General features: G+C 70.5%; 48 protein-coding genes and 2 pseudogenes (1 of these 50 running past the window's edge). 31 read left to right on the plus strand and 19 right to left on the minus strand.

From position 1 onward, the window contains the following. From QZ607_RS18460 to QZ607_RS18480, 5 genes and pseudogenes are all read right to left on the minus strand, one after another. Positions 1-834 (minus strand): annotated as a pseudogene (locus tag QZ607_RS18460) (hypothetical protein); the annotation flags it as partial. A gap of 20 nt (positions 835-854) precedes the next feature. After that, positions 855-1,796 carry a MoxR family ATPase gene (locus tag QZ607_RS18465; protein WP_295885710.1) on the minus strand — a complete coding sequence of 314 codons (942 nt, stop codon included), beginning with the start codon at positions 1,794-1,796 and terminating at the stop codon, positions 855-857. Between the two features lie 129 nt (positions 1,797-1,925). Beyond that, positions 1,926-3,356, minus strand: coding sequence for a serine protease (locus QZ607_RS18470; protein WP_295885711.1), 1,431 nt, complete (start codon positions 3,354-3,356; stop codon positions 1,926-1,928). A 4-nt stretch (positions 3,357-3,360) separates the two neighbouring features. Continuing rightward, positions 3,361-3,714, minus strand: a complete 354-nt coding sequence (locus tag QZ607_RS18475; protein ID WP_295885712.1) for a CU044_2847 family protein — start codon at positions 3,712-3,714, stop codon at positions 3,361-3,363. Positions 3,715-3,839: 125 nt separating this feature from the next. After that, positions 3,840-4,745: an amidohydrolase family protein gene (locus tag QZ607_RS18480; protein WP_295885715.1), complete on the minus strand. Its 906-nt coding sequence runs from the start codon at positions 4,743-4,745 to the stop codon at positions 3,840-3,842. A 100-nt stretch (positions 4,746-4,845) separates the two neighbouring features. Between QZ607_RS18480 and QZ607_RS18485 the strand changes: the two genes are divergently transcribed. From QZ607_RS18485 to QZ607_RS18510, 6 genes are all read left to right on the plus strand, one after another. Next, positions 4,846-5,598, plus strand: a complete 753-nt coding sequence (locus QZ607_RS18485) for an MBL fold metallo-hydrolase (protein WP_295885717.1) — start codon at positions 4,846-4,848, stop codon at positions 5,596-5,598. A 237-nt stretch (positions 5,599-5,835) separates the two neighbouring features. After that, entirely contained in the window at positions 5,836-6,792 is a 957-nt protein-coding gene (locus QZ607_RS18490) for a Uma2 family endonuclease (protein WP_295885718.1), read from the plus strand. A 10-nt stretch (positions 6,793-6,802) separates the two neighbouring features. Beyond that, entirely contained in the window at positions 6,803-8,338 is a 1,536-nt protein-coding gene (locus QZ607_RS18495; RefSeq protein WP_295885720.1) for a fumarate hydratase, read from the plus strand. 200 nt (positions 8,339-8,538) lie between these two features. Then, positions 8,539-9,546 (plus strand): YhdH/YhfP family quinone oxidoreductase, encoded by a 1,008-nt coding sequence (locus QZ607_RS18500; protein ID WP_295885722.1) that lies wholly within the window; start codon positions 8,539-8,541, stop codon positions 9,544-9,546. After that, on the plus strand, positions 9,543-9,860 hold the full coding sequence (gene yhbY, locus QZ607_RS18505) for a ribosome assembly RNA-binding protein YhbY (protein WP_295885725.1): 318 nt from the start codon (positions 9,543-9,545) through the stop codon (positions 9,858-9,860). Before QZ607_RS18500 ends, yhbY begins: the two co-directional genes overlap by 4 nt. Positions 9,861-10,157: 297 nt before the next feature. Beyond that, positions 10,158-10,415, plus strand: coding sequence for a hypothetical protein (locus tag QZ607_RS18510; RefSeq protein ID WP_295885727.1), 258 nt, complete (start codon positions 10,158-10,160; stop codon positions 10,413-10,415). A 116-nt stretch (positions 10,416-10,531) separates the two neighbouring features. On the opposite strand, the gene QZ607_RS18515 is transcribed toward QZ607_RS18510, so the two are convergent. The 4 genes from QZ607_RS18515 to QZ607_RS18530 form a co-directional block, all read right to left on the minus strand. Then, positions 10,532-11,932: a VWA-like domain-containing protein gene (locus QZ607_RS18515; RefSeq protein ID WP_295885728.1), complete on the minus strand. Its 1,401-nt coding sequence runs from the start codon at positions 11,930-11,932 to the stop codon at positions 10,532-10,534. 130 nt (positions 11,933-12,062) lie between these two features. Next, the gene (locus tag QZ607_RS18520; RefSeq protein ID WP_295885730.1) at positions 12,063-13,172 is read right to left on the minus strand and encodes a MoxR family ATPase; all 1,110 of its coding nucleotides are present in this window, start codon (positions 13,170-13,172) and stop codon (positions 12,063-12,065) included. 225 nt (positions 13,173-13,397) lie between these two features. Further along, complete coding sequence (locus tag QZ607_RS18525) at positions 13,398-14,744, minus strand: hypothetical protein (protein WP_295885732.1); 1,347 nt, start codon at positions 14,742-14,744, stop codon at positions 13,398-13,400. A 100-nt stretch (positions 14,745-14,844) separates the two neighbouring features. After that, complete coding sequence (locus QZ607_RS18530) at positions 14,845-15,771, minus strand: NAD-dependent protein deacetylase (protein WP_295885734.1); 927 nt, start codon at positions 15,769-15,771, stop codon at positions 14,845-14,847. Positions 15,772-15,924: 153 nt separating this feature from the next. On the opposite strand from QZ607_RS18530, the gene QZ607_RS18535 reads away from it, so the two are divergent. From QZ607_RS18535 to QZ607_RS18545, 3 genes are read left to right on the plus strand one after another with little or no spacing between them, the layout of a single operon-like run. After that, a complete protein-coding gene (locus QZ607_RS18535; RefSeq protein ID WP_295885737.1) occupies positions 15,925-17,262 on the plus strand; it encodes an NAD(P)/FAD-dependent oxidoreductase in 1,338 nt (445 codons plus the stop codon). Positions 17,263-17,285: 23 nt separating this feature from the next. After that, positions 17,286-18,098, plus strand: coding sequence for a DUF1365 domain-containing protein (locus QZ607_RS18540; RefSeq protein WP_295885796.1), 813 nt, complete (start codon positions 17,286-17,288; stop codon positions 18,096-18,098). Further along, entirely contained in the window at positions 18,098-19,321 is a 1,224-nt protein-coding gene (locus QZ607_RS18545) for a cyclopropane-fatty-acyl-phospholipid synthase family protein (protein ID WP_295885738.1), read from the plus strand. The genes QZ607_RS18540 and QZ607_RS18545 overlap by 1 nt, the downstream gene beginning before the upstream one ends. A gap of 203 nt (positions 19,322-19,524) precedes the next feature. Here the strand turns inward: QZ607_RS18545 and QZ607_RS18550 are convergent, their stop codons facing one another. Then, the gene (locus QZ607_RS18550; RefSeq protein WP_295885740.1) at positions 19,525-21,156 is read right to left on the minus strand and encodes an alpha-amylase family protein; all 1,632 of its coding nucleotides are present in this window, start codon (positions 21,154-21,156) and stop codon (positions 19,525-19,527) included. A gap of 173 nt (positions 21,157-21,329) precedes the next feature. On the opposite strand from QZ607_RS18550, the gene QZ607_RS18555 reads away from it, so the two are divergent. Beyond that, positions 21,330-22,550: a PQQ-dependent sugar dehydrogenase gene (locus QZ607_RS18555; RefSeq protein WP_295885742.1), complete on the plus strand. Its 1,221-nt coding sequence runs from the start codon at positions 21,330-21,332 to the stop codon at positions 22,548-22,550. A 95-nt stretch (positions 22,551-22,645) separates the two neighbouring features. Here the strand turns inward: QZ607_RS18555 and pstC are convergent, their stop codons facing one another. Next, positions 22,646-23,620, minus strand: a complete 975-nt coding sequence (gene pstC, locus QZ607_RS18560) for a phosphate ABC transporter permease subunit PstC (RefSeq protein WP_295885744.1) — start codon at positions 23,618-23,620, stop codon at positions 22,646-22,648. A 280-nt stretch (positions 23,621-23,900) separates the two neighbouring features. Here pstC and QZ607_RS18565 point away from each other — a divergent pair, with 280 nt between their 5' ends. The 7 genes from QZ607_RS18565 to QZ607_RS18595 all read left to right on the plus strand — a co-directional run bounded on the left by QZ607_RS18565 (position 23,901) and on the right by QZ607_RS18595 (position 31,372). Further along, positions 23,901-24,272 (plus strand): hypothetical protein, encoded by a 372-nt coding sequence (locus QZ607_RS18565; protein ID WP_295885746.1) that lies wholly within the window; start codon positions 23,901-23,903, stop codon positions 24,270-24,272. A 225-nt stretch (positions 24,273-24,497) separates the two neighbouring features. Further along, positions 24,498-25,859 carry a DUF2325 domain-containing protein gene (locus tag QZ607_RS18570; RefSeq protein WP_295885747.1) on the plus strand — a complete coding sequence of 454 codons (1,362 nt, stop codon included), beginning with the start codon at positions 24,498-24,500 and terminating at the stop codon, positions 25,857-25,859. Between the two features lie 670 nt (positions 25,860-26,529). Beyond that, positions 26,530-27,180 (plus strand): hypothetical protein, encoded by a 651-nt coding sequence (locus tag QZ607_RS18575; protein ID WP_295885749.1) that lies wholly within the window; start codon positions 26,530-26,532, stop codon positions 27,178-27,180. 171 nt (positions 27,181-27,351) lie between these two features. Continuing rightward, a complete protein-coding gene (locus tag QZ607_RS18580) occupies positions 27,352-27,810 on the plus strand; it encodes a hypothetical protein (RefSeq protein WP_295885751.1) in 459 nt (152 codons plus the stop codon). 142 nt (positions 27,811-27,952) lie between these two features. Beyond that, complete coding sequence (locus tag QZ607_RS18585) at positions 27,953-28,402, plus strand: hypothetical protein (RefSeq protein WP_295885752.1); 450 nt, start codon at positions 27,953-27,955, stop codon at positions 28,400-28,402. Positions 28,403-28,410: 8 nt separating this feature from the next. After that, positions 28,411-30,588, plus strand: coding sequence for a heavy metal translocating P-type ATPase (locus QZ607_RS18590; protein WP_295885754.1), 2,178 nt, complete (start codon positions 28,411-28,413; stop codon positions 30,586-30,588). 430 nt (positions 30,589-31,018) lie between these two features. Then, positions 31,019-31,372, plus strand: coding sequence for an HMA2 domain-containing protein (locus tag QZ607_RS18595; protein WP_295885756.1), 354 nt, complete (start codon positions 31,019-31,021; stop codon positions 31,370-31,372). Between the two features lie 288 nt (positions 31,373-31,660). On the opposite strand, the gene QZ607_RS18600 is transcribed toward QZ607_RS18595, so the two are convergent. The 4 genes from QZ607_RS18600 to QZ607_RS18615 form a co-directional block, all read right to left on the minus strand. Next, complete coding sequence (locus QZ607_RS18600; RefSeq protein ID WP_295885758.1) at positions 31,661-33,940, minus strand: peptidyl-prolyl cis-trans isomerase; 2,280 nt, start codon at positions 33,938-33,940, stop codon at positions 31,661-31,663. 256 nt (positions 33,941-34,196) lie between these two features. After that, positions 34,197-34,559, minus strand: coding sequence for a hypothetical protein (locus QZ607_RS18605; protein WP_295885760.1), 363 nt, complete (start codon positions 34,557-34,559; stop codon positions 34,197-34,199). Positions 34,560-34,759: 200 nt separating this feature from the next. Further along, positions 34,760-35,251 (minus strand): hypothetical protein, encoded by a 492-nt coding sequence (locus QZ607_RS18610; RefSeq protein WP_295885762.1) that lies wholly within the window; start codon positions 35,249-35,251, stop codon positions 34,760-34,762. Positions 35,252-35,835: 584 nt separating this feature from the next. After that, positions 35,836-36,162 carry a hypothetical protein gene (locus tag QZ607_RS18615; protein WP_295885764.1) on the minus strand — a complete coding sequence of 109 codons (327 nt, stop codon included), beginning with the start codon at positions 36,160-36,162 and terminating at the stop codon, positions 35,836-35,838. Positions 36,163-36,588: 426 nt separating this feature from the next. Between QZ607_RS18615 and dmeF the strand changes: the two genes are divergently transcribed. The 4 genes from dmeF (at position 36,589) to QZ607_RS18635 (ending at position 42,163) form a co-directional block, all read left to right on the plus strand. After that, positions 36,589-37,677 (plus strand): CDF family Co(II)/Ni(II) efflux transporter DmeF, encoded by a 1,089-nt coding sequence (gene dmeF / locus QZ607_RS18620; RefSeq protein WP_295885766.1) that lies wholly within the window; start codon positions 36,589-36,591, stop codon positions 37,675-37,677. Between the two features lie 271 nt (positions 37,678-37,948). After that, positions 37,949-38,971 carry a Fe(3+) ABC transporter substrate-binding protein gene (locus QZ607_RS18625; protein ID WP_295885768.1) on the plus strand — a complete coding sequence of 341 codons (1,023 nt, stop codon included), beginning with the start codon at positions 37,949-37,951 and terminating at the stop codon, positions 38,969-38,971. Positions 38,972-39,497: 526 nt separating this feature from the next. Continuing rightward, positions 39,498-39,968 carry a (2Fe-2S)-binding protein gene (locus tag QZ607_RS18630; protein WP_295885770.1) on the plus strand — a complete coding sequence of 157 codons (471 nt, stop codon included), beginning with the start codon at positions 39,498-39,500 and terminating at the stop codon, positions 39,966-39,968. Continuing rightward, the gene (locus QZ607_RS18635; RefSeq protein WP_295885772.1) at positions 39,965-42,163 is read left to right on the plus strand and encodes a molybdopterin cofactor-binding domain-containing protein; all 2,199 of its coding nucleotides are present in this window, start codon (positions 39,965-39,967) and stop codon (positions 42,161-42,163) included. Before QZ607_RS18630 ends, QZ607_RS18635 begins: the two co-directional genes overlap by 4 nt. 103 nt (positions 42,164-42,266) lie before the next feature. Here the strand turns inward: QZ607_RS18635 and QZ607_RS18640 are convergent, their stop codons facing one another. Together QZ607_RS18640 and QZ607_RS18645 are read right to left on the minus strand one after the other, a co-directional pair. Continuing rightward, positions 42,267-43,268 carry a hydroxyacid dehydrogenase gene (locus tag QZ607_RS18640; RefSeq protein ID WP_295885774.1) on the minus strand — a complete coding sequence of 334 codons (1,002 nt, stop codon included), beginning with the start codon at positions 43,266-43,268 and terminating at the stop codon, positions 42,267-42,269. A gap of 348 nt (positions 43,269-43,616) precedes the next feature. Beyond that, entirely contained in the window at positions 43,617-45,011 is a 1,395-nt protein-coding gene (locus QZ607_RS18645; protein ID WP_295885776.1) for an FAD-binding oxidoreductase, read from the minus strand. Between the two features lie 321 nt (positions 45,012-45,332). Between QZ607_RS18645 and ftsH the strand changes: the two genes are divergently transcribed. Beyond that, positions 45,333-47,450 carry an ATP-dependent zinc metalloprotease FtsH gene (gene ftsH / locus QZ607_RS18650; RefSeq protein WP_367268223.1) on the plus strand — a complete coding sequence of 706 codons (2,118 nt, stop codon included), beginning with the start codon at positions 45,333-45,335 and terminating at the stop codon, positions 47,448-47,450. A 171-nt stretch (positions 47,451-47,621) separates the two neighbouring features. Here ftsH and QZ607_RS18655 read toward each other — a convergent pair whose 3' ends face one another. Together QZ607_RS18655 and QZ607_RS18660 are read right to left on the minus strand one after the other, a co-directional pair. Continuing rightward, positions 47,622-47,951, minus strand: coding sequence for a hypothetical protein (locus QZ607_RS18655; protein WP_295885778.1), 330 nt, complete (start codon positions 47,949-47,951; stop codon positions 47,622-47,624). Positions 47,952-48,060: 109 nt separating this feature from the next. Then, entirely contained in the window at positions 48,061-49,479 is a 1,419-nt protein-coding gene (locus QZ607_RS18660) for a rhodanese-like domain-containing protein (RefSeq protein ID WP_295885780.1), read from the minus strand. A gap of 281 nt (positions 49,480-49,760) precedes the next feature. Here QZ607_RS18660 and QZ607_RS18665 point away from each other — a divergent pair, with 281 nt between their 5' ends. The 9 genes and pseudogenes from QZ607_RS18665 to QZ607_RS18705 form a co-directional block, all read left to right on the plus strand. Further along, positions 49,761-50,084, plus strand: coding sequence for a superoxide dismutase family protein (locus QZ607_RS18665; protein ID WP_295885798.1), 324 nt, complete (start codon positions 49,761-49,763; stop codon positions 50,082-50,084). Between the two features lie 382 nt (positions 50,085-50,466). Continuing rightward, complete coding sequence (locus tag QZ607_RS18670; protein ID WP_295885782.1) at positions 50,467-50,949, plus strand: YbhB/YbcL family Raf kinase inhibitor-like protein; 483 nt, start codon at positions 50,467-50,469, stop codon at positions 50,947-50,949. 26 nt (positions 50,950-50,975) lie between these two features. After that, positions 50,976-53,378: pseudogene (locus QZ607_RS18675) on the plus strand (glycoside hydrolase family 65 protein); the annotation flags it as partial. 188 nt (positions 53,379-53,566) lie between these two features. Further along, positions 53,567-54,973: a F0F1 ATP synthase subunit beta gene (gene atpD / locus QZ607_RS18680; protein WP_295885800.1), complete on the plus strand. Its 1,407-nt coding sequence runs from the start codon at positions 53,567-53,569 to the stop codon at positions 54,971-54,973. Then, entirely contained in the window at positions 54,966-55,394 is a 429-nt protein-coding gene (locus tag QZ607_RS18685) for a F0F1 ATP synthase subunit epsilon (protein ID WP_295885784.1), read from the plus strand. The genes atpD and QZ607_RS18685 overlap by 8 nt, the downstream gene beginning before the upstream one ends. Beyond that, positions 55,394-55,798, plus strand: a complete 405-nt coding sequence (locus QZ607_RS18690; protein ID WP_295885786.1) for an AtpZ/AtpI family protein — start codon at positions 55,394-55,396, stop codon at positions 55,796-55,798. The genes QZ607_RS18685 and QZ607_RS18690 overlap by 1 nt, the downstream gene beginning before the upstream one ends. Further along, positions 55,798-56,991, plus strand: coding sequence for a cation:proton antiporter (locus QZ607_RS18695; RefSeq protein WP_295885787.1), 1,194 nt, complete (start codon positions 55,798-55,800; stop codon positions 56,989-56,991). Before QZ607_RS18690 ends, QZ607_RS18695 begins: the two co-directional genes overlap by 1 nt. Beyond that, on the plus strand, positions 56,988-57,374 hold the full coding sequence (locus QZ607_RS18700) for an ATP synthase subunit I (RefSeq protein ID WP_295885788.1): 387 nt from the start codon (positions 56,988-56,990) through the stop codon (positions 57,372-57,374). The genes QZ607_RS18695 and QZ607_RS18700 overlap by 4 nt, the downstream gene beginning before the upstream one ends. Continuing rightward, positions 57,371-57,671 carry the 5' end (the start) of a F0F1 ATP synthase subunit A gene (locus tag QZ607_RS18705; RefSeq protein ID WP_295885790.1) on the plus strand. It continues 389 nt past the right edge of the window, so only the first 301 of its 690 coding nucleotides appear in the window; the start codon lies at positions 57,371-57,373; the stop codon falls past the right edge of the window. Before QZ607_RS18700 ends, QZ607_RS18705 begins: the two co-directional genes overlap by 4 nt.

Here is a 57,671-nt window from a genome sequence, read left to right on the forward strand (position 1 = left end):
GAGCCATTGGCGATGGCGGGCGCCGCGCGGGTCGTAGAGGCCGGCGTCGCCGAGGATGATCAGCGGCGTGCCGTCGGCGATGGCGAGCGGCCTGCGGCTGCCGGCGTCGGCGCCGAGGCGCTCCAGGTCCGAGGGGCTGCCGCTGCGGGTGGCGAGGCGCACCAGCCGGCCGCCGAGGGCGGCGTCGAGCCGCTCCGCCCAGGCCCAAAGGTCGTGCTGAAAGGGGCGCAGTGCGGGCGAGAGGTCCAGCACCAGGTGCACCCGGCCGGGCCAGCGCGGCCGGCGGCGGCGCGGCAGGCGCTCCGGGAGCCGGCCCTTGGCCAGGGCGTCGCAGAGGCGCTCCAGGTCGAGCGCCCGGCCCGGGCGCGGCCGGGCCAGGGTCTGGCGCAGGAACCTGGCCTGGCGCGGGGGCGGTGCCAGGGCCGGCGGCCGGGGTGGTGGCTGGCGGCGGTCCGCCTGCGGCAGCTGATCCCAGGGGTCGGCCTCGGCGAGCCAGCGGGGCACGCGGCGGCCGTCCGCATCCGGCGGCTGTCGCTCGACGGCGGCGATGCGCCAGAACGGCAGGTCCGGCAGGTCCGTGGGCTGGTAGGGGGCGCGGCCGGCGTCGGTGTCTGCGCTTGCAGGCTCGGGCGGTTCACCGGTGCGGGCTGCCGGCTGTGCGTCGGGCCTGGCGCGCGGCGGCTCCGGCGGCGGCTCCGGCAGTGCAGGCTCGTAGCCGAGCGCTGCCGCTGCCGCCTCCCATTCGCGGCGGTCCAGCCGGGCGATGACCTGCGCCAGCGCGGCGCGCCCGGCCATCGAGGCGCGTCCATGGGCGGTCTTGATCAAGGATTCCACCGCGGTAGTCGGCCTCGGCCTCAGCCGTCGTCGTCGGACTTGCGCAGCGTGAATCCTGCGAGCTTGCGCAGCAGGTCCTGCTGCCCGGGCTCGCTCTGCTCCAGGCGGGCGACGGCGATGACGAGGTCCAGGTACTCGGCCAGCCCCGGCGCGTAGCGTTGGTTTTGCTCGGCTTTGCGGCGATCGCCGAGCAGCAGGTCGGCGGCGGCGGCGAGCACGGCGTCGAAGCAGCGCTCTGCCAGCCCGAGCCGCTCCAGGTGCAGCCGGCCCATCCCGACGAGCCATGGCGCCAGCGGCTCCGGCAGCCGCAGCGTGCGCACCAGGCAGCGGCGCAGGAAGGCATTTGGCAGCTCGCGCTCCTCGTTGGTGGTGATGACCACCAGCGGCGGCCTGGCGCCGCGGATGACCCGGCGGCCCAGCAGCGGCACGGTGAAGCCGCGGTTGCCGAGGAGCTCCAGGAAGGCGTTGGGCAGGTCCGGATCGGCCTTGTCGATCTCGTCGATGAGCAGCACGGTGCCCGTCTCCCGGCGCCAGCCATCGGGGGCCTCCGGTCGCTCGCCCTGACTGCGCACCTGCCATTGGTCATCGGCGCTGGACCAGTCGTAGGCCCACCAGAGCGGGCCCGGGCTCAGATAATCGCCGGCGGGCCCCGCACCCTTGCCGGACGTGGCGTCGGCGAGGCGGGCGACGGCGTCGTGCTGCCAGAGCAGGTCCGCCGCCTCGGTGCGCCCGTCGATGGTGACGGACACGAACAGCCGCCCCGCCGCCGCGGCGGCGGCCCGCGCCGTCTGGCTCTTGCCGGTGCCGGGGTCGCCGCGGATCAGGAGCGGGCGCTCGGCGGCCTCCGCGGCGCGCAGCGCGGCGGCGGTGTCGGCATCGAAGCGGTGCACGGACTTGGGCCAGGTGCCCTGCTCCGGCAGCGGGATGGGGGGGCCGACGGGGTAGGCGGGGATGGGGTGCATGGGGCTCGGGGCGCTGGGCATCGGCTCGCTCGGGGGCGGGACTGGCGCCGCGCAGCAGACAGGTGCTGGGAGGGTGGGTGCTCGGCTGCCGCCGGGGCGCGTCTGGGTCAGATTCAGTTCAGATCCGGGTCAGAGCTTCTCCAACAACCGCAGGTAGTCGTACAACAGGGCAAACAGCTCCTTCTCCTGCGCGAGCAGATACCGACACTGACCGGGCTCGTGCTCCAGGATGCCGGGCTTGACCCGGCCTGTCCATTTCCGGTCCAGCAGCGCCGGGAAGGCCTGTTCCTCGGCGGGCATCACGATCAGGTAGCGCCGGCGATCACGCCGGGATTGGTTCCAGATCAGGCCCATCAGCAGATCCTCCTGCTTGTCGCTGAGCCGGCCGGGATCGGGCTCGCCCATCACCCGCATCCAGAGCTTGCGCAGCAGCTCCTGATATTGATCCTCCCCCTGCCCGCCGGCGATATCGGTGACGAAACACAGGCTCTGCGCGCTGGCGATGTCGTCGCTGTCCGGCTGCAAGCGCAACTGTTGCAGCAGATCGCCAAGGGCGAAATAGGCGATCTCGCCGCTGACGGCATAGCGTGATGCGATCTTGAGCCGCGCCGGCGGACTGCCGGCAAGGGCGTCGACGTCGTAGTCGAGCCCTGGGTCCACGGCGAGCTTGACCAGCTCGGTGATCAGCGTCTGGCACAACCCCTTGCGGTCGGTGCGGGCATCGGCCACGGGCTCGATGGGTCGCGCCTGCCACAGGGGGATGGTCTGCTCCGTGGCGACGTGCAGCGCGTCGATCTGGGCGATGACCTGGTCAGTCGGCTGCGTCGGGTCGAAGCGGGCAATGGGGTCGTCCGACCAGTTGCGCCGCAGCGGCTCGGCCTCCGGCCGCTGCAGCAGATCGCGGACGTTCTTGCGGACCCGCTCCACCAGCTGGTGGTAGGCAGCGGAGACCACCGCCGGCTCCGGCGAGCGCTCCTGCGCACGGGGCGCTCCCGCGGCCTGCTCGGTCAGCACGCCTTCGATCCAGGGCCAGAGGCGGTGCATGGCCACGGCACGGCAGAGCGGGTCGTCCTTCGCGCGGCGCGCGAGCAGGCCGACAATGCCCCCCTCGACCTCGACGATGCCGCCGCTGTGGCCCACGGCGTTGTCCGGGCTCAGGATGTACTCGCTGGTGCGCTCGTCGTACCGGCCGATGCTGTAATTGCGGAGCGGATGCGCACCGAATTCATCCGGGTCCACCACGTGCAGCACGACGGGCTTCCCGTTTGTCGCCTGGCCCGTGCGCTGCAATGCCGGCAGCGGCACGCTGCCGTCGGGCACGTCCAGTGCCAGGATCGCCGCGTCCAGCTCGGCGTGCCGCTGCAGTACAGTGGCGCGCTTGCCCTGCTGGTCGTTGCGGATCAGCCGGACGATGATGGGCGCTTGATCCGGCCAGTTGTCGAAGGCGTGGCGTACGGTCAGGATGTGGCGCGGATCGAGCCGGAGTCCGGCGCAGCGATAGTCCGCCGGCTGCACCTCCCAGCCGCGCCACAGGCTGACGATCTGCGGTTCCGGGAGCATGCGCTCAGCGGCGCTTCGCCCGCATCAGCCAGCCGCGCTCGCGGGGCGCCGGCCTGCTCCACTTGGCAATCACCTTGACCGCCGCGTTGGCCTCCCCCTTGGCGACGAAAGGAACGCCGGTCTCGCCCTTGAAGCCCAGGGTGATCTCCATGGTCCATCCGGCGGCACCCGCGGTCTCCAACGAGCGGCGCACCGGGGCGGTGAGGACGCCCACCAGACCGCTGATGCGCTGCCCCATCTCCTGATCTTCTTTGGAAGTGGGCTGCCAGCGGCCGGCCCCAGCACCGCCCTCCATTTCCAGATCCGTGACTTCCACAAGAATCGGTTGGCCGTCAATCTCGATTTCCTTCAGTGCCATGCTCCGCTCCCGTTGACGAAAAAGGGCTTCGACGGCAGCAGAGTATAGCGAAGCAGGCGCCGATGACGGCTTCGACACCTCTGCCCAACCCCCACCGCTGGATGGGCACGCAATGTCGCAGATGCTTATGGCTGCTCCCGCGACAGCTTTTCCTCGGCGAATAATCGCTCGGCATTGCCGTGCGCAAGCTTGTCTGCCACCGCCGGCGGCAGCTGCCCGAGCCAGCCGCGGATCTCGGCGGCCACTTCATCGAAGCGCTTCCAGCGGCGGGTCCAGAAGGTGTCGACGCCCACCAGCAGGCGGTCCGCGTGCTCGACGAAGAACTGACGCCACTGCGGCCGAAGCTGCCCCTGCTCGTCCACGAAGCGCCCGTCGCGCACGGAGGTGTCCGCGTAGAGGTTGGGATGCCGCGCCAGCACAGGCGCGATGGCGTCCGGTCGGGGCTTGGTGCCCAGGTGCGCCCAAAGCACGGTGAGCCCCGGCTGGCGTGCGAAGACGGCATCGATGACTTCGGCATCGCCGTGGATCTGCAGCATCAGTTCACGCTCGGCGGCCAGGTCGGCGAGCGCCAGCAGCACCGGGCTTTGCGCGTCCGCCGCAAAGATGTGCAGCTCGCCGATGCCGCGGTAGACGCCGCCGGCGGCGTCCAGCAGGGCGGCCACCCGCGCCGGCAGCGTCGCGTCGTGCATCCAGTCGCGCTTGGCGCCCGGCGCGTTGTAGGCGTTCAGAAACGGGATGATCCGCTCAGGGGCTGTCGCGTGCAGGCGCTCCACGGCGCTGGTGGGCATGCCGGAGATCACCGCGCGGGTGATGCCGCTGCGGTCCAGAATCGCGATGATCTCCTCGGGCGGCAGCGCAGCGGCATCGACGCCGGTGTAGTGCAGGTGGGCGTCGAACAACGGCGGCTCCGGCGGGGCGGCGGTTACGCCGGCGCTGCCCGCGAGCAGCGCAATGGCGAGGACGCAGGTGCGCGGGCGCCGGCGATGCGGCCGCGGGAGCTCGGGTCGGCAGGCGTGGTCGGTGTCGGGCATTGTGCAGCTCCAAGGACGGTGTGGCCGCGGTTGTGCCACAGCGGGCATCCCCCGACAATCGTGCAGACGACATCGGACCCGACACACCGGAGCTGACACCATGATCTTCAAACAGCTGCTGGAGGCGGATTCCTCCACCTACACCTATCTCATCGGCTGCGAGGACACCCGCCAGGCCATCCTCATCGACCCCGTGCTGGACACGGTCGAGCGTGACCTTCAGGTGCTGAAGGACCTGGGCCTGACACTGATGGCCACGCTGGAGACCCATGTCCACGCCGACCATCTCACCAGCGCCAAGCGCCTGAAGGGCCGGACCGGCTGCAGGACGGCGTATCCGAAGATGCTCGGCCTTCCCTGCCAGGACATCGGCGTGCAGGAGGGCGAGCCCTTCGAGGTCGGCAGCGTGAGCCTGCATCCGCTGTTCACGCCCGGTCACACGGACCATCACCACGCCTATCTCATCGACACGCCGATCCAGAAGTTCGTCTTCACCGGCGATGCGCTGCTCATCGAGGCCTGCGGCCGGACCGACTTCCAATCCGGCAGCGCCGGCGACCTCTACAACAGCATCCACAACAAGCTCTTCTCGCTGCCGGACGAGACCCTGGTCTACCCAGGGCACGACTACGAGCACCGCTTCGTCTCCAGCATCGCGCAGGAGAAGGCCCGCAACCCGCGCCTCGGCGGCGGGCGCAGCAAGGAGGACTTCGTGGCGCTGATGGACGGCCTCGACCTGCCCTACCCACGCAAGATCGACTTCGCGGTGCCCGGCAACGAGGCCTGCGGCGAGTGCCCGGCGGATGTGCCGGAGCAGTTCCGCGGGCCCTGTGCAGCGAGCGATCAGGGCTGACGGGGGTTAGGCGGCGTCAGCAGGGTCCGTGCTTGGCGTCGCCGAGTGAAACTCGGCGCCCCCGGGCCGCGCTGCCGTCGGCGGATGCCGTGGTGCGGTCGGATTCCGGCAACAGCGACAACAAGGAAGGACAACGACAAACACAACGACAACGACAACGACAACGAGCGGGACGGTATCGAAATCTGGCGGGTTGGACTAGGCTCCTGTCAGTCGGCCCATCGGGAGCACAAGGCAATGTCGAGCAACACCGCCATCGCAGATCCCCCTGCCGGGTCTCCGGAGCCCGCTGCGTCCCTGACGCCAGGCTCGGAAGAGGGACGCTTGGTCTCCGAGGACACCTACTGGCGCGATTACTACTTCGAGTCCGACATCCACTACGAATGGAACGATGGCCGCCTGGAGCAGAAGCCGGTGTCCGACTACGCGACCTATCTCGTCTGCCAGTGGTTCCTGCTGCTGCTGAGCCACTTCCTGAAGACGCGGCCCATCGCCAGGCATGTCGGGCTGGAGATGGGCTTTCGGATGCGCCTGCGCGACCGCGTGGTCATCCGCAAGCCGGACCTCGGCATCGTGCACAACGACAACCCGCAGCCCCTGCTCTTCCACGACAGGAGCTACCACGGCATTTTCGACATCTGCCTGGAGGGACTTTCGGATCAGGACCGGCGCAGCATCGAGCGCGACACCCTCACCAAGAAGGCGGAATACGCGGCGGCCGGCGTGCCCGAGTACTTCATCCTGCACAGGGAGCCCAGGTATCAGCGCTTCTACCGCGTGAACGACGCGGGCATCTACGCGCCCATCGAGCCGCGGGACGGCGTCATCGCCTCACAGGTGCTGCCCGGTTTTCAGTTCCGGCTGTCGGATCTCATCGAGCAGCCCGAGGATGAAGCGCTGCGCGATGACCCGGTGTACGCGGAATTCGTACTGCCCAAGTGGCGCGAGGACCGCGAGCGGGCCGAGGCGGAGGCGCAGCGCGCCGAGACCGAGGCGCAGCGCGCTCAGCTGGAGGCGCAGCGCGCCGAGACCGAGGCACAGCGCGCCGAGGCCGAGGCACAGCGCGCCGAAGCAGAGGCACAGCGCGCCGAAGCCGAAGCCGAGGCCCGCTCCGAGGCCGAGCGGCGTGCCCGGGAGGCCGAGGCCGAGCTGGCCCGGCTGCGCGCACAGGCCGGCCTGCAAGACGATCAGTGACACCAATGCCATGACTACCATCCGCCAAACCGACCTGATCCAGAGCGTCGCCGACGCCCTGCAATACATCAGCTACTACCACCCGCCGGACTACATCCGCGCCCTCGCCCATGCCTACGAGGCCGAGGCGTCCCCGGCGGCCAAGGACGCCATGGCGCAGATCCTGGTGAACTCGCGCATGTGCGCCGAGGGCCACCGGCCCATCTGCCAGGACACGGGGCTGGTGGTGGCCTACGCCAAGGTGGGCATGGACCTGCGCTGGGACGCGGACTGGGACCCCACGGCGGGGCTTCAGCAGCTCGTGGACGAGGGCGTACGCCGCGCCTACACCCACCCGGACAACGTGCTGCGGGCGTCCATGGTGAGCCCGCCCTTCGGCGCCCGCAAGAACACCGGCGACAACACACCGGCGATGGTGCATGCGGAGCTGGTGCCGGGCAGCAGCCTCGACCTGCGCCTTGCGGCCAAGGGCGGCGGCTCCGAGAACAAGTCCAAGTTCGCCATCCTGAACCCGAGCGACAGTCTGGTGGACTGGGTGCTCAAGACGGTGCCGACCATGGGCGCCGGCTGGTGCCCACCCGGTATGCTCGGCATCGGCATCGGCGGCTCCGCGGAGAAGGCCATGCTGCTGGCCAAGGAAGCGCTGCTGGAAGATATCGACATTCACGAGCTGAAGGCCCGGGGCGCTCAGAACGCCGTGGATGAGCTGCGCCTGGAGCTGTTCGAGAAGGTCAATGCGCTGGGCATCGGCGCCCAGGGCCTGGGCGGGCTGACCACAGTGCTGGACGTGAAGATCAACACCTTCCCGACCCATGCCGCGTCCCTGCCCGTGGCCATGATCCCCAACTGCGCGGCCACCCGGCACATCCACTTCAAGCTGGACGGCACCGGCCCCGCCGTGCTGACCCCGCCCAAGCTCGAAGACTGGCCGGCGCTCGACTACGACCCCACCGCCGGCGCCCGCCGCGTGGACCTGGACAGCATCGCCCGCGAGGACATCGCCGCCTGGCAGCCCGGCGAGCGGTTGCTCCTATCCGGCAAGCTCCTGACCGGCCGGGACGCCGCGCACAAGCGCCTGAAGGACCTGCTCGACCGTGGCGAGCCGCTGCCCGAGGGTGTCGACCTCACCGACCGCTTCATCTACTACGTCGGCCCCGTGGACCCGGTGGGGGACGAGGTGGTCGGCCCCGCCGGCCCCACGACGGCCACGCGCATGGACAAGTTCACGGATCAGATCCTGGCGCAGACCGGGCTCATCGGCATGATCGGCAAGGCCGAGCGCGGCCCGACCGCCGTCGAGGCCATCAAGCGCCACGGCGCCGTGTACCTCATGGCCATCGGCGGCGCGGCCTATCTGGTGGCCAAGGCCATCAAGTCGTCGCGGCTGGTCGCGTTCGAGGACCTCGGCATGGAGGCCATCCGCGAATTCGAGATCCAGGACATGCCGGTCACCGTCGCCGTCGACAGCCGCGGGCAGTCGGTGCATCAGACCGGGCCTGCCGAGTGGCGCTCGCGCATCGGCAAGATCCCGGTGGCTGTCGAGTAGCGCCGACGCCTGCCAAGGCGCTCACCGCAGAGCGGCGGAAGATGCGTGTCACCGCTGGTGCGGTGTCACGGGTCAGCTGCGGTGTCACGAGTCCGCTGCGGTGGCACGCGTGTCCTTGCGGACATCCCGGCCCCCGATCCGGCATACTGCGGCCCCGCCGCCAGCCATCGCCGGCCCTGCCGACCACCAGGGGGGAGCCCATGCCGACCCAACGCGCTTTCCGCATCCATCACGACGACGCCGGCTATCGCGCCGGCATCGAGACCATCGACGTGCCCGAGCCCGCCGCGGGAGAGGTACTGGTACGCGTCGCCTACGCCAGCGTCAACTACAAGGATGCCCTCGGCGGCACAGGCAAGGGCAAGGTCATCCGGCGCTTTCCCATCACCGGCGGCATCGACGCGAGCGGTGTCGTGGAACGCACCGCGCACGACGATTTTGCGCCCGGCGATGCCGTCGTCGCCACCGGCCACGGCATGGCCTTCGACCACGACGGCGGTTATGCCGAGTACCTGTGCGTGCCGGGCGACTGGCTGGTGAAGCTGCCGGACGGGCTCGACACCCGCAGCGCCATGCTGCTCGGCACCGCCGGCTTCACGGCGGCGCTGGCGGTGCATCGGCTGCTGGTGAATGGGCAGCGCCCGGAGCTTGGGCCGATCCTGGTGACGGGCGCGAGCGGCGGCGTCGGGGCCATCTCCATCGCCATCCTCGCCAAGCTCGGCTTCGAGGTGGCCGCCGTATCCGGCAAGCCGGACCTGCATGCTTGGCTCAGGGATCTGGGCGCAGCACAGATCCTGGGTCGCGATGAGCTGCCCGGCGGGGACCGCCCGCTGGAGAAGGGCGTCTGGGGCGGTGCCGTGGACAATGTGGGTGGCGACATGCTGGCGCGCATCACCCGCACCCTGGTGCCATACGGCAACATCGCGAGCATCGGCAACGCCGGCGGCATCGCCCTCGAGACCACAGTCATGCCATTCATCCTGCGCGGCGTGGCGCTCCTCGGCTGCGACTCGGTGCACATCCCCCAGCCGCTGCGGGGCGAGCTGTGGCAGCACCTGGCGACGGACTGGCGCGTGGCCGAGCCCGAGCGGCTGCTGGGCGGCGAGGTCGCACCGGACGCGCTGCCGGAGGTGTTCGAGCGCATGCTCGCCGGGCGCACGCACGGGCGCGTCCTGGTGAGCCCCAGCCCAAGCGCCGACGCGGCATGACCAACAGCAAGCCCCAGCAGCTCGGCAACCGCGCGCAGCGGGCGCTGAAGCAGCGCGCCCATCACCTGAAGCCCGTGGTGCTGCTCGGCGCCGCCGGCCTCACCGAGCCCGTGCTCGCCGAGATCGAGCTGGCACTGGACCATCACGAGCTGATCAAGGTGCGCGTGAACGGCGGCGACCGGGGCGCGCGGGATGCCCAGGTGCGCACCATCGCGGAGGAGACGGGCGCCGCACTGGTGCAGCGCATCGGCAACATCGCCGTGCTCTACCGCGCGAATCCGGAGCTGAAGGACCCGATCCGGCTGCCCGCTTGACCCCGCGCACGCGCCACCTGCTGCACCTGACCGACGGCAAGGCCGGGAAGCCGGCTCGCCGCGCGCGGGGCGGCGGCCTGCTGTGGCATGGGCCTGCTGTGGCACGGCAGGCCGGCACGGCTGCGTTGGACGCATCTCCCGCTCGGCGCGCGGAGCGCCCGGCGAAGCACGACACCGCAGGAGCGGTGTTGCGAGAGAACCCACGGCTGCCCGGCCCCCTTTGGACGCTCCGGTTGATCAGCGCCGCAGGCGGCGTGTACCCTGCGTGGCCTGTGCCGACCGCCGGGGATTCCATCAATGGAACTGTTTGCGCTCGTTATCGTCGCGGCGCTGTTGGCGACGCTCCCGCTCATGGCCTGGTTGCGCGAGTCACGCTGCAAGCGCTGTGGCGGACGCTTTGCGTGGCGTAAGACGGGGGCGCAGCGGGAGCGCTCCGGCTTCTGGGTCGGCTGGAACGTCGAGGTCGAGTATCGCTGCCGCCACTGCGGCGCGGTGCGCTGGGAGAAAAAGCCGAAGGGTCCGACCCCTTGGCTCAGCGGCAGCGGCTTCGGCTGAGTAACCGATCAGGCTTGCGCTGCATGCGCGCCACTTGTCCACCTACCTGCGTCAGCCGATTGCGCTCGCGCGCCGAGGCGCACCGCCGGTGCGGAAAGGTCAGTCCGGACGTGGAGCTACTCCAGCACCAGCTTGCGCCCGAACGGTGCCTGCATGTGCTCGGCGCTCGCCGGCACGGCCCAAAGCACCGGGAAGGGCGGGCAGTAGTCCACGCGGCCGTCTAAGTCCGTCAGGAACACAGCCATGTCCGGGCCGTGGCGCTGGGCCTCCGCCAGCAGCGGCGTAAAGTCGGTGCCACCGCCGCCCTGAAGCTCCAAATCATGCAGGTTGGAGCGCCCGGGCTCGAAGAACCGTACCTCGCGCACCTTCTCGTCGCCGATCACCACCAGCACCCGCGCCTCCAGCCGGCGGCTGATGGCCGCAAGCTCAGCCGCAAAGCGGTGCATGAGCGGATTGTCGACGGAGCCTGAGATGTCCACCAGCACCGCGAGCCGGGCCACGGCCCGCGACGACGCCCGGCCCGGCTCCCAGGGCATGCGCATGCCGCCGCCCCGCCCCGCCGGCCCACCCACCCTGCCCCGATTGGCGATGTAGGAGCGCGACGGCCGCGACCAGGACAGCTCCGGCTGCATGGAGAGCCCGCGGGCGAGCTGGGTACGCAGCAGCTGCTCCCAGGGCGTGCGGACCTTGGGGATGTCCGCCAGCAGCGCCCGCAGCATGGAATGCACGCCGTCGCCGGCATGGGCGCGGGTGATGCGCTCGCGCCATTCGCGCGCCTGCTCCGCCTCGCCCTCCGGGTGCTCGCTGTCCGCCGCCGGCAGCAGGTCGCGCAGGATGGCGCCGGCGAAGTGCCGGGCCCGGGAGGCACGGGGGCCGTCCTGCTTGGGCCCGGTGCTGCCCGCTTCGGCGTCGTGGCTGCCACGGCTCGCGCCGGCGTCGTCGGGGCGCCGGCCGCGACCACCGCGGCGGCTGCCTTTGCCGCCGCCGCTCGCCTGGCGGTCATCGACGGCGCGGTAGAGCCGCTCCACGTCCCACTCCAGCAGGGCCTTGTCCGGGGACTCGTTGCGCAGCAGCGACGCCGTCAGCAGGTCCTGAAGCAGCACCGAGCCCGCCGGCAGCTCCAGCCAGTTCAGGTGCGACAGGGTGCTGTTGACGATGGCATCGGCGCAGATGTTGAACAGCTCGCGATCGACATCGCCGGTGAGGCGCTGAAGCTCCGCGAGCCGCTGCGGATGGCGCAGGGCCACATGCAGCACCTGGTGGGCGACGAGGCCCGTCTGCACCGCGAGCGACAGGTGGTCGAAGTCGGGGCCGTAGTAGATGGACACGCCGTCGTTGGCGGCGACGAGCCCCCCACGCCCGCCGCGGGTGTCCTCGGGCCCGGTGTCGATGTGCCGGATCCAGAGTGCGAGACCGCCAGTGGACGGCGCGTACTCGACCATGCGCTGCACGGCGCGGGTACCGCGGTGCTCGTAGACGGCGGACCGGCGCCCGCTGGATCTGGCGTTGTCTGTCACAACCCCGCAATTCATCTGTATCGCTGTCGTTATCGGGAGCAAGACCCGGATTCCGCTTGGCTGCATGCGGGCTGCGACATCCGCGCAGGCGACCGGCAGCCGAGACCGGCCTGAGCGCGCTCTCTGAGGCTCAGGCCGCCTGCTGCGCGGCCTCGCGCGCTTCGGTGTAGCGGCGGTAGGCCTGGCTTGAGAGCACGGCGCCTTCGAGACCCCGCTCCAGCGCCGTCTGGAACAGCAGCTCCATGCCGAGCGTCTGCACCTCGCGAATGGGCAGCGGCTCGTCGCTTTGCAGGTCCGGCAGCTGGTCGATGATGGCGAGCGCGCGGGCCATGCGCGGCTCATCGGTGGCCGCCGCCAGCAGCGCATAGACCATGCCGTAGAGACCGTCGAGCGTGTCGGGCAGCAAGGCCGCCGTGGCCTCGCCGGGCTCCGCCTCCAGCAGCGCCAGCACGTCGGTGCCCGCCTGGATCTCCTTGAGCACACCGAAGAATTCCGCGGCGTTGGCCGCCCCGATGCGCCCCTGCACGAAGGTGCGCTTGCCGGTCTCGGAGAGGTCGGACTTGAGCACGCTGGAGATGTCCTCCCAGCCGCGGGGGCTCGCGCCCACCAGGTGGTCGTTGGCGAGCTGGCTCGCGGTGTCGTCCAGCTTGTCCGGGCGAACCTTGAGGTAGGCCATCACCTCCGGTGCAAAGTCATGGGCCAGCGCATAGGCCAGGAAGGCGTCGATGACCGACTGCACATTGAAGTGGAACATCCGGTCCGCCAGCGCCGTGCCCATGTCGTGGCTCACGGCGCCGTGGAAGGCGGCGTTGCCGGCGGCGATCACCTGCCAGCCGTCCGGCAGCCGGTAGTTGCCCACGCGGCGGTCCAGGATCAGCGAATAGGCCGAGATCTGCAGGCGCTGGTCCGCCGCCGTCAGCTCATCCAGGAACAGGATGCCGTTCGGATGCTCGCTGCCGGGCAGGAACTCCGGCGGAAACCAGACCGTCTTCGACTGGCGCTCGTCGGCGTAGATGGCGCCGCGGATGTCCACGGGCTCGATGGTGGTGAGCCTAAGATCCACCAGCGGCACGTCGAAGTGCTCCGCCACCTGGCGCACCACGGAGGACTTGCCGACGCCGCGGGTGCCCCAGAGCATGGAGGCGCGCCGGCGCAGCACCGGGTCCGAAAACTGCTCGATGAGTGCGTCCTTCACCGCCGCGATGGACACGGGCGGGATGTTCATCGGGTTGCCTTGCAAGCCTCTGTCTCCTCAGTCGCGGCGCTCGTGGCGCCGGTGCATGAAGCCGATATGCGCGGTGGCGCCGCACGACGCCCTGCGGAGGGAAGCCATCCAAAGCACTGGCGCCGAAGCACCTGGGGCCGGGCCATCTTCCCATGCGGCGGCCTGAAGTCCGCCGGCCCCAGGTGGCCGACTGAAGTCGGCGTCCCCGGGGCACGGCGCGGCAAGCGCCGCGGTGCTCTGTCAGCCCTCGGCCTCCGCGGCAGCGGGCCGGTGAAAGTCGCCAGCGAAGCGGTCCGCGTTCGCCGCCGTCGGTGCTGCCGGCTCGGCTGCGGACGCCTGCTCGGACGCGGGCGACTGCTTGTCCGTCACCCGCACCACCCAGTCGCGCTGCACCAGCCGGCGGGGCAGCGGCGGGATCTCGAAGCGGGGCATCTCGCGCATCAGAAAGAAGCCCACCAGCATGAACGGCGGCGCGTGGAAGATCAGCATGCGCAGCACGGAGTTGTCCGCCATGTCGAGCCACTGGATGCCGGGGGTGGCGGCCATGATGCCGAGCAGGAAGAGCATGGGCACCGCGCGCTGATAGGTGACCCGCCAGCGCGCGCCCTGGTGGCGCTGGTGGAACTCCCCGGGCGGCGCCGCCAGCGTGGCCGACAGGTGGCGGACCACCTCGCCCAGCTTGGCCTCGATGTCCGCCGTGCGCTGGGGCTCGTGGGTGGCGACGCGGATGGAGCCGCGCCAATAGCTCACGATCTGCCGCAGGGGCCGGTAGTGCCAGCCGATGACGGCCAGCAGGTCCTCCGGCACCTTGAGCCGCACGCCCGCATCGGTGGTGAGCTTGAGCTCCACCGGCATGCCGTTGAAGCGGTCGGCCTTCAGGTTCAGGTGCACCGGGCCCACGCGCACGTTGGCCTCGGTGATGACAGCCCGCAACGGGCCGTCGGCATCGTCGATGAGCTGCTCGTCGGTGGTGTCGGCTGCCGCCTGCGGCGCCGGCGCCGCGGGCCGCCGCCGCAGGAACGCGAGGCGGTCCCCCAGCAGCCGCTCTGCCCCCACCCGCACGGCCTGCCAGAGCCTGCCGCCGAGCGTCTGTGCCGCCCAGCGGGCGCCGGCGCCGGCGCGCTGCGACAGGGCCTGGGAGGCGGGCTCCAGCAGATAGCTGCGGGCCACGGGCACGCCGTCGTAAACCGCGAAGTGGCGGCGCACCGGCACCTGCTCCAGCTGCTCCAGCAGTGTGTCCAGGTCGGCGCCGTCGGCGGTGAGCGTTGCCGTCAGTCCGCCCGCGTCCCAGACCTGCCGCACCAGGCGATGCTTGCCCACCTGCGCCGCCTCCAGCCGCAGCTGGGCACGCAAGTCCACCGGGCAGTCCGCATCCGCCGGAATCGCCTCGGCCTTGAACGCGAGCACCCGGTCTTCCCGCCGGCTCGCCGCCATGTCCGCGTGCAGACCGCGGCGGGTGAAGGGCGCCATAAGCGCGAGGATGTCGTGATGCGTGAGCGGGCGCAGGGGCTGGGTCGGGCGCAGGGGCCGCGGCTTCGGTTGCGGCAGGATGCGCGGGCCCTTGCTGACGATGCGGACTTGTTGCATGGCGATGTCCCCCGTTTGTCTCGCCGTGGATTGTTCCTGAGTCGGCGGCGGGCGTCGAGTGCTCGGGCCTCGGGATGGACTGCAGGGTGAGCGCGGCGGCTCAGACCGACGGGCGCGGTGGTGCCTGCTCCAGCAGCGCCAGTGCAGCGGTGAGGGTCGGCCCGCAGGCGGCGTTCAGCTTGAGCCCGGCAAGGTCGTCGGCGCGGGTGTGGCCAAGGTTCAGGATGGCGATGGGCTGGCCCGCCTGCGCCGCCTGCCGGCAGAAGCGATACCCCGAGAACACGGTGAGCGAGGAGCCCACCACCAGCACGCCGCCGGCACGGGCGAGCTGGTCCATGGCATGCGCCACCCGCGGTCGCGGCACGTTCTCGCCGAAGAAGACCACGGCGGGCTTCAGCATACCGCCGCAGCGCGGGCAGTCCGGCACCCGGAAACCCGCTTGTACGGCGTCCCCGAGCAGCACGTCGCCATCCGGCGCCGAGACCTCCGGCGCCACCGGGACACAATCCGGGTTGTGCTGCGCGAGCAGGGCCTGCATGCGCTCGCGCGGGAGCCTGAGCCCACAGTCCAGGCAGTCCACCACGTCCAGCCGGCCGTGCAGGTCAAGCACCCGGCGGGCGCCGCTGCGCTGATGCAGGCCGTCCACGTTCTGCGTGACGATCTGCGTCACCAGCCCGCGCGCCTCCAGCGCGGCGAGGGTACGGTGGGTGATGTTCGGACGCGCGGCGGCCACGCGGGGCCAGCCGACGAAGCTGCGGGCCCAGTAGCGGCGCCGCGCGGCGGGCTCACGCACGAAGCGCTGGTAGCGGATGGGCTCGGCGCGCTTCCAGTGGCCCGCCTCGTCGCGGTAGTCCGGAATGCCGGAATCCGTGCTGCAGCCGGCGCCCGTGAGCACAAAGAGCGGCGCGTGGGTGCGGATGAAGGCGGCGAGTGCCCGGGCGCCGGTGGCCGCCGCCGTGCTAGGCTCGCCGGTCGTGCCGTCGGCGGCCTGACGCGCCGCCGGAAGACCTGCCGCCAGGGTGCTCATGCGGCGCCTCCCATGCGGCCGATAACGCGGTGCACCAGAGGGCCTGACGCGGGCTCCGGCGGGCAGACTCCCGGTGAGCAGGCGTTGATACCGGCGGAGACTGTCCAGATCTTCCCGCAACCCATCCGGACAAATTCTAAACAAGCCTTGCGCATGACTGAGCGTATCTGCGTCGTCGGCAGCGGCATCGCCGGCCTGGCGTCCGCCTGGTTGCTGTCACAGCGCCATCAGGTGACGCTGGTGGAGAAAAACGCCTATTTCGGCGGCCATACCCACACCATCGAGGTGGACGAAGACGGCACCACCGTGCCGGTGGACACGGGCTTCATCGTCTACAACACCCGCAACTATCCGATGCTCGTGCGGCTGTTCGAGCGCCTGGGCGTCCCCACCCGGGAGTCCGACATGTCCTTCGCTGCGTCCATCGACGCCGGTCGTCTCGAGTATGCGGGCGATAATCTCAGCACGATCTTTGCACAGCGCTGGAATGCCTTAAGCCCGCGATTTCTGCGGATGCTGCTCGACATCTTCCGCTTCGGCGCCCGCTGCCGGCACTGCCTGACACATTCGGCCTTCGACGGCCGCAGCCTGCGTGAGTTCCTGGCGGACGAGGGTCTGGGGGACGCCTTCCGCGATCACTACCTGCTGCCCATGGCCGCCGCCATCTGGTCCTGCCCCGCCGCCGCCATGCTGGACTTCCCGGCGGAGAGCCTCGCGCGCTTCTTCGACAACCACCGGTTGCTGAACCCGCTGGAGCGGCCCCTGTGGCGCAGCGTCGTCGGCGGCAGTCACACCTATGTGCAGCGCATGGCGGAGGATCTCGGCCCTGAGCGCATGCTTGCCGACGCCGCCGTGGCCGTGGAGCGGCATGCGGCCCGCGTGCGCGTGCGGCTCGCCTCCGGCGCCGCGCTGGAAGCGGACCGGGTGGTGCTCGCCACCCATGCGGACCAGGCGTTGGCCCTGCTGGCGCAGCCCACGGTCGAGGAGCAGAAGGTCCTCGGCTGCTTCCGCTACCAGCCGAACCGCACCTTCCTGCACACCGACACCCGCCTGATGCCCCACCGCCGCCGGGTCTGGTCCGCCTGGAACTATCTGGCGGGCGAGGCCAGCGACGGCGCCGCCGCCGTGTCCGTCACCTACTGGATGAACAAGCTCCAGGGGCTTGAGACCCACCGCAACTACCTGCTCTCCCTGAACCCCCTCGCCGACCCGGACCCGCAGCAGGTCATCGCCGAGATGACCTACGACCACCCCGTGTTCGACCAGGCGGCGATGGATGCGCAGCGGGCGCTGCCTCGCCTTCAGGGCACGGACCGGGTCTACTTCTGCGGCAGCTACCACGGCTTCGGCTTCCACGAAGACGCCCTGCGCGCGGCGGTGGATGTCGCAGGTCGGCTCGGCGTGGACACGGACTGGATCACCGGCCGCGCGCCGGCGCCCGCCGCTGACTCCCCGGTGCCGGTGCCGACCCCGGCGGAGGTGCCCGCCTGATGCCCGAGCCGTCCCGGGTGCCGATGGGCGGCGGCGACCTGCGCCCGGCGCTGTCGCCGCACCGCATCTACTTCACCCGCGTCATGCACCGGCGGCTGTTCCCGGTGCAGTATCGCTTCGAGTACCGGGTGTTCAGCCTGCTGCTGGACCTGGACCGGCTGGACGCGGTGCCGCGCCGGCTCGCCGTCGGCCCCGGCCGGGGCGTCCTGCGCGGGCTGCTGCGCCCGCGACTCTTCCGCTTCGACCCCGCCGACCACGGGCCCCGGGACGGCTCGGCGCTCAGGCCCTGGGCGGAGCAGGTGCTGGCCGCCCGCGGCATCGGCCTCGCGGGTGGGCGCATCCGGCTGCTCTGCTTTCCGCGCGTGCTGGGCTACGGCTTCAATCCGCTGAGCCTCTGGTACTGCGAGCATGCCGACGGGCGCCTGCGGGCCGTCATCGCCGAGGTGCGCAACACCTTCGGCCAGCACCACAGCTATCTGCTGCACGACGACGGCCGGCCCATCGCCTGGCCGCTGCGGGCCGAGAAGCTCAAGTGCTTCTACGTCTCGCCCCTGATGGACATGCAGGGAGGCTATCGCTTCCGGCTGTCGGCGCCGGATGACAAGCTGGCGGTGCTGATCCGCCAGTTCGATGAGAAGGGCCGGCTCAAGCTGGTGGCGAGCCAGAGCGGCACCGGCGAGCCGCTCACCGATGCTGCCCTGTGGCGGGCCTTTCGCGCCATGCCGGTAATGACGTACAAGGTCATGGTCGCCATCCACTGGCAGGCTCTCAAGATCTGGCTCGCCGGCGCCCGCTTCTTCCCGAAACCCGAGCCACCCCAGCAGGAGGTCACCTGATGTCCGAGCACAACCGCGCGGAAGCCGCGTTACCCGCCGTCGGGCGCATCGCCACGCGGGCGGCATTGAAGCCCTTCCGCGCCCTCTTCGACCGCATCCTGCGCGGCCATCTGCGCATCCGCGTCGGCGAGCACTGCCACGAGATGCACGGCACCGAGGCAGGCCCGAGCGGCGAGATCCGCCTGGTGCGGCCACTGACCTTCGCGCGGCGCATCGCCACCCGCGGCCACGTCGGCCTGGGCGAGGCCTACATGGCCGGAGACTGGGACAGCCCGGATGTCACCGCCCTGCTGCACTGCTTCGCCGCCAACCAGCACGCGCTGGTGGAGGTCTTCGAGGGCAGCTGGCTGAACCGCCTGGCCTCCCTGCTGCGCCACCGCCGCCGGGCCAACACCAGGGCCGGCAGCAGGCGCAACATCGAGGCCCACTACGACCTCGGCAACGACTTCTACCGGCTCTGGCTCGACCCGAGCATGACCTACTCCTCCGCGGTGTTCGAGCCCGACACGGACGACCTGGCCCGTGCCCAGGCCAACAAATACCGGCGCCTGCTCGGGCTGCTGGACGCGGCTCCCGGCGAGCGGGTGCTGGAGGTGGGCTGCGGCTGGGGCGGCTTTGCGCGCACGGCCGCCGCGGCCGGGCTCGACGTCACCGGCATCACCCTGTCCCGGGAGCAGCTCGCCTGGGCCGAGGCGGGCGCCGCCGGCGCGTCGCTGCCCGGAGGCATGACCTTCCGCCTCCAGGACTACCGCGACGTCACCGAGCGCTTCGACCACATCGTCTCCATCGAAATGTTCGAGGCCGTGGGCGAGGCCTACTGGCCCGCGTACATGGCCATGCTGAAGCGCTGCCTGAAGCCCGGCGGGCGCGCGGCGCTTCAGGTCATCACCATCGCCGACTCGGAGTTCGACGGCTACAAGGCGAGCCCGGACTTCATCCAGCACTACATCTTCCCGGGTGGCATGCTGCCGACGGTGGGCCGCTTCGATGCGGCGGCGGCGGATGCCGGCCTGCGGGTGGTGCAGCGCAGCTTCCACGGCCTGGACTACGCGCGCACGCTGGCCACCTGGCGCGAGCGCTTCGAGGCCGAGCTGCCGGCGGTGCGCGCACTCGGCTACGACGAGCGCTTCATCCGCATGTGGCGCTACTACCTCTGCTACTGCGAGGCGGGCTTCCGCGACGAGCGCATCGATGTGATGCAGGTGGCGCTGAGCACGGACTGACGTCGGGCGCTCAATGCCGGACGGGCCCGGGCGTCGGATCATCGACGCCCGGGAAGCTGTCGTCGAGGGTGGCGAGCGTCGCGAGCGGCGGCAGGCGGACTTCAGTCCGCCGGCCGTCAATGATGGGCCGACATCGGCCTTTCGGCAGGGCAGCACCGGACAAGATTCCTGTGTATCGGGGCGAGCGCATACCGCCGCCGCGCTCAGCGCCCCGTCGAATCATCCTCCGGCCGTAAGCCGACGTGAATCGCCACCGCCGCGCGCGGCGCCAGCTCGAACGTGGCAGCGGTGTCTTTGCTCACCGTGACCGCCGCGGGCGCACCGGCGCCGGCTTCTGGGGTGTCGGCGCTGGATTCGGCATCGTCCGTCGGCTGCGCGTCCATGGCGCGGCAGCTGTTCCCCGCCGGCTGCGCAGCCACCGCATTGCAATAGCGCCCCGCCGGCAGCCCGGTGCGCAGCCATTGGCGCATGGGCTCGTCGGTGTTGTTGATGACCACGAAGCCGCGCTCGCCGCGGCCGAAGGCGATGCGCCCGCCGCCGTCGTCCCACCAGTTGGCGACCTCGGCATCCTCGGTGTGGTTGCGGAAAGCCACCATGCCGGCAATGGCGGGGCGGCGGTGCTCGCAGCGCCAGGCGCCGCCGCAGCCGAGCCCGTCCGGGCCGTGCACCCGCCGTGTGCTGCCCTGATCATCGCTCGGCGGGCCCGCGCCCGCGTCCGTGAATGCATAGCCGGACATCACCCGCGGCGTGCCGTAGGGCCAGGCGAGCATGAACACCTGGGCGAGGTCGTAGAGCGCACCCTCGGCCGGGCTCAGCGCGGCGGCGCCGGCGAGGGCCGAGCGCCGGGTCTCATGGCTGTCCACGAACACCACCGCGCCCCTGCTCGGCACCAGGTCGTCCGCGCCGAGGCCGGGCTTCAGGTTGCGCAGCACGGCAATGCCGCCGTCGCGGAAGGCGGCGGCGAGCCTGCGGGTGTAGTCGGGCTCGGTGACGGCGCCGTTGCCGAGGTACTCCTGCACCCGCACGGCCTCGCCCGGCACCTCGGCGAAGGCCTGATAGACGAAGGGCAGCCCCTGCACCCGGGCCAGAATGCCCGCGATGTCGCCGGCGGCCATGTGCTTGGCGGCGTCGATGCGAAAGCCCGCGACGCCGAGCCGCACCAGGCCGTCCAGGTAGCCGCCGATGCGGTTCTGAACCCGGTCGGCGTCTGTGTTCAGATCCGCCCGCCCGCGCAGATTGCAGCGCTGCACGGCGGCGCGGTCGTCCCAGCGTCCGTTAAGCTCGCAGCGGGGACTGTGGAAATCCTGGGGCAGGAGACCCGGATAGGCGTAGTAGTCGTAGGCGCTGCCCGCGCTGCCGGTGCCCCAGCGCGGGTCGTCGTCGAAGGGCGGCCCGGTCATGTGGTTGATGACGGCGTCCGCGTAGATCTTCACACCCGCCGCGGCGCAGCGCCGCACCATGTCGGCGAAGGCCTCGGCGTCGCCGCTGCGGCTGTCGAGCGCCCAGCTCACGGGCTCGTAGCGCTGCCACCAGGGGTCACCCGCCACCCGGCGGTGCTCGTTGGGCGGTGACACCTGGACGGCGCCGTAGCCCGCGGCCCCCAGAAACTGCTCGCACTCGGCGGCGATGTCGTCCCAGCGCCATTCGAACAGGTGCACGATGACGCTGCGGGGCGTGTCGCCGGCGGCCACCACGGGCGGTGGTGCGGCGTCCGGGCCGGAATCCGGCAGCGCCTGCTGCGGGTCCTGCTGGGTGGCCACCACCAGGATCAGCACCGCGAAGCCGATGATGGTGGCGTTCAGCAGGGCACTCAGAAGGTCGGCGAGAAACTGCATCGGCTGGCATTGCCTATGGCGACTGGGAAACCGATTTATATGGTCGCACGCGGGCACTGCCTGCGGTCAGCACGGCCGCCGGCGCGGCCCGGCGATGTCAGCCTCTGCCGGTCGTCGAGCCGTCACCGCTCCGCACGCCGGCCGGCCATGGCGCCACCCAGGAGAACAATTCCATGCGAGACCAGGCCGATCATTCACCCGCGCCCACCGGCGCAGCACCCCACCGCTTTGCCACATCGGCCCTCGCCGCCGCGGGGGTCGCCGCGCTGCTGCTCGGCTGCTCGGCACCTGCGGGCTCCATCGAGCCCACGGGCACGGCGCTGCCGGAGGCCACCGGCTGGCGCCTGGAGACGGTGGTCCGCGGGCTTACGCACCCCTGGGCCGTCGCCTGGCTGCCCAACGGCGATGCGCTGATCACGGAGCGCCCCGGGCGGCTGCGCCTGCTGCGCGACGGCGCGCTGGACCCCGCGCCCATCACCGGCCTGCCGGACATCTGCGGCGACTGCGGCCAGGGCGGCCTGCTCGATGTCGCCCTGCATCCGGACTTCGCGAGCAACCGGCTCGTGTACCTGACCTTCGCCCAGGGCGACCCGGACAAAAACCGCACCGCCCTGGCGCGCGGCCGGCTGGATGCAGCGGGCAAGCGCCTGCTGGACACCGAGGTCATTTTCCACAACGCCGACTGGAAATCCGGCGGCCAGCACTTCGGCTCCCGGCTGGTGTGGCTGGCGGACGGCACGCTGCTGATGAGCATCGGCGACGGCGGCAACCCGCCCGTCTCCTTCCGCGGAGAGAACATCCGCAACCAGGCGCAGAACCCGGGCACGCACTTCGGCGCCGTGCTGCGCCTGACGGACGATGGCACGGCACCGCCGGACAACCCACTCGCCGATGACCCCGCAGCCAAGCCCGAGATCTACAGCTGGGGGCATCGCAACATCCAGGGCATGACCGTCCACGCCGACTCCGGCGTCATCTACGCCAACGAGCACGGCTCCCGCGGCGGCGACGAGCTGAACCGCATCCAGCCCGGCAACAACTACGGCTGGCCCGAGGTCACCTACAGCAACGAATACTGGGGACCGCGCATCTCCGACAAGACCCAGGCGCCGGGCATCACGGACCCGCTGGTGGTCTGGACCCCGTCCAAGGCCCCGAGCGGCCTCACCGTCTACACCGGCGAGCGCTTCCCTGACTGGCAGGGGGACCTGCTCTCCGGGGCGCTCAAGTTCCGGGAGATCCACCGGCTGGATATCGAAGACGGACGCGTCCGGGACGAGGAGAAGCTCGACATCGGCGCGCGCGTGCGTGACGTGCGCATGGGTCCCGACGGCGAGCTCTATGTGCTGACGGACGAGGACGACGGTGCGCTGCTGCGGATCGTGCCGGATTGATGCGCGACGCACAGGGGCTTCATCCCGCTGGATCGGTAGCCCGCCGGGCGGTTCTGACCCGCCGTGTGCTGCCTGAGGAACTGCTGGCTCCGGGGTCAGCGCCCTGCCTCGAACCTGCGCATCGCCAGCTGCTGCACGCCAAGGCCAATGACGTTCACCAGGAGCGTGATGGCCAGGAGCACCAGGGCCGCGAACATGAGCGCCTGCACCTCGATGGCATCGGCCTCCGGAAAGCTGGAGGCGAGCCGCGAGGCCAGCGTGTTGGCCGGGGCGAACAGGGACAGGTTGATCTGGTTGCTGTTGCCGATCAGCATCGCGAGCGCCATGGTCTCCCCCAGGGCGCGGCCGAAGCCCAGCACCAGCGCCGCGAGGATGCCGCTGGAGGCCGTCGGCAGCATGACCCGGAAGACGGCCTCCGCCCGGGTGGTGCCCATGCCGTAGGCGGCCTCGGTGATGGTGAAGGGCACGCGGCGCAGGGCATCGACGGAGATGGCCGCCACCGTGGGCAGGATCATCACCGCCAGCACCAGGGCCGCCGGCGCCAGCCCGGGGCCGTTCAGGGAGGTGGCGAAGATGGGCACCATACCCAGGTTCTCGTGCAGCCAGTCCGCCACCGGCCGCAGCGCCGGGATCAGCACATAGATGCCCCAGAGCCCGAACACCACGGACGGGATGGCCGCCAGCAGCTCCACGACGACGCGGAAGGTGGCCGCGATGCGCCGGTGCACGAAGCCCTGGGTCAGGAAGATGGCGATGCCGATGCCGAACACCCCGCCGAGCAGCAGCGCCAGCAGCGAGCTGTAGAGCGTGCCCCAGATCTCCGGCAGCACCGAGTAGACATCGTCCACCGTATCCCAGGTGGTGCCGGTGATGAAGCCGAGGCCGTAGGTCTCGATGGCGGGCAGCGCCGCGCCGCCGATCTCCAGCACCAGATAGCCCACCAGCACAATCACCAGCAGGGCGCAGCTCCAGGCGATGCTGCGCAGCAGGGTATCGGCGCCCTGCTCCCCCCGCGTGGGCGCCTGCGCGATATGGCCTTCGGTGACGGCGGCGAAGGAATGCTCGGTCATGGGAGTGGATGCGGATGCGGATGCGGATTACAACGACAGCGCCGCAGCGCGCGTGGGCCAGCGGCCGGCAGGGCAGCGGCGGCCGCAGGGTCTCTGCCGCAACCCGGGCTTTGGGCGCCGATCACGGCGGGAGGGGCCGGCTGACCGGAGTATGCGCCGATGCGCAGTCAGGGGCTCGCACAGCCGCCATGATTAGAGCAAAGCGCGGCGGCGCACACCAGCCCGCGGGTCAGGCCCCATGCTGCCGCAGCGTCCCCCCGAAGCCAGACGGAGCCCCGCCGTGCCGAGCCCCCGCCCGCTGCACCCCGCGCAACTCCCCGGCCGGCCCCGGCCAACGCCGCGACACGCTGGTGCCGGCCGCTATCGCCTGCTGCTGCGGGCACTGCTGACGCTGGCGCTGGCCGGCCTTGCAGCAAACGGCGCCGCCCAGCGTGCCGTCATCCACAAGTGCACCCAGCCGGACGGGCGCACCGAGTACTCCAATGTCCCGTGCGGCCCGGACGAGCGCATCGACTACATCACCGGCGACAGCTTCTCCGTCATCGACCGGGATCCGCGCGGCGGGGAGCGCGCGGTGGCACCGCCGTTGTCCCCGCGGGCGCTGCGCCGCCAGCGTTTCATGGAGCAGGAGGCGCGGGAGCAGGGACGGTGAACCGCCGAGTCGTCGGCAAGCCGGCGACCGCCTGCGCCAGGTCACGCTGCACGCGCCATGCCCGGCATCCAGTCAAAACAGGCGACTTTACGCGAATGCGAATCGTTTCTATTATCTGACGGCAAGCGAACGGCGCTCCCACCCGGGCGCCGGCCTTCGCCGCCAGCCGCCGCCGCAGGGCAACCGGCCAGCCGCGTCCCATCGATCTGACCCGAGGACACCGGCATGTGCCGACACCACAGCAGCCCGCCCCCAGCCGTTGCACCGGACCCGACCACCGCGCCCGCGGATACCGCAGCCGCGCCCCAGCAGCAGCCGGCGAGCTTCCAGGCCACCGCGGCGCCGCGCCGGGCGCCCGGCACCCGCCGCAAGCTCTGGCAGCTGCCCGCCAAATTCCACTGCCCCCTCATCGGCACCTGTCTGCACGTGGACGAGCTGCGCGCCGTGGCGCGGCGCACCGGCGCCGTCCCCGAGCGCGGCGTGGGCGACTATCAGATGCATGTGAGCTTCGTCGCCGCTGCGGACCATCGCAATCCCCTCTCGGCGGCGACCCAGAAGGCGCTGGACCGCAAGTATGCCGCCGCCCTGCGCCGCTTCGCACGCGCGCGAAGCACGGCAGCACTGCGCACGCTCTGGGAGCAGCACCTGGCGGAGGGCCGGGTGCCGGAGGCGTTCTGGGCCCTCATGACCCATCCGCAGGCGGACCCGCCGCTGCACGCCCTGGCCTATGAGGAGATTCACATGCGCTCGCACCAGATCGGCGCCGGCTTGGCGGCGGACGTGCAGGCGCTCACCGAGACCCGTGCCGAGCTCAGGCGCCTGCGCCGGGAGCAGGCCGCCGCGGCGGCCCGCCACGCGCAGACCCTCGCCGAGCGCGATCGCCGCCTCGCGGCCCTGACAGCACAGACCCAGGCGCTGCGGCAGTCCGAGCAGGACCTGCATGCCGCCCGCGCCCGCATCCACGACCTGGAGGCCGGCAATGCCCTGCGCGAGCTCTGGGAGCGGCTGGGCAGCACAGAGGCCCAACGCGATGCCGAGGCCACCGCCCGTTGCAGCGCCGAAGCCGACAACGCCCGGCTGCGGGATGCACTCACCCGCGCCCGGGCGGAAGCACGCACCCTCGCCGGGCAGCTCGCCGAGCGCGAGGCGGTGTGCGCGGCGCTGGAGCAACTGCTCGGCACCGCCCCGGCCTGCACCGGGGATTGCGACGACTGCGCCCGGGCGCGCGAGCCCCTGGATCTCGGCGGGCGCCGCATCCTCTGCGTCGGCGGTCGCGGCTCCCTGGCGCGCCACTACCGGGAGCTGGTGCAGCGCTGCAACGGGGAGCTGGTGCGCCACGACGGCGGCCTGGAGGAGAGCCGCCAGCGCCTGGAGAGCCTGCTCGCGAGTGCCGATGCCGTGGTCTGCCCGGCGGACGCTGTGAGTCACGACGCCTACCTGCGCGCCAAACGCTTCTGCAAGCGCACCGCCAAGCCCTATGTGCTGCTGGAGCGCTCGGGCATCGGCGCCTTCGCCCGCGCCCTCGCCGACCTCGCCGCGGCAGCAAACCCGCCAGCGACTGCGGGCGCCGCCGCGGGACGCTGCTGACGGCTGCCCGCAGCCGCAACGGCGCCCGCCGGGCAGGCCAGCTCCGCGGCCGGCCCGCCGGCGGACCCCCCGCCCGAAACCGTCAATCCCCTGATCCGCAGTCCCGACCATCCACTGATCCCTTGCCCTGGATCAAGGGCGAAGACGCGTCTGGTTGTTATTCGCAACGGTATTCCATTATCATCTTCCGCCGATATCGACGGTGACCGACAACGGCCGCCGCCGTTATTGGCGGCATACCCGACGCAGCCTCGCGTGACACGGCAGACACTCACCCCAGCCAAAGCCACCGGCCCAACGCCGCCAGCACGGCTGCACGGGCACGACCCATCGCATCGCGCAACCAAGGAGACGACGCATGACTGACCACGCCGAGCAGCATGGCCCGGCCACGGGCTGCGGCCAGGCACAGGGGAGCAGCGCGCCGGGCGCCCCGCCCCAAGCCGCTGGCTACGCCATGCCTGGCACCGGGCAGGCGCAGCCCGGCCCCGGGCCGGGGCATCCGCACCAGGCTGCACCGGCAGGGGCAGCGGGCGCAGGCGACACCGCCGGACAGCGCGCGCCCGGCATGGCGATGTTCGGCGGACCTGCACCGGCTGGCCCGGGACCTTACGGGCCTGCGCCGGTGGGCCCGCTCCCCCACGGACCAGCGGCAGTTGCTGCGCACGGCATGCAGCCCGTGCACCAGGGCGTGCACCAGGGCGTGCCGCCGGGGATGGCGGGCGGCATGCCGGGCAGCGCACCCGGGCCCATGCCGCCGGCAGCCCAGCATCCGCATCCCGCCGCCGCTGCCGGGGCCTATGGTCCGCATGCCCATGCCATGGGTTATGGACCAGCACAGACCATGGCTTACGGCCACCCCGCAGCGGGTGGTGCAGCCCATCCGGCACAGTTCGCGGGCGTTGCTCATGCCGGGATGGCGCCCGGCATGGCACCCGGCATGCCCCCCGGTATCCCACCCGGTATCCCCGCAAGCGGGGCAGCAGGCTTGCCACCCGCCGGCATGGCGGCGGCGCCCGGCCCGGTTGCCGCGCAGTCACCTGCCGCGGACGGCAGACCGCGGGCAGGTATGGCGGAGATGCTCGAGGAGCTCGCCGGCGGCGGCAATGGGCTTGCGAGCCTGGGCCGCATGCTGAGCCTCGATGACTCAGAGTTCTGGAAGGGGGCGCTGGTGGGCGCGGCGGCGGTGCTGCTGCTCACAAATGAATCCATGCAGGACATGCTCTTCAAGACCGGCGCCCGGGCCAAGGAAGCAGTGCAGTCCGGGGCCGGCAAGCTCAAGGAAACCGCCGCCGCCGCAAAGACCGAGGCCGGGTCCTGAGCCCAGGGCACCCTCTGCCCAAGCATTCAGACGGCCGGGCGCGTGCATACCCGAACCCGCCGCCGCATGCGATCTCGCCCGCATGCGGCGCCAGGCCGCCGCGCCGCCTCGGCAGACCCAAGCAACCGACCACCGCCCGCGCCCCGGGGCGCAACCCAGCGAGATTCGACCATGAGCGACCATCGTTACGACTCCCTGTTCCTAGACGCCGCCGCTGCGCGCTCAGGCGGGTGGCTGGCACCCGCAGCCCAGTACCCAAACCAGGATACGGCTTATCCAGCGCCCTGCGCCGGCTACGGCGGCACCAGCCCCTTTGGCAATGTCGTCGAGATGGGCAAGCTCGGCGCTGTGGTGGGCCTCTGCGGCGCAGGCGCCGCCAATCTGCATCGACTCCAGGCGGGCGACACCGATACCCGCGGCGCGGTGCTCGACACGCTGCGCGGCGGCGCCGTCGCCGGTGTCACCACCGCGGCGGCCACGCTGGTGGCCTCGCGCTTCAGCTCCGGCACCCTCGCCTTCGCGGCGACCCTGGTCACGGGCACGGCCGTGGCCTATGCCCTCACCGCGGAATCGCCCCCTGACAGCGCCGTCATCGCCGCGGATGCCGCCGGCGAGGCCGGGTCGACATGACCCGCACGTCGCGCCCGCACCGCTCCCGAACACCCTGCCGCAGCAGCCATTCGACGGATCAGCAGCACCGCCGGCGGCGCGCAGCGCGCCCAAGGCATGACCATCCCCCGGCCGCCGAGCCCAAGCACGAGGACTGCAGCCCATGAGCGCCCCAGGCCATCCTTACACCCACGGCCATGCTGCCATGACGCCGACCGGGCTCCCCAGCCCGCAGCCCGCCGCGATGCCGCCGCAGGCCGGCGTGGCGCCCATCTTGGGTCAGCCGGCACCGAGCTACCCGGCGCCCTACCCCGTGGCCTATCCGGGCACCTATGCGCCGATGGCAGGCATGCAGCCCATGCCGACGGCGGTCCAGCCGGCGCCGCGACAGCCGCAGCCGGTGATGACCAGCGGCAGCGAGCGCTTCGTGCGCGGCCTGCTCATCGGCGCCGCCGCGGCCTACCTGCTCACCAACGAGGACGTGCAGCGCACCGTCATCAAGGGCGCCGTCAAGGTCTGGTCCACGCTGCAGGGCGGCATCGAAGAGGCCAAGGAGCGCTTCCGCGACGCCGAGGCCGAGATCCAGGCGGCGGCTGCCGATAAGCACGCCTGAGGCCGCGCATGGCCGCCGTCGTCGCGCACATCCGCCCCGTCAGCCGACCACCCGCGGCGCCGGCTGCACCGGCGCCCGCCCCGACGCCGGGCATCGACTATCGCATCGTGCACGAGGTGCCCGGGCGCATCCGCCTGCGCATCCCGGCCCTGGGCCGCTCCGGCTGTGAGGCGGCCTGGATGGAGGCCTGGATGGACGCGGCCGCCGCCGTCACCGAGGCGCGCGCCAACCCTGTCGCCGGGTCACTGGTGCTGCGCTACACGGGCGGTGCGGCGGCGCGCGAGGCCCTGCTGCACCGGCTTCAGGCCTTCACCCCGGAGCGGATCGACGGGCTCGCGGATGACTGCGGCCGCGAGGCCGCGGCCGCCCCCATGGTCACCACCCTGCTGACGCTCGCGGCGCTGCCCTTCCTGACGCCGCCGATGCAGATGCTGCTGACCCTGGTGAATCTCGGCTCCACCCTGGCGAAGGGCGCTGAGACCCTGCTGCGCAAGGGCGTGAAGGTGGAGGTGCTGGATGCGGTGGCCGTCGGCCTCGCCGCCGCCAGCGGCAAGCCCTACACCGCCAACATCACGGATCTGCTGCTGGACCTGGGCGAGTACCTGGAGCAGCGTACCGCCCGCCAGTCCGACCGGCTGCTGCGCCGGCTGCTGCGCCCGGACCCGGCCATGGCCTGGGTGGAGCGCGACGGAGAGCTGACGCAGATCGCAGGCGACCAGGTCCGCGCCGGCGAGCTGGTGGTCATCGGCCCCGGCGAGACGGTGCCCGTGGACGGCCATGTCCACGCCGGCACGGCGCTGGTGAATCAGTCCACGGTCACCGGCGAGGACCTGCCGGTGCGCAAGGAGCCGCCTGCGCGTGTCATCGCCGGCTCCGTGCTGGTGGAGGGCCGCCTGCGCGTCACGGCCACCCGGGTCGGCGCCGACACCACCACGGCGCGGGTGGCGCGCTTCATTCAGGAGTCCCTGGACCGCGGCGCCGACACCCAGCGGCTCGCCGACGAGCTGGCGGACAAGCGCGTCTACCTGACCCTCGGCACCGGGGCTGCGGTGTATGCGCTCACGCGGGACCTGACCCGGCTGCAGTCGGTGTTCCTGGTGGACTATGCCTGTGCCCTGAAGCTCGGCACGCCGGTGGCCTTCAAGTCCGGCATGGTGCGTGCTGCGGACCACGGCGTGCTGATGAAGGGCGGCGACGCCATCGAGCGTCTCGCCGGCGTGGACACCCTGGTGTTCGACAAGACCGGCACCCTGACCCACAGCGACCTCATGGTCACGGATGTGCACGTCTTCCCCAACGACCTGGGCTGCACGGAGCAGCAGCTGCTCGCACTGGTGGCCTCAGTGGAGGAGCACGCGAGCCATCCGGTGGCGGCAGCCGTGGTGGAGGCGGCGCGTGAGCGTGACCTGGCCCACATCTCCCACGGCGAGGTGGACTACCTGGTGGCCCATGGCCTGAGTGCCGATGTGGACGCCGGCGGGCGCATCGTCGTCGGCAGCCGGCACTATCTGGAAGAGCACATGGACATCGGCTTCGCCGCCCACCAGACCCTGGTGGAGGGCTTGCAGGAGGCGGGCAAGATCCTGCTCTACGTCGGCAGCCACCGCGGCCCGCTCGGGGTCATCGCGCTGCGCGACACCCTGCGTGCGGACGCCGCCGCCACCGTGGCGCGGCTGCGCGCCCTGGGCATCCGGCAAGTCCTGATGATCACCGGCGACCGTCAGGAGAAGGCCGCAGCCCTGGCCGCGGAGCTCGGCCTGGACGCCTTCCATGCACAGGTGGAGCCGGAGGAGAAGGCACAGATCGTCGAGGCCCTGCGGGCCGACGGCCACCGGGTGGGCTTCGTCGGCGACGGCGTCAACGATGGTCCGGCCCTCAGCGTGGCCGATGTCGGCATCGCCATGCCGCGCGGGGCGGACATCGCCCGTGCCACCGCGGACGTGGTGCTGCTCGACGACCAGCTCACCGGCATCGCCGATGCCCGGGAGATCGCCGGCAAGACCATGCGCCTGATCCGCGGCAACTTCACCGCCGCCAGCACCATCAACACGGGCATCCTGGGCGGCGCCGTGCTCGGCTGGCTGTCACCCGTGGCCAGCGCCCTGCTGCACAACGGCGCCACCATCGCTGTGCTGCTCAATGCCCTGAAGGGCGTCTCTATCGAAGGGCGCGCTGCTGAGCCGTGAACAGGGCATCACGACGGCCCGGCGGCGGTCTTGAGTTGGGGGGGACCGCCGAGATAACTGGGGCGCCAAATCGCAGTTCGTCATACCGTCCTCACAACTGGGTGGCGGACCCGAGTTAGGGTTACCGTCCCCAGAGCTGTCCCCAGAGCTCGTCCCCAGAGCTCGTCCCCAGAGCTCGTCCCCAGAGCTCGTCCCCAGAGCCCTCGGTCCCGGCAATTTTTCGTTAGAGTTACTGTCACCGTTATTTTGCACAGGCAAGTCACGGCTGGGCATGGGCGACAGTCCCGGTGACGCGCCGGTGCGCGCCGCTGGTCAGGGAGAATCGGCGCTGGGGCACGCAGGTGCGAAGCCCGGGCTGCGCGGGAGTTGACTCGAATGCGAATCGTTCGTATTCTTTGTTCCGTTCTTATCCTTGGTTGAGACTCCTGACATGGGCCAGTACATCCACCACGTTCCCGGTCGCATCCGTATCCGTTCCAACGCCTTCCACTGCGAGGGCGAGCGCGCTGCCGCCGCGCAGGCGGAGCTGCTCGCCATGGACGGTATCCGCAGTGTGCAGGTCAGACCGCGGTCGTCGAGCCTGATCGTGCAATACGACCCGCAGCGGATCTCCCATGCCACCCTGTTCGCGGCACTGGAAGACCTCGGCTGCATGGCGCCGGTGCGCCGCGACACCACGCATGTGCGCCAGATCGGCGAAACCTTCGGCAAGGCCCTGGTGGGCGCCGTGATGCAGAAGGCGGTGGAGCAATCCGCCCGCAGCCTGGTGACGGGGATCGTCTGACGCCGCCGCAGCCGCCCGGCGTACGGGAGGAGCGGGGGCGGCGCGACACACTCGCCGGCGCCGTGCTGTGGAGAGCTCGATGCCATATGATCACTTGCCCCCGGCGGACTGAAGTCCGCCTGCCCCAGGGTGCCGACTTCAGTCGGCGTACCCGGGGCGGCCTCGCCACGTCGGCGCTGATGCACCAGCCTTGCGCCGGGGCCGCCCCATCGCCCGGTGGCGGCGGCGCCGGTCAGCGCGCAAGGCAAGCGGCGCCAACCGTGGCAGACGCTGCGACGCAGCAGCCTTTCAGTAGTCCAGCAGGTACTCGTACACCTGGATCTGCTCGGCGCGGCGCCGCTCGTCCACGGCGTCATCGAGCCGCTCGCTGAGGACGTTGCGCTTCAGCATATCCATCGGCATGGTCGGCTGTTCTGCGAGCGCTGCGTCGATGTCAGCGGCGTTGGCGCCGAAGGCCGCCAGCATGCTGCGGCCATTGCGCTGCCACCAGGCCCGCGCATCGCCGTCGCTGACATTATCCAGCTTGCGCAGAAAGTCACGCTCGAAGGCGACTGCGAGCGCCCGGTCACGCGCCTGCTCGAGGGCGATCTCGCGGTCGCGCTCGGCACGCAGGGCCTCCAGCGCCAGGGCTTCCTCCGCCGCATCAGCGAGACGCGCACCGATCTCCTCTGCGACATCCCCGAAGCGCGCATAGGCCGGGTCCTGCACCTCCCGCAGCCGCACCACGAAGTGGCCGAGGTCCGTCGTCAGGACGTCGCTCACCTGACCCGGTGCGAGCGTTGCCGCAGACGCCGCCACCGCCGCCGGCAGGTCCGTGCCACGGACGGACTCGACCCCGCGCTCCGCCAGGATGGCGTCGAAGATTGCCTCGCGCTCGGCCGGCGTGGCGGCTGCGGCCACCTCACGCAGACGTGCCAGTCCGTCGTCAGCACCGCCGGAGACCAGCACGTCCAGGACGCGCACGGGGGCGTCGAGCTGGAAGGTCTCGCGCTGCGCGTCATAGTACGCCTGCTTCTCGTCGTCGGGGATCTTGGCAGCGCGCAGGCGACGGACGATCTCGTCCTCCACCTCCGCCAACGGCCGATAGACCTGGCGCCTGCGAGCATCCACGCGCACCAGGAAGGTCCCCAGATCCGTTGTCACGGGGCCGCCGAAGACGCCCTGCTTCAGGCTCCGCGCGAGGTGGAGCAAAGGCTTCGGCAGGTCCGCCTCGGTGACGGTGCGCCCGGCAATGCCGGCCGGGGTCGCTCCGTCGGCCAGGGCCTTCAGCACAGCCTCCCCCTCCGCCTTCGACGCGACGCCGATGACCGTCGCCCGCTCGATGGGCGCATCCGACCACCTGGCCACCAGCTTGACCACCATGACACCCAGGGCGGCGGGGATGGGCTCACTCACCTGTCCGACGTCGAGCAGTCGCACCGCAGGCCGGACCGACTCAGGCAGGCCGGCCATGGGCACCAGGCCCGGCGTCTGGTCGGGTGTCGCAGGGTCCGATTCCGAAGGCTCGGCCGCCGGCGCGGCGAAGAGCGGCTTGGCCTCCTCGGCCAGCGCCGTCTCGGCAGCGGTCACGGATGGGAAAGTGCGCACCTGAACCAAGGCCTGGTCGAAGGGATTGCGCGCCACCAGCCGCGCCACATACCAGCCTGCGGGCGTTGCGATGACGTCGGTCATGTCCCCGGGCTCAGCGTGGAACAGGGCGTCGCGAACCGCCTGCGGCAGCCGCTCGCCGCGGATGGGCTCCGCCCCCAGCCAATGGCGTGGATCATCCGGCGCCTTGGCGATGGCATCACGCAGGGCGGTGGCCGCCGCCTCGGTGCCGCGCACAGCGAGGAGCACCTCGGTGCCGATGTCCGGGGTGCGGAATGCCTCCAGATGCTCGCGGTAGTACTGCGCCACCGCAGCGTCCGGGATCTGGTACTTGTCCACATTCACCAGCGCGGCACCCGGATGGGCCGTCTCTTCCAGTGCGAGTGCAACGCGCTGCTCCACCCGCGGGTCTTCAGCAAGGCCCGCGTCCTCGGCCATGAGCGCCAGGAGCCGCTTGCGGATCATCCCGTCCAGGGCGTTCCTGCGCGCCTGGTACAGGTCCTCGCCGCGCGCACGCCCCACGCGCTGATTGAAATCCTGGACCGTCAGGAAGGTCTCGCCGTGGCGGGTCACCAGCTCGGTCTCCGGGGACAGGTCCAGGCGGAGCTCCGCGGCATTGAAGATGCCTTTCATCAGCGCGGCGTCGTCGTGCTGTATACGCGTGCGCTCGTCGGCCTTCTCCAGCCCACGGATGGCCTCTTTGGAGGGCTTGTCCCTGGGCTCGCGTGTCGGCCTGGCCCCCGCCTCATGGGCCTGCTCCAATGCCCGGATGGCGTCCGCCGGCGCGGTCGCCGCGGGTCGCCGCGGGGACTCCAGCCGGCGCCGGGTCTGTTCTGATGACTGCTCCAGGGCGTCCAGGACCTCCGGCGCCAGCTGCACCCCAGTATCAGCGGGCCCGGCGGCAGACGCCGGGCCGCTGAGGAAGGCCATGCAGGCACCGACATGGATACCGAAACGAAGGAAGCGCAGCTGCAACGTCATAAGATGCTCTGTGAACCGTCTGACGAAAAGGACCCCGCCCGGGGCGATTTCGGCACCGCACAGTAACCTTTCTGGGCTGTGCCGGATCCGCAGCGCAACCGCAGGGCTCCGAATCAGGCATGCATCAGACCAGGCTCGACGGACGCCCCTGGGCTCGGCAGTACCCCGACGCGCCTGCAACCACAGCAGTGCTGTACGCGTCACGTACAGCAGCCTCAACGCCGGGAACCACCAAGGCGATCCGCGCAAAGGCCAGTCACTCGGCCGCGATGCCGCAGGCAGCGGCGTCCGGACCGATGTCGTTCAGTCTGAACCTCGTCGGCACGATCGGATCGAAGGTCATGGCGCCGTAGATCGGCGCGTACTCCGTCAGGTATTTGGCCTCAAGCGCGGTGCAGAGCAGGTTGCCCACTGCGTCCAGCTCAATCACATAGGGCCCCGACTGGCTCTGAATGAGGGTCACACCGACGATGACGTCGCACTTGTCTTCGCCCGCGACGATCTCGACCTGGTCGAGGATGTGGAAACAGATGTCACGGGTGATGTCGGCCGCGGCCGGCTGCGCGCTCATTAAGCCGATGATGGTGAGACAAGGAGCCGCGAGTGCGCGCTCGCGCATGATCGTCTCCTTACGATGGGGTTGTTTGAGTGACGACCTGCCCTGCCCGGCCGATTCCGCGTCAATTGGGGCAGGCGCAGCACCTGTGCCGGAGCCCAGACCACGCCTCGGGCAGACTCAGCAACACACCGAGCCCGGACACAGCGGTCCGGACTCGGCCAGGCTCGCAACTAGGCTACGAGCCCTTCCCAGGTCTCGGCTTACTCGGTGCCGCAGGCAACCGCGTCAGGGCCGATGTGGTTGAGCGTGAAGGCCTGCATACACATTGCATCGGCCTGGCAGATCGGATCGAAGGTGATGGTGCCGTAGATCGGCGCATAGCCGTTCACGTACTTGACTTCGAGCGCCGTGCAGAGCAGGTTGCCGTCGGCACCCAGCTCGATCATGTACGGGCCCTGGTTGCTCTCGACCAGGAACGCCTCGACGGCGACGTCGCAGCTGTCCTCATTGGCCAGGATCTTCAGCTGGTCGAGGACGGTGAAGCAGACGTCGAGGGTGATGTCGGCGGCGGCGGGCTGAGCGCTCATCAGACCAACGGTGGCCAGGCTGGCAGCGGCGATAGCGAATTTACGCATGATCGACTCCTTACGATTGAGTGGGTTGAGTGACAACGTGTCGCGTCTGGCGGCACCGATTGCGTTCTCTTCGGTGCCTGGAGCCTGATTCCCGAACGCTCCCCAGACGCGATACAAGATAGTTGAGACCCCAAGACTCAGCTATCGGGCATTCCCCTCTTGCAGCACCCGCTATGCCCCGGAATGTGGACGTACCTGCATGCGCCTGTGCGCCCGGATATGACTATTGAGTGACGCAGTTTGATTGACCAAATCAGTTGGCATTGCCGCCGTTTTCCGCCGTTGCGGAGACGATCCGGAGAAACCAATGACCTCCATCCGTGTAAGCCAACTGGCGGCGAGGCTTTCGGGGATTTCCATGATCGATACCCCGGGCAAATAGGGTGCCGGAATCGGAAACACCGGGAGCTGACCGCAAAGGCATGAGCGCATTGCACGTACCTGCGCTGTCCAGATTCCAGCACAGGCACCGGCCGGCGACACGAAGCGGCTCGACAGTTCCTGGCAACGGGGCCCATGGTCACTGGACGCATGGCGCTTGGATGCGCAAAAAAAAAGCGGAGCATCCTGCCCCGCCGTAGGAACGCCGACAAATCGGCGCTTTCCCTCGGGTACGCGCCCCCAAAACAACTGTGCGGTGGTCCCCGGCCTGGGCGCAGAAGGCGCAGGCAGCACGGGGCATGGGGGGCGCCGAGAGACGGTCAGCTGTGGCGGCGACTGCGTCCGCGCAGCGGCGTCAGCACGATCCCGCCGAGCCCGATCAGGGCCAAGGGCGCGAGCGCCCGCACCTGCGGCTCGAAGGAAGCGGTGTCGAACTTGTGCTTGCCGAGCACCGGCGTGGCCATGGGAGGCGTGGCCACGGGAATGGCCGGATCGATGCGGTCGTTTGGACGCAGGCTGTGGTCGGCGCTGCTGCCGCGGAGAAACCCGCTTGAATCCTTGCCCTGGAAAAGGTTGCCGCCTGCGCCGATGAGGGTCGCCTGCGCCGACCCCACCGTGGTGGTAAGCACGCGCGCGCCCGCGGTCATGGCCCGAAGGGCTGTCAGTGTCATGCGCCGATCCCCTGACTGTGTAAACGAGGTTAAACTGATACGCGCGGCGCCCGCGGCATCGTGTCCGTGGCGTTGGGACGCCCACCAAGTGTTGACGATTGCGGTGCAAACGATCTGCGATTCACAGGCGATGCGACATCAGTGAATTGACTGTCTATGACATCAGTTGTTCACTGTCTTGTGATTGGAGGATTCCTCACCTCAGATTTCGAGACGCAGCGGGGTACGCCAGTTGTCACAGTGCTCGATGCTGCGAGCGGGCGCGCTGCCGACTCCAGCGATGCGGGGCTGGCACCCTTGGGGGATCGCCTTAAACTCAGGACAATGACCCGCAGCGGGGCGTTCCGACGGCCACCCTCCCCACCACGCCGATTCACACCCAGCAGTTCTCCCACGCCCGCCATGCACGAGCACGACATCGCCGCCTGGCAGCACGGCCACGACTTCAGCACCCCGGCCGAGCAGGCCGCCGAGCAGCGCACCCGCTGGGTGGTCTACCTCACTGTGACGGCCATGGCGGTGGAGCTCCTCGCCGGCTGGGTCACGGGGTCCATGGCGCTGCTGGCGGACGGCTGGCACATGGGCAGTCATGCAGCGGCCCTGGGCCTGAGCGTGCTCGCCTACCGCTTCGCGCGCCGGCATGCCGACGACGACCGGTTCAGCTTCGGCACCGGTAAAGTGTCACCGCTCGCCGGCTACACCAGTGCCCTGCTGCTCGGCGTCGGTGCGCTGTGGCTGTTGCTGGAGTCCGGACAGCGGCTGCTGCATCCCGTGTCGATCCACTACGGCGAGGCCATCGTGGTCGCCGTACTCGGCCTGGCGGTGAACCTGGCGAGCGCCTGGCTGCTGGGAGGCGTTCACGACCATGCCCACGCCGGACATCATCACGGCCACCACCACGCGCCTGCCCGGCGGGGCCAGCGCGACGAGGGCGCCTCCGGCCCGAGCCGTGCCGGCCGACACCACAGGCTCAACGCCGCCGCCACTGCCCCAGACGGTCACCGGCACACGGATCACAACCTGCGCGCCGCCTATCTGCACGTCATCGCGGACGCGCTGACCTCCGTGCTCGCCATCGCAGCGCTCACCGCCGGCCTGATCCTCGGCTGGGGCTTTCTGGACCCGCTCATCGGCATCGCGGGCGGCCTGCTGATCGCCCGCTGGGCCTGGGGGCTGGCCCGCGACAGCGCCCTGATGCTGCTGGACGCCGAAGCGCGCGGCGACCTCGCCGCCGACATCCGCCACGCGCTGGCGGCCGAGGACGACCTCGCGGTGAGCGATCTGCATCTCTGGCGCATCGGCACCGCGAGCCACGCCTGCATCCTCTCCGTGGTCACCCACGACCCAAAGCCCGTGGAGCACTACAAGGCGCTCATGGCACACATCCCGGGCCTGGACCATCTGACGGTGGAGGTGCAGCAATGCAGCGCGGCGCGCTGTGCCGAGCCCACGGGTCAGTCCGCCCCGCGGGCAGCCGCCGACAGCGCTTGAGGACAGGTTGCACGCTCGGTCCGCGCGCCGGCGTCCAACGGCGCCGGGGCCGCGGCGCGCGCAGCCGGCACCAAGCCCTCGGCAGGCAGGGTACCCATGCGGGTCTTAGGCCTCGATACCGACGCACGCGTGACCGCGCAACGCAGACCGTGCAGCGTCCCACCGCCGAGCCCCGGCAAACCAGAACGCGCCCGCAAAAAGTAATGCGAACGATTCGCGATACTGTTAAGGTCGCAAGCTTCAGCTCTGCAATATCAACTGAGGAGACAAGATGCGCAACAACACCGCCATCGGCGCCGCCATGCTGTTCTGCCTGGTCGCCACAGCCGCCCAGGCCGAGGGCGAGCTGAACCTCTACTCGTCCCGGCACTACGACACGGATGAACGCCTTTACTCGGAGTTCGAGGAGCAGACCGGCATCGAGATCAACCGCATCGAGGGCAAGGGCGACGAGCTCATCGAGCGCATGAAGGCCGAGGGCCGCAACAGCCCCGCCGACATCCTGATCACGGTGGACGCCGGCCGCCTGTGGCGTGCCGACGAGGCCGGGCTCTTCCAGCCGGTGGAGTCGGAGCTGCTGGAGTCGCGCATCCCCGCCTGGCTGCACCACCCGGACGGCCATTGGTGGGGCTTCTCGAAGCGGGCGCGTATCATTTTCTACGACAAGGAGCGCGTGGACCCACAGGATATCCAGACCTACCAGGACCTGGCGGACCCCAAACTCAAGGGCATGGTCTGCACCCGCAGCGCAAGCAACATCTACATGCTCTCGCTGATGGCCGCGCTGATGGAGCACCTCGGACCGGAAGCGGCCGAGCAATGGGCCGAAGGCGTTTGGAACAACCGCGCCCGTGACCCCGAGGGCGGTGATACCGACCAGCTCAAGGCCATCGCCTCGGGTGAGTGTGCCATCGTGCTCTCCAACACCTATTACTTCGCGCGCGCCCTGCGCAAGGGCGACCCCACCCTGGACGCAGAGGCCCTGGAGGGCATCGGCTGGGTCTTCCCGAACCAGGAGAGCTTCGGCGCCCATGTGAACATCTCCGGCGCCGGCGTGGCCAGGCATGCCCCCAACCGCGAGAACGCCGTCAAGTTCCTGGAGTACCTGAGCAGCGAGCAGGCGCAGGAGTACTTCTCCGCCGGCAACGACGAGTACCCAGCGGTTCCGGGCACGCCGCTCGCCGACAGCGTGGCCGAGCTCGGCACCTTCAAGGAAGACACCATCAACCTGAACGTCCTGGGCGAGAATCAGGCCGAGGCCCAGCGCATCTACGACCGGGTCGGCTACGAATGAGCGCCCACTGATCGCTGCGGCTTCCCGCATCGCCGGCACCCGCAGCAGCCGGCCGCGGGTCATCACGAAAGCCCTGGTTGCGCTTTTGCGCACCGGGGCTTTCTTGCGCTTGGCCTGAAGCAGCACGCTGAGGCAGCAAACGCTTTCTGTCCCAAATCGTGGTGACGGTATACTGGATTCGGCGCAGGCGGGTCCCGCAGCGATCAGCAGCAGTCCAGAGTGTGACTGTTCGCAGGGACTCGCCTATCCGATAATTCTGTATACCGTCCCCGTATTATGGTAAGTCTGTGTATAGAGTGTCCTTTGTTTTTTCCCCGTATTTTCCCCGTGTTGAACGCCGTGTCAGTCGGCCCGGCTGGGCAACTGCCCCCCACCCGATTCGCCTGCGGGCCGGCGCCCCGGCGGCTGCAGATCCCGGGTGATCCGCCATGGTCCGGGGTGCGGTAAGCGTCTATCCTGACACCTCTTCGCGCACGGGCTGGCCAGCCCGGGGCGCACTGGCCTCCCCATTCCAAGAGGACCGTCCATGGCAACACTCAAGGTGAACGGCAAGCCGGTGGAGGTGGATGTGGACGCATCCACGCCCCTGCTCTGGGTGCTGCGGGAGCAGCTCGGGCTCACCGGTACCAAGTACAGCTGCGGCATCGGCATCTGCGGCTCCTGCACCGTGCACATCGACGGCGCGGCGGTGCGCGCGTGCACCCTGCCCGTCTCCGAGGTCAATCCCAACCAGGAGATCGTCACCATCGAGGGCCTGTCCGCCAACAACGACCATCCCGTACAACGGGCCTGGGCGGAGCTCGACGTGCCCCAGTGCGGCTATTGCCAGCCCGGCATCATCATGACCGCCGCCGCCCTGCTGGCGGAGAATCCGCGCCCGTCTGACGCCGACATCGACGCGGGCGTCACCAACATCTGCCGCTGCGGTACCTTCAACCGGGTGCGCCAGGGCATCCATCTGGCCGCCGAGCTCAAGCAGAACGGGGGTGCGTCATGAGTGCTGACCCGATCACCGTTTCCCGCCGCGAGTTCCTTATCCGCAGCACCGCCGCCGGCGCCGGTTTCGCGCTGGGCCTGACGCTGCCCGCGCTCGGCTGTAACGCCGTCGCCGCAGAGGACGCTGCGGGCGGTGCTGACGAGGTACCTGAGGTGAACGCCTGGGTCGTCATCCACCCGGACGACACCGTGGTCATCCGCATCGCCCGTTCGGAGATGGGCCAGGGCACCCTCACCGGGCTCGCGCAGCTGGTGGCCGAGGAGCTCATGTGCGACTGGTCCAAGGTGACCACCGAGTATCCGACGCCGGGCGAGAACCTGCGCCGGGACCGCGTCTGGGGCAGCTTCTCCACCGGCGGCAGCCGCGGCATCCGCGAGAGCGAGGCCTATGTGCGCAAGGGCGGCGCCGTCGCCCGGCAGATGCTGATCCAGGCCGCCGCGGAGGCCTGGGACGTGCCGATGGACGCGTGCACCGCCGCCGACAGCGTCATCACCCACACCCCCAGCGGTCGCACCACCACTTACGGCAAGGTGGCCAAGGCCGCCGCCGAGCTGTGGCCGCCGGAGCATGTGGCGCTCAAGGACCCGGCGGACTGGCAGCTCATCGGCAAGCCCGTGAAGCGCCTGGACACCGTCGACAAGCTGCACGGCAAGCAGGTCTACGGCACGGACCTGGTGCTGCCCGGCATGCTGAACGCCGCCATCAAGGCCTGCCCGGTGTTCACCGGCAAGGTCGAGTCCTTCGACGCGGACAAGGTCAGGAGCATGCCGGGCGTGCGCGCGGTGGTGGCCGTGGGCGACAACGCCGTGGCCGTGGTCGCCGACACCTGGTGGCAGGCCAAGACGGCGCTGGACGCACTGCCCATCAGCTGGGACAAGGGCCCGCACGCGGATCTGAGCAGCGCGGACATCGACAAGATGCTCGATGAGGGCCTGACCTCGGACGAGCAGGTCTTCGTCGGCAACGCCGGCGGCGATGCCAGGCAGGGGCTCGCAGACGCGGCGCAGACCATCGAGGCCGTCTACGCCTACCCCTACCAGAACCACGCCACCATGGAGCCCATGAACGCGACGGCGGTGTGGACGGAGGACCGCTGCGAGGTCTGGTGCCCCACGCAGGACGGCATGGCCGCGCTGGAAGCCGCGGCGGACGCCGCCGGCCTGCCCATCGAGCAGTGCGACGTGCACAAGCTGCACCTGGGCGGCGGCTTCGGCCGGCGCGGCGCCTTCCACGACTTCGTCACCCAGGCCGTCAGCATCGCCAAGCAGCTGCCGGGCACACCGGTGAAGCTGCTCTGGACCCGCGAAGAGGACATGGCCCACGGCCACTACCACCCCATCACCAAGTGCAGGCTTGTGGGCGGCCTCGACGAGAACGGCGACCTCGCGGCCCTGCATGTTCGCATCTCGGGCCAGTCCATCCTGGCGGCGGTGCGACCCGGCTGGATGGCCGAGGACGGCGCGGACCCCGTCACCTTCCAGGGCTTCCATGCCGACGGCGACCACGCCATCAGCTACAGCGTGCCGAACCTGCTCGTCGAGCACGCCATGCGCAACCCACCGGTGCCTCCCGGCTTCTGGCGCGGCGTCAACATCAACCAGAACGCCATTTATCTGGAGTGCTTCATCGACGAGCTGGCCCAGGCCGCGGGCAAGGACCCGCTGGACTTCCGGCGCAAGCTGATGGCCGATCACCCCAAGAGCCTGGCCGTGCTCGAGGCCGTGGCCGACAAGGCCGGCTGGGGCCAGGCCGCCGCAGACGGCGTCCACCGCGGACTCGCCGTGGTCAAGACCTTCGGCAGCTATGTGGCGGCCTGCGCGGAGGTATCTGTGGACGGCGGCGAGGTCAAGGTCCACCGCATCATCGCCGCGACGGACCCGGGCTATGCCGTCAACCCACAGCAGATCGAAGCCCAGGTGGAAGGCTCCTTCGTCTACGGCCTCTCCGCCCTCTTCCACGGCGAATGCACGCTGGAGGACGGCGCCGTGGTCCAAAGCAACTTCCACGACTACCCGTCCATGCAGCTGAAGGACATGCCCAAGGTCGAGGTCATCGTCATGCCCTCGGGCGGCTTCTGGGGCGGCATCGGCGAGCCGACCATTGCGGTGGCCGCGCCGGCGGTGCTGAACGCCATCTTTGCGGCAACGGGTAAGCGGGTGCGACGGGTGCCGTTGAAGCACCAGGATCTGAGTTGACGTGCATAACGCTGATGCTGCCCACAGGGTGTTTGAATCGGGCCGTCCCGCCGTGGGACGGTGTTGGCAGCGACGGTGTCCTTCTGGCTTCTCTGCTGTTTCGTCAGCTCACCACGTTGCGTGGTTGGCCGGCGGCGCAGGCGCGCAGGTTTTCCACCGTTGTCTGCAGGATGCGGCCAACGGCTTCCCGGGTGTTGAAGGCGCTGTGCGGTGTGATGACGACGTTGCGCAGGTGCGCGAGGACCTCGTTGGCAAGCAGGTTGTCGAGCTGGTGGTGCTGCTCGTAGACGGAGCGCAGCAGCTCGGCCTCTTCGCGGATCACCGGCTCCTCGGGCAGAACGTCCAGCCCTGCGGCGGCGATCTTCTTCTCCGCCAGGGCGCGCGCCAGGGCGCGGGTGTTGACGAGTCCGCCGCGGGCGGTGTTGATGAGCACGGCGCCGTCTTTCATCTGGTCGAATTGCGGCCGGTCGATCATGTGGTGCGTCTTCGGGCTTTCGGGTACGTGCAGGCTGATGACGTCCGCGCGCGCCAGCAGCTCGTCCAGGGGCACATAGTCGAACCCGAGACGCCGCGCGGCCTCTTCGTTTGGCGCCACATCGAAGGCCAGCACCGGCATGCCGAAGCCGCGGGCGATGCCGATGGTCTCGCGGCCGATGTCGCCGGTGCCGACGACGCCCATGAGCTTGCCCTTGAGGTCGAAGCCCTGCAGGCCATGGCTGTCGAAGCGGCCGCTGCGGGTGCGCTGCACGGCCTCTTCCAGGCGGTGGCTGATCATCAGCAGCAGCCCGAACACGTGCTCGGCGACGGTATGGCTGCCGTAGGTGGGGACGTTGGACACGGTGATGCCGCGCTCGCGACAGCGCGGGAGATCGATGTGATCGACACCCGTCGAGCGCGACGCCACCGCGCGCAGGGCCGGCAGCGCGTCCAGCACTTCGGCGCTCAGGGAAGAGTAGATGAAGGTCGACACCGCCTCTGCGTCGGCATGCGATGCGGCGTTGTCGGCGCTCAGGGCCTCGGCGGTGAAGGTCAGCTCGTGGTCGTCTGCAAGCGGCGCGAAGGGCTCACGCTCCCAGCCTTCGGTCTCGAACACATGGATTTTCATGCAGCGGGTCTCCGTCTGCCGTGTGCTGCGCTGCCGGGCTTCGGCAGCAGGCGCAGCCGGGTGAATCAATGGACCGGCTTCAGCAGCGACCGTGCCAGGCTCCGCAACAGCCGCCACGCCCGCGCTGCATGCCGGTCGGAGGTCGGCGCCGGCCGCGCTCGGCTGCCGCGGTGAGCCCCCCGCGGCGGGCCGTGCGGCGCGGTGCTTATGCACCGCGGGTTGTGCATCTGCACCGCACCCGGCAGGCATGGGTACCGCAGCCGCGGCGCGCGGGGCAGGTCCGCTGCGGGCTGCCGCGCTGAGGGCGCGGCGCCACGGCTGCACGCGGGCGGCGGTGCGCGCAGGTGTTCAGCCCGCCGTGCCGCCCCCTGCGGGCGGGATGTTCTGGTTGTGCCGGAAGAGGTTGTCCGGATCGTAGGTGGCTTTCACCGCCGCGAGCCGGTCGTAGTTGTCGCGGAAGGCGGCACGCACCCGGTCCTGTCCCTCCGCCTCCATGAAGTTCAGGTAGGCGCCGCCCGCAGAGTAAGGGTGCAGCGCCGCCCAGTAGCCGCGCGCCCAGTCGCGGATGGCGGCGTCATCCTCCGGGCGCTCCGCGACGCCGGCGATCATCGATGACCACAGGCAATCCCGGTAGCCGAAGGCCGTGGCGTCGGGGGCGACCCGGTGCACGGCGCCGTCGACGGGATACAGGTGCATGGTGGACAGCGGGGTGGGCATCCGCCGCGCGTGCTCGGTGTGCAGCGCGATGGCCTCGTCCGGCAGCTCGCGGACGAAGTCGCCTTTCCAGTGCCAGCGCAGACCCGGTGGGTAGAAGCCGTCGAACAGGCTCTGCAGGGTCGGATAGGGCATGGGGCCGATGTGCTCGAAGGCCGGCGGCACGGCATCGCGCAGCGGCGCCAGCTCCGCATCCAGGTCGTCCGGGTCGCCGAGCCAGCACCACATGATGGAGCAGACCTGCTGCCCATGCAGCGCCGCGGGGAAGGGCTTCGCCGGCGGCACGGTCATGAAGGCGAAGAAGCCGTACAACGCTTCGGGCGCCGCGGGCAGGAAGGCCCGATAGCGACGCAGCACGGCCTCGGCATCCTGCATGTGCCAGAAGCTGGGGCCGGCCTGCACCTCGCCGACCTTGTGCAGCTGGAACAGGAAGGAGGTCACCACGCCGAAGTTGCCGCCGCCACCGCGCAGGGCCCAGAACAGGTCCGGATGCGCATCGGGGCTGGCGGTCAGGGTGCGCCCGTCGGCCAGCACCACCTCGGCCTCCAGCAGATTGTCCACGGTGAGGCCGAACCTGCGGCTCAGGTAGCCGTGACCGCCGCCGAGGGTGAGCCCCGGCACGCCGGTGGTGGAGATGACCCCGCTGACGGTGGCGAGGCGATGCTCACCGCAGGCCCGGTCCACGTCGCCCCAGGTGCAGCCGGGACCGACGCGCACGCTGTGCTCCGCCGGATGCACGGCGAGGTCGTCCATGGATGACAGGTCCGCCACCAGCCCATCGTCCACCACCGCGAGGCCGGCGCCGTTGTGGCCGCCGCCGCGGATGCCGAGCGGCAGTCCCTGGTCACGCGCGAGCTGCACGCAGGCGGCCACATCCGCCTGGTCGGCACAGCGGGCGATGAGCGCGGGATGCCGGTCGATCATGCCGTTGTAGACCCTGCGGGCGGCCTCGAAGCCGGCATCGCCGGGGCGCAGCAGATCGCCGTGGAGGCGTTGGTCGAAGTCGTTGATGGCAGCGGCGTCAGGCATGGGAGCGCTCCTGGTGCAGTGGGATGGATTGCTTGGCTCTGACCCCTGCCGATGCAAGCCACGCGCCCGGAAAGCCGGGCCGCGCAGCCGCAGGCGGACCCTGCGTGCTCCCCCACGGGCGCCCCCCGGCCCGAGTGCGCCAGGCCCCCTGCACGCGATGCGGCCTCATTCCTGCATACCGTTGCAGCCCGATGTCTGGACATCGGGATTCGCTCAGCATCCGGGGCGAGAAGCCGTCGCCACGGCGGAGCGCTCCGGCCGGGCACAGCCCCCAGGCAGGCAAATGCCCGCCGCCATCGACCCCACCCAGGAGGCAGCACCATGGCCGCTCCCAGACTTCCCGGCTCGCGCCAGCCGCTCTCCCGGCTCCACCCCGGCGGGGACGGCCCGCCGTGGCGCAACTACGCCATCGCCGCCGTGGCCATCATCGGGCTGGCCGCGGTGCTCAATCTCTTCGTCGGGTCCTCGCCCACCGAGCTCAGCTACACCCAGCTCAAGCAGGCGGTGCGCGAGGGCCGGGTGGCGCAGATCACTTTCGAGGCGGACCGCATCCGCGGCCGCTTCTATGCCGGCGCGGCGCCCGGTACCGCAGGCACGGAAGACCAAGGGGATGACTCCGCCACCGCCGGCGCCCAACAGGCGGGAGCCGACGACAAGGCAGGCGACGGGGCCGGCGCAGGGGATGACAGAACGGCCGCCGATGCTGCACGCACAGGCGGCCGGAAGGCCGCCGACGCCGGTCAGCCCGAAGGCGGCGAAACGCAGACCGCCGGCGACGAGCGTCAGCCGGGCGCGCCCTTCACCAGCACCAAACCCCAGGTGAGCGACCCGCAGCTGCTGGATCTGCTGGAGCGGCAAGGCGTCGAGATCGACGCCGAGCCCGCCGGACAGGGCCTGTGGGGCCGGGTGCTGATCTCGTTTCTGCCCTGGGTCCTGATCCTCGGACTCTTCCTGTACATCAGCTGGCGCATGCAGCAGCGCATGATGGGCGGCGGACCCGGCCAGGGCGGCGGCATCTTCGACTTCGGCAAGTCCAAGGCCAGGCGCATCCGCGCCGAGGACAGCGACGTCGGCCTGGATGACGTGGCGGGGCTCGAGAACGCCAAGGCCGATCTCGGCGAGATCATCGACCATCTCGCGGAGCCCGGGCGCTTTCGCGCCCTCGGCGCCAAGATGCCGAAGGGCGTCATGCTGGTGGGCCCGCCCGGCACCGGGAAGACGCTGCTCGCCCGTGCCGTCGCCGGCGAGGCGGGGGTGCCCTTCTTCAGCATGTCGGGCTCGGAATTCGTGGAGATGTTCGTCGGTGTCGGCGCCTCACGGGTGCGCGACCTGTTCGAGTCCGCAAAAAAGGCCGCCCCCTGCGTCATCTTCATCGACGAGATCGATGCCGTCGGCCGCACCCGCGGCGCCGGCATGGGCGGCGGCCACGACGAGCGCGAGCAGACGCTGAACCAGATCCTTGCCGAAATGGACGGCTTCGAGCCGCATCAGGACATCGTCGTGCTGGCCGCCACCAACCGCCCGGACGTGCTGGACAAGGCCCTGCTGCGCCCCGGGCGCTTCGACCGCAAGGTGTATCTGGAGCTGCCGGGCCGCGACGCCAGGCAGGCCATCCTGGCCATCCACGCGCGCAGAATCGCACTCGCCGACGACGTGGATCTGGCGCGCCTCGCCGCCCGTACGGTGGGGTTCTCCGGCGCCGATCTGGAGAACCTGGTCAACGAGGCCGCACTGCTCGCCGGACGCCGGCGCCGCGAGCGGGTGGACATGCAGCTCTTCGCCGACGCCCGGGACAAGCTGGTGCTGGGCGCCAAGCGCGAGCAGGGCATCGGCGACGAGGAGCGCCGGCTGGTGGCCGTGCACGAGTCCGGTCATGCGCTGCTGGCCTGGCTGCTGCCGCATGCCGACCGCCTGGACAAGGTGACCATCATCCCCCGCGGGCGCGCCCTGGGCGCCACCGAGCAGGTGCCTGACGAAGAGCGCCGCACCTACCGCTCCGCGTATCTGCGCGACCGCATCGGCGTCATGCTCGGCGGTCGCGTCGCCGAGCGGGTCATGTTCGACGATGTCACCACGGGCGCCGAGGCGGACCTGGACAACGCCACCAGCCTCGCCCGCCGCATGGTGAGCCACTGGGGTATGAGCGAGCTGATCGGCCCGGTCGCCTTCAAGCGCGGCGAGGAGCACGTCTTCCTCGGCCGGGAGATGGCGCAGGCACCGGAGTTCAGCGACGACACCGCCAAGCGCATCGACGACGAGATCACCGGCCTGATCCGCGATGTCGAGGAGCACGCGCTGGGCCTGGTGCGCGAGCACCGGGACGATCTGGAGCGGCTCGCCGACGCGCTGCTGGAAGCCGAGACCCTGAGCCGAGACGACATCGACGCGCTGCTGCGCGGGCGCCATGACGAGCAGCCGCTGCGGGCGGCCGGCGGCTGATGTTGCGCTGCGCAAGGGCTGCGGCTGGGGGGGGAGCATCTGCCGGCGGCGGACTGCAATCTGCCGGCCCCAGGGGCCGACTGAAGTCGGCGTACCCGGGGTGGGCTCGATCCTTTCCGCTGCCGACGGAAGTCTGCGTAGTTGCGATCGGCGCCGGTGCTGCGCAGTCGCTCAGCGGGCGGGCTCCAGGACGCGCACACGGACTGCCTCGCCGCCGGCCACGGGCAGCGGCTGTGTGGGCGCATCGCGGAGCTCCTGCATCCACACGGTCAGGTGCAGCTTGCCGGCGTCGGTGTTCAGCCAGTCGATGCCGCGCGGGGGCAGCAGGCAGCGCAGCGGTTTCGCCTCTGCGCCGCCGCGGGCATCGCGATCGGCCGGCAGCAGCAGGTCCAGGTAGCTCAGGGACCAGTCGCTGTCGTCGATGAGCAGGTCCTGGACCACCAAAGCGGTGCCGTCGGCGGTCTCGACCTGCACGCCGCGCAGGGTGTCCAGCCGCACCAAGTCCGCCGCGCTCAGCTGCTCCGGCGGAGAGAAAGCTTTGGCTCATACGGGGTCTCCTGATGCGGGCATCGGTTGCGGCGGCAAGACAGGGGGCACGGCGGCCCGGGCGTCAGGCGGAGCCGGCGCCGTTCGTCGTCTCGAAGCCTTCCGCCTCCCAGCCGGTCATACCGCCCAGCACATGCGCCACCTGCCGGTGTCCGCGGGCCTTGAGCACACTCGCGGCCACGGACGAGCGGAAGCCGCTGCCGCAGATGACGGCGACGGGCCGCTGCGGGGAAATGCCGGCGAGCAGATCGTCCACCCGTGCGGTGAGCTCGGCGCCGGTGAGGTGCAGGGCGCCCTGGATGTGGCCTGCGCTCCATTCCGCCGGCTGACGCACGTCCAGGATCAACAGGTCGGACTGCTCACGCTGTGCCTGCCGCAGGTCGCGCACCGTCCATTGCGGCAGCACGTCGATGGGCTTGCCGGCGGTGCGCCAGGCGAGCATGCCGCCGGCGAGCCAGCCCTTGGGCAGCGGATAGCCGATGCGCAGGAGCTGCCAGCACACCTCCCAGAGGTCCTCCGCGCGATCCAGCACCAGCACGATGTCCTGATCCGGCGGCAGCACGCTGCCGGCCCAGGTGGCGAAGCTGGAGCCGACACCGACATTGATGGCGCCGGGGATGTGCGCCGCGAAGGCCTCCGGCGCGCGGCAGTCCAGCACGACGGCGCCCTCGCTGCGGGCGCGCTCGAAGGCGTCCAGGTCCAACGGCGGCGGGTCCGCCAGCACCCCCAGCAGCGGCGGACCCTGGGTGTTCAGCCGGCGCATGCGCGGCCAGTAGGGCGGCACCGCCGGCAGGTCCGTCAGGTCCATGCAGTGCTCGACGAAGTCATCCCGTGACGACAGGCTCGCCAGCATGCGGTTCAGGCGCCGCTCGTAGCCGATGGTGGTGGACAACCGGCTGCCGATGTGTCCGCCGCAGAGCGAGCCCGCGACATGGGTTGGATAGACCTCCACGAAGTCGGGCAGGGGCAGGATCTTGTTCTGAAGCGTGTCGCAGAACGCCTTGGCCCCGCGGCGCGTCTCGGCGTCGCCGCCGAGCAGGTCCGGGCGGGCCAGATCGCCCACCAGCAGCGCCCCGCCGGAGAACAGAACAGCGGGCTCCTCGCCGCGTGAGCGGTCGGTCACCAGCAGGCTCACATGCTCCGGCGTGTGCCCCGGGGTGTGCATCAGCTCAAAGCGCACCTCGCCCATGTCCAGCAGCGCGCCGTCCTCCATGGCCCGCACCGGGTAGCCGAGCTCGGCGCGGGCGCCGGCGAGCAGCTGCACGTCGGCGCGCGCCGGCAGCTCGCAGATGCCCGACAGATAGTCGTTGTGCTGGTGGGTGTCACAGGCGTAGCGCAGACGCAGCCCCTGCTCCCGTGCCGCCGCGAAATAGGTCTCCACATCGCGACGCACGTCCAGCACCAGGGCCTCGCCGGTATCCTCGGACCCGACCAGGTAGGACGCGTGTCCCAGGCTTTCGAGATAAAACTGCTTGAAAATCATCACTCCTCCGGGCATGGCCAGGCCGGTCCACACAGCCACCGGCCGGAAACTCCAGACAGTGATATGCAGCAAAGGCCGGACCAGACCCGCCTGGGGTCAAAGCGGCGCCTGCTCGCTGCGCGATCGGCTGCGCGGGCGCGCCGCCCATTGGGCTGAGGTGTGACGGTGAGGCTCAGGCCGGCCGGTGCGGGCGGCTGCGCCCAGGGTGTCCCGGGCGCGGCAACGCCGGGGCACTTGCGCCACCGGCTGGGGCAAATCCACCGCCGACAGGGCGGCGGCGGCTGACCGACACGGCTTTCGGCCGCGGCACCTGCGAGCCGCCTTTCAAGTCCGCCGGCGGCCACCTGATGGCGCCCGACACGGCCCATGGCTATCTGAGCGAGGGCGGCCCGCACCTGGGCGACATGCCGAACATCCATGTGCCGGAGAGCGGCGCGCTGGAGGTGGAGGTCATGACCCGAGTCGCCGACATGCGTGCGCAGCTCTTCGACGACGACGGGGCCGCGGTGGTGATCCACAGCGGCGCAGACGACTACCGCTCCCAGCCCTCGGGTGCGGCCGGGCCGCGCATCGCCTGCGGGGTCATCGTGGAGCAGGTGGAGTAGCCGCCGTTGGCCTGTGCCGCCTGCGTACCACACCTGGCCGGCGGCAGCTGGTGCAGCGGGGCGGGAGGGCCGGCCTGGGTCTTGCTTAGGCTAGCTTAGGCTTGCTTAGGCTAGCTTAGGCTTGCTTAGGCAGGCCTGGGTCTTGCTCGGTTGGGTCTTGCTCGGTGATGTGGGCGAGCCCTTTTGGGCGAGCCGGGACCGCTCATCGGCGACCGCCAGTCCTGAGCACATGCCTGAGTACATGCCGAGCCGGGACTGCCACAGTGCGTTCCCGGATCTGCACATGCCGCGCGCGGCGAGCGCTCTGCCGCATGCCGCCGCAGTGGCCCGCAACCCGGGGGCGCCGCACCCCGGCCTTCCAGATCGGGAGCTCCCCATGCCCATGAAGCTGACATCCCCCGCCTTTGCCACGGGCACCAGCATCCCCGAGCGCTATACCAAATCCGGCGCCGACGACCAGCCGGAGCTCATCATCACCGGCGTGCCGGACGGCACCGCTGAGCTCGCGGTGATCTGCCACGACCCGGACGCGCCGATGCCGGCGGGCTTTACGCACTGGACGCTGTACGGCATCCCGGCGGAGACCCGGGCGATCCCCATGAACGGCGAGGACCGGTTCCGGCCCGGGCCGAATGACTTCGGCGACATCGGCTGGGGCGGCCCGCAACCGCCGGAGGCCCATGGTCCGCACCACTACTACTTCTGGCTGTACGCGCTGGACACGACCATCGACGGCACGCCCGACCGCGATACCTTCCTGCGCGACTACGCGGCGCACATCATCGGGCAGAGCCGCATCGTCGGCGTCTACGAGAACGGCGTCTCCGAGAACGGCGTCTCCGATAACCCGGGGCCCGGCACATGAGCGAATGGCACTGGCACTATCACGAGTATCAGCCCGAGCAGGAGCGCCTGCGCGAGGCGCTGTGCACCCTGGGTAACGGCTATTTCGCCACCCGCGGTGCGGCGCCGGAAGCGGACGCCGGTGCGCACCACTACCCCGGCACCTACCTCGCCGGCGGCTACAACCGCGCGGAGAGCGAGGTCCAGGGGCGCGTCGTCGAGAACGAGGACCTGGTGAACCTGCCCAACTGGCTGGTCCTCAGGCTGATCTTCGATGACGGCAGCCGCTTTTCGCTGGACGACATGGAGATCCTGACCTTCGCCCAGTCGCTCGACATGCGCTGCGGCGTGCTGACGCGCAAAGTGCGCTTTCGCGACGCGCAGGGCCGCACCACGGAGCTGCGCCAACGACGGCTGGTGCACATGCGCCTCCACCACCTGGCGGCCCTGGAGACGACGCTCACCGCCGTCGATTGGTCCGGCCCCGTGCAGGTGGAAAGCGCGCTCGACGGCGGCGTCGAGAACGCCGGCGTCGAGCGCTACCAGGGGCTCACCGGCCGCCACCTCTCGCCCGTCCACACCGACGCCGTGGGCGAAGACGCGGTCCTGCTCAAGGCTCGCACCCGCCAGTCGCGGCTGGAGGTCGCCCTGGCCGCCCGCACCCGGGTCTATCGGGATGATCAGCAGCAGGCGGCCGAGCCGCAGCTGACCCGCCGCGATGACTGGATCGGCCAGACCTTCAGCCTGCACCTCGATGCCGGGCAGCCGGTGGCGATCGAGAAAACCGTCGCCCTCTACACCTCCCGGGACGCGGCCATCAGCGAGTGTGGCCTGGCGGCGCGGGAGGCCGTGGTGGATGCACCGCGGTTCGCGCAGCTCCTCGCCGGCAGCGCACTGATGTGGCAGCAGCTGTGGCGGCGCTTCGACCTGGAGCTGACCCTGGCCGAGGACGACGGCGGGCGCACCGCCGCCATCCTGCACCTGCACCTGTTGCACCTGCTGGTGACGGCCGGCCCCCAGGTCATGGACCTGGATGTGGGCGTGCCCGCCCGGGGCCTGCACGGCGAGGCCTATCGCGGCCACATCTTCTGGGACGAGCTGTTCATCTTCCCGACCCTGGACCTGCGCCTGCCGGAGATCACCCGCTCGCTGCTGCTGTACCGCTGGCGCCGCCTGGGCGCCGCCCGGGAGGCGGCCCGCGCCGCCGGTTACCGCGGCGCCATGTATCCCTGGCAGTCCGGCAGCGACGGCCGCGAAGAGAGCCAGCAGCTGCATCTGAACCCGCGCTCGGGGCACTGGACCCCGGACGAGACGCATCTTCAGCGCCATGTGAGCTCCGCCATCGCCTACAACGTCTGGCAGTACTACCAGAGCAGCGGAGACCGGGAATTCCTGTCCTTCTTCGGCGCCGAGATGCTGCTGGAGATCGCCCGTTTCTGGGCCAGCAAGGCCGAGCTCAACCAGACCCTCGGCCGCTACGAGATCAGGGGCGTGGTCGGCCCGGACGAGTTCCACACCCGGTACCCGGACCGCGCCGAGCCCGGTCTGGACAATCACGCCTATACCACGGTGATGGCGGCCTGGGTGCTGTCCCGGGCACTGGAGCTGCCGCAGCACCTGCCCCGGGAGCGCTGGGACGAGCTCGCGGAGCAGCTCGACATCGATGCCGCTGAGCTGGACCACTGGGACACCCTGACCCGCAAGCTGCGCATCTGCTTCCACGGCGACGGCATCATCACCCAGTTCGAGGGCTTCGAGCAGCTCGATGAGCTGGACTGGGACGCCTATCGCGAGAAGTACGGCGACATCCAGCGCCTGGACCGCATCCTGGAGGCCGAAGGCGACTCGCCGAACCACTACCAGGCGACCAAGCAGGCGGATGTGCTGATGCTGTTCTTTCTGCTTTCCGCAGAGGTCCTGGGGCGGCTCTTCGAGCGTCTCGGCTACGACTTCGACCCGGACATGATCCCGCGCAACGTCAGCTACTACGGGGCACGCACCAGCCACGGCTCCACCCTGAGCCGCGTCGTCGATGCCTGGGTGCTGGCGCGCTCGGACCGCCGTCGCTCCTGGCAGCTGTTCACCAAGGCCATCGAGAGCGATGTCGCCGACATCCAGGGCGGCACGACCTCCGAGGGCATCCACTTGGGCGCCATGGCCGGCACCGTGGATCTGATGCAGCGCTGCTGGACCGGCATCGAGGTGCGCGGCGGGTGCCTGTGGCTGAACCCGCAGCTGCCCGAAGAGCTCAAGCGCCTGCGCATCCGCCTGCGTTTCCGCGGCCAAACCCTTGCGCTCAGCATCGACCACGCGGCGCTGGAGATCCGTGCCGTATCGGCGCACCTGGGCTCGATCCGCATCCAGGCGGGCGAGCACACCCTGACGCTGGCGCCGGGTGACACCAAAAGGCTGTCGCAGGCGGACATGCCGGTGGCCGTGGAGGGCCCATGATCGCCCCGCCGCCATGCAGACGCAGGCCGCAGAGCCGCTGCGACCGGAGATACCGGACGCGGGAGCACCGCGAAGACCCGAGCCCGCGCAGGGGCGGGAGCGCCTAATCTCTTGCTGCAGAGCAGCCGCCGGATGTCGGGCCAGGCCGCCCCGGCGCCATGCTCCTGCCGCCACCGAAGGCCGCCGCCATGCATGGTCCGCCGTCGTCCACAGCACCAGCACAGACGCACACCGGCCGGGTCACGGCGGTGCGCGGCAGCGTGGTGGACGTGCGCTTCCCGCCGCCGCTGCCGGTGCGCAATCAGGCGCTGCGCACGGGTCCCGACGACGCCATGGTGCTGGAGGTGGCGAGCCTGCTGGACCGCGAGCGGGTGCGCTGCATCGCCCTGACGCCCACCCGCGGCCTCGCCCGCGGCATGCCGGTGCGCGACACCGGCGGCCCGCTCCAGGTGCCGGTGGGCGAGGCGCTGCTGGGGCGGATGCTGAACGTCTTCGGCGACACCATCGACCGCGGCGAGGCGCTCGCGGACGCCGGCGCTGGGCAGGAGTCGCGCTGGCCCATCCACCGCGCGCCGCTGCCGCTCGCCGAGCGCGTCACCCGCACCGAGATCTTCTCCACCGGCATCAAGGCCCTGGACCTGCTGGCCCCACTGGAAGCCGGCGGCAAGGCCGGGCTGTTCGGCGGCGCCGGCGTCGGTAAGACCGTGCTCATCACCGAGCTCATCCACAACATGGTGGGGCACTACCAGGGCATCAGCCTGTTCTGCGGCATCGGCGAGCGCTCTCGCGAGGCCGAAGAGCTGTACCGCGACATGCGCGAGGCCGAGGTGCTGGACCACACGGTGATGATCTTCGGCCAGATGAACGAGCCGCCGGGGGCGCGCTTCCGCGTGGGGCATGCGGCGCTCAGCATCGCCGAGTGGTTCCGCGACCAGGCCCACCGCAACGTGCTGCTGCTCATCGACAACATCTTCCGCTATGTCCAGTCCGGCACCGAGGTGTCCGGGCTCATGGGGCGCATCCCCTCGCGCGTGGGCTACCAGCCGACGCTGGCGACGGAGCTGGCGGAGCTGGAAGAGCGCATCTGCAACTCCGAGAGCGCCGCCATCACCTCGGTGCAGGCCGTCTATGTGCCCGCCGACGACCTCACCGACCCGGCCGCCGCGCACATCTTCGGGCACCTGTCCGCGTCCATCGTGCTGTCCAGAAAGCGCGCCAGCCAGGGCCTGTATCCCGCGGTGGACCCCTTGCAGTCCGAGTCCAAGATGCTCACGCCGGCCATCGTCGGCGAGCGCCATTACCGCGTCGCCCAGGACGTGCGCGCCACCCTGGCGGAGTACGAGGAGCTCAAGGACATCATCGCCATGCTCGGCGAGGAGGAGCTGTCCCGGCAGGACCGGGCTACCGTCAGCAAGGCGCGCCGGCTGGAGCGCTTCCTCACCCAGCCCTTCTTCACCACGGAGCAGTTCACGGGCCAGCCGGGTCAGCTGGTGGAGCTGGAGCAGACCCTGGATGGCTGCGAGCGCATCCTGGCGGGGGAATTCGCCGATGTGGACGAGCAGGATCTGTACATGAAGGGGGCGCTCGATGAATGAGCCCGCGCGCAGCGCCGACGGCGGGCGCATCCTGCGGCTGCGGGTCTTTCTGCCCACCGAGACCCTGGTGGACGCGCGCGTGGTCAAGGTGATCGCCGAGGCCGAGGATGGCGCCTTCTGCCTGCTGCCGCGGCATGCGGACTGGGTGGCGGCGCTGGTGCCGGGCATCCTGCTGTACACCGACCCCGACGGCACCGAGCACCTCTGCGCCGTGGACACGGGCACCCTGGTGAAGGCCGGCGACGAGGTGCGCGTCGCCTGCTTCAACGCCGTGCCCGGGGCGGATCTCGCGACCCTGCGCCAGACCGTGGAGGACGCCTTCGCCAACCTGGACGAGCACGAGCGCGAGACGCGCAGCGCCCTGGCGCGGCTGGAGGCCGGCACCCTCAGGCGCTTCATGGAGTGGGAGGCGGAGCAGTGATGGCAGCGCCAAACGACCATCCACGCCGCGATGCGCCGCAGGCGGGCCCGCCGGATGCGCGACCCGAGACGCCGGCGCAAGCCTCGGACCATCGGCAACGCCGGGCGCATCCGCACCGCCCGCCGGAGCAGCGCTTTCGCGACAGCGTCGGGCGCAAGGCGGCGCGCAAGCAGCGCGCCCGCGCCGACGAGGACCGCAGCATCTTCTTCTGGCTCGGCATGTTCGGCATGGTGGGCTGGGCGGTGGCCATCCCGACCCTGGCCGGCGTCGCCCTGGGGCTGTGGCTGGACAGCGCCTGGCCGGCGGCCGGGGCGTCCTGGACCCTGACCTTCCTGCTGTTGGGGGTGGCGCTCGGCGTGCTGAACGCCTGGTACTGGGTCAAGCGCGAGAGCGGAGACCAATGATGGAGCACGCGGCCCAGAACGCGGCGCAGGTGGCACCCATGCTGATCACCATCGGCGCCATCTTCATCGCCGGGCTGCTGGCGGACCTGATCGGCCGCCGCACGCCCCTGCCGCGGGTGACCCTGCTGCTGCTGGCGGGCGTGCTGGTGGGGCCTTCGGTGCTGGACCTGCTGCCGCCCTTCACCGAGCGCTGGTTCCCGGTGCTGACCAATATCGCCCTGGCCATGGTCGGCTTTCTCATCGGCGGGCAGCTGACGCCGAACGCGCTGCGCAAGCTCGGCCGGCGCGTGCTGGTGCTGTCCGCCAGCAAGGTACTGCTGGCGAGCCTGTTCGTCGGCGTCGGGCTGCTGCTCGCCGGTGCCGGGCTGCAGGCGGCGCTGCTGCTGGCCGGCATTGCCCCGGCCACGGCCCCGGCGGCCACCTTCGATGTGGTGCACGAGTCCGGCGCCGATGGCGAATTCACCCAGACCCTGCTCGGCTTGGTGGCCATCGACGACGCCTGGGGCATCATGATCTTCACGGTGCTGCTGAGCATCGCGCAGGCGCTGGCCGGGGCAGGCGGCGAGTCCGGGGAGCTCCTCGGCGCGCTCTGGGAGCTGACCGGCGCCGTCGCCCTCGGCGCCCTGCTCGGCCTGCCCATGGCCTGGCTCACCGGCCGCGTGCGCGAAGGTGAGCCTACCCAGGCGGAGGCGCTCGGCTTCGTCATGCTCTGCTCCGGTCTGGCGCTCTGGCTGGAGGTGTCTTACCTGCTCGCCTGCGTCACGCTCGGCGCCGTGGTGGCGAGCCGCGCAAAGCACCACAGCCGGCCGTTTCACGCCATCGAGGGCATCGAGTGGCCGTACTTGATCCTGTTCTTCCTGCTCGCCGGCGCTGCGCTGGAGTTGGGATCGCTGCAGGCAGTGGGGCTCATCGGCGCCGTCTACATCCTGCTGCGCAGCGCCGGGCTCTACGCCGGCGCCCAGCTGGGCGGGCGCCTGGGCGGCGCACCGCCGCGGATCTACCACTGGATCGGCTTCGCGGTGCTGCCCCAGGCGGGCGTCGCACTGGGCCTGGCGCTGGTGGCGGCGCAGAGCTTCCCGGCACTGGAGAGCCTGATCCTGCCGACGGTGTTCGGCTCCACGGTGCTGTTCGAGCTGCTGGGGCCGGTGGCCACCCGCTTTGCGCTGCGCCGCGCCGGGGAGGTGCCCGCATGAGCGGCGACACCCTGATCACGGCGGCCCTGGTGGTCGCGGCCTTCGGCGCCGGCGCCGGGCTCGGCTGGCTGTTCTACGCCGGGCTCTATCGCACGGTGCAGGCGCTCGCCCGCACGCGCCAACCGGTCCTGCTGATCGGCGGCAGTCTGCTGCTGCGCATGCTTGTGCTGCTGGCCGGGCTCTGGGTGCTGATGCTGGCAGGCCAGCATTGGACCGGGGACGGCTGGACGACCCTGGTGCCGGGCCTGCTCGGGGTCATCGCCGTGCGGGCGCTGCTGCTGCGCCGCTACGGGCGCCCTGGCGACAGGCCCCGAGAACAACCCGACAGCAACGGCGCTGGCGGTCTGCCGGACGACGATACGACAGAGAGGCAATCGCGATGACCATCAGCCCCGATCAGATCCTGCTGTGGCAATGGGGCCCGCTGCACATCAACGCGACCCTGGCCTATACCTGGCTCATCATGCTGCTGCTGACCGGGGGCTCCTGGCTCATCACCCGCAGGCTCAGCACCGGGCCGGACATCTCGCGCTGGCAGAACCTGCTGGAGGTGCTGGTGACCGGGCTCAAGGACCAGATCCACGACGTGAGCCGCCAGGATCCGGGGCAGTATCTGCCCTTCGTCGGCACGCTGTTCATCTTCATTGCGACGGCCAATCTCTTGTCCCTGGTGCCGGGTT

The organism is uncultured Thiohalocapsa sp. (assembly GCF_913063425.1).
GTDB lineage: Bacteria > Pseudomonadota > Gammaproteobacteria > Chromatiales > Chromatiaceae > Thiohalocapsa.

Coding starts and splice junctions, on each gene's coding strand:
- QZ607_RS18465 (WP_295885710.1), bottom strand. CDS start 1,796: ATGCACCCCATCCCCGCCTACCCCGTCGGCCCCCCCATCCCGCTGCCG.
- QZ607_RS18470 (WP_295885711.1), bottom strand. CDS start 3,356: ATGCTCCCGGAACCGCAGATCGTCAGCCTGTGGCGCGGCTGGGAGGTG.
- QZ607_RS18475 (WP_295885712.1), bottom strand. CDS start 3,714: ATGGCACTGAAGGAAATCGAGATTGACGGCCAACCGATTCTTGTGGAA.
- QZ607_RS18480 (WP_295885715.1), bottom strand. CDS start 4,745: ATGCCCGACACCGACCACGCCTGCCGACCCGAGCTCCCGCGGCCGCAT.
- QZ607_RS18485 (WP_295885717.1), top strand. CDS start 4,846: ATGATCTTCAAACAGCTGCTGGAGGCGGATTCCTCCACCTACACCTAT.
- QZ607_RS18490 (WP_295885718.1), top strand. CDS start 5,836: ATGTCGAGCAACACCGCCATCGCAGATCCCCCTGCCGGGTCTCCGGAG.
- QZ607_RS18495 (WP_295885720.1), top strand. CDS start 6,803: ATGACTACCATCCGCCAAACCGACCTGATCCAGAGCGTCGCCGACGCC.
- QZ607_RS18500 (WP_295885722.1), top strand. CDS start 8,539: ATGCCGACCCAACGCGCTTTCCGCATCCATCACGACGACGCCGGCTAT.
- yhbY (WP_295885725.1), top strand. CDS start 9,543: ATGACCAACAGCAAGCCCCAGCAGCTCGGCAACCGCGCGCAGCGGGCG.
- QZ607_RS18510 (WP_295885727.1), top strand. CDS start 10,158: ATGGAACTGTTTGCGCTCGTTATCGTCGCGGCGCTGTTGGCGACGCTC.
- QZ607_RS18525 (WP_295885732.1), bottom strand. CDS start 14,744: ATGCAACAAGTCCGCATCGTCAGCAAGGGCCCGCGCATCCTGCCGCAA.
- QZ607_RS18530 (WP_295885734.1), bottom strand. CDS start 15,771: ATGAGCACCCTGGCGGCAGGTCTTCCGGCGGCGCGTCAGGCCGCCGAC.
- QZ607_RS18535 (WP_295885737.1), top strand. CDS start 15,925: ATGACTGAGCGTATCTGCGTCGTCGGCAGCGGCATCGCCGGCCTGGCG.
- QZ607_RS18540 (WP_295885796.1), top strand. CDS start 17,286: ATGGGCGGCGGCGACCTGCGCCCGGCGCTGTCGCCGCACCGCATCTAC.
- QZ607_RS18545 (WP_295885738.1), top strand. CDS start 18,098: ATGTCCGAGCACAACCGCGCGGAAGCCGCGTTACCCGCCGTCGGGCGC.
- QZ607_RS18550 (WP_295885740.1), bottom strand. CDS start 21,156: ATGCAGTTTCTCGCCGACCTTCTGAGTGCCCTGCTGAACGCCACCATC.
- QZ607_RS18555 (WP_295885742.1), top strand. CDS start 21,330: ATGCGAGACCAGGCCGATCATTCACCCGCGCCCACCGGCGCAGCACCC.
- pstC (WP_295885744.1), bottom strand. CDS start 23,620: ATGACCGAGCATTCCTTCGCCGCCGTCACCGAAGGCCATATCGCGCAG.
- QZ607_RS18570 (WP_295885747.1), top strand. CDS start 24,498: ATGTGCCGACACCACAGCAGCCCGCCCCCAGCCGTTGCACCGGACCCG.
- QZ607_RS18575 (WP_295885749.1), top strand. CDS start 26,530: ATGCAGCCCGTGCACCAGGGCGTGCACCAGGGCGTGCCGCCGGGGATG.
- QZ607_RS18580 (WP_295885751.1), top strand. CDS start 27,352: ATGAGCGACCATCGTTACGACTCCCTGTTCCTAGACGCCGCCGCTGCG.
- QZ607_RS18585 (WP_295885752.1), top strand. CDS start 27,953: ATGAGCGCCCCAGGCCATCCTTACACCCACGGCCATGCTGCCATGACG.
- QZ607_RS18590 (WP_295885754.1), top strand. CDS start 28,411: ATGGCCGCCGTCGTCGCGCACATCCGCCCCGTCAGCCGACCACCCGCG.
- QZ607_RS18595 (WP_295885756.1), top strand. CDS start 31,019: ATGGGCCAGTACATCCACCACGTTCCCGGTCGCATCCGTATCCGTTCC.
- QZ607_RS18600 (WP_295885758.1), bottom strand. CDS start 33,940: ATGACGTTGCAGCTGCGCTTCCTTCGTTTCGGTATCCATGTCGGTGCC.
- QZ607_RS18605 (WP_295885760.1), bottom strand. CDS start 34,559: ATGCGCGAGCGCGCACTCGCGGCTCCTTGTCTCACCATCATCGGCTTA.
- QZ607_RS18615 (WP_295885764.1), bottom strand. CDS start 36,162: ATGACCGCGGGCGCGCGCGTGCTTACCACCACGGTGGGGTCGGCGCAG.
- dmeF (WP_295885766.1), top strand. CDS start 36,589: ATGCACGAGCACGACATCGCCGCCTGGCAGCACGGCCACGACTTCAGC.
- QZ607_RS18625 (WP_295885768.1), top strand. CDS start 37,949: ATGCGCAACAACACCGCCATCGGCGCCGCCATGCTGTTCTGCCTGGTC.
- QZ607_RS18630 (WP_295885770.1), top strand. CDS start 39,498: ATGGCAACACTCAAGGTGAACGGCAAGCCGGTGGAGGTGGATGTGGAC.
- QZ607_RS18635 (WP_295885772.1), top strand. CDS start 39,965: ATGAGTGCTGACCCGATCACCGTTTCCCGCCGCGAGTTCCTTATCCGC.
- QZ607_RS18640 (WP_295885774.1), bottom strand. CDS start 43,268: ATGAAAATCCATGTGTTCGAGACCGAAGGCTGGGAGCGTGAGCCCTTC.
- QZ607_RS18645 (WP_295885776.1), bottom strand. CDS start 45,011: ATGCCTGACGCCGCTGCCATCAACGACTTCGACCAACGCCTCCACGGC.
- ftsH (WP_367268223.1), top strand. CDS start 45,333: ATGGCCGCTCCCAGACTTCCCGGCTCGCGCCAGCCGCTCTCCCGGCTC.
- QZ607_RS18660 (WP_295885780.1), bottom strand. CDS start 49,479: ATGATTTTCAAGCAGTTTTATCTCGAAAGCCTGGGACACGCGTCCTAC.
- QZ607_RS18670 (WP_295885782.1), top strand. CDS start 50,467: ATGAAGCTGACATCCCCCGCCTTTGCCACGGGCACCAGCATCCCCGAG.
- atpD (WP_295885800.1), top strand. CDS start 53,567: ATGCATGGTCCGCCGTCGTCCACAGCACCAGCACAGACGCACACCGGC.
- QZ607_RS18685 (WP_295885784.1), top strand. CDS start 54,966: ATGAATGAGCCCGCGCGCAGCGCCGACGGCGGGCGCATCCTGCGGCTG.
- QZ607_RS18690 (WP_295885786.1), top strand. CDS start 55,394: ATGGCAGCGCCAAACGACCATCCACGCCGCGATGCGCCGCAGGCGGGC.
- QZ607_RS18695 (WP_295885787.1), top strand. CDS start 55,798: ATGGAGCACGCGGCCCAGAACGCGGCGCAGGTGGCACCCATGCTGATC.
- QZ607_RS18700 (WP_295885788.1), top strand. CDS start 56,988: ATGAGCGGCGACACCCTGATCACGGCGGCCCTGGTGGTCGCGGCCTTC.